The sequence below is a fragment of the Pseudomonas sp. SMV71 genome, assembly GCF_052042015.1.
Classification (GTDB): Bacteria; Pseudomonadota; Gammaproteobacteria; order Pseudomonadales; family Pseudomonadaceae; genus Aquipseudomonas.
The window spans coordinates 1-53883 of sequence record NZ_JBKGGU010000015.1; the positions used below are offsets into that span (position 1 = coordinate 1).

Here is a 53883-nt window from a genome sequence, read left to right on the forward strand (position 1 = left end):
TCGCCACATCATTTCCAGGCATAAAAAAACGCCCCCGATCTCACGACCGGGGGCGTTTTTCATTCAGCCAAAACTAACGATCAGTTCTTGGCTTTCTTGGCAGCGCGGGTACGCTCGCCTTCGTCCAGGATCTTCTTGCGCAGGCGAATCGACTTCGGCGTCACTTCGCACAGCTCGTCATCCTGGATGAATTCCAGGGCCTGTTCCAGGGTGAAGCGAACCGGCGGAACCAGGGCGATGGTTTCGTCCTTGCCCGAAGCACGCATGTTGTCGAGCTTCTTGCCCTTGGTAGGGTTCACACCCAGGTCGTTGTCACGGCTGTTCAGACCGACGATCTGGCCGTTGTAGATTTCCTGGCCGTGCTCGACGAACAGCTTGCCACGCGCCTGGAGGGTTTCCAGGGAGTAGGTCAGCGCCTTGCCGGTTTCCACCGATACCAGGACGCCGTTCTGACGGCCGGACATGTGGCCGGACTTCATGGTGTCGTAGCGATCGAAGATCGAGGTCAGAATGCCGGCGCCGTTGGTCAGGGTCAGGAACTGGTTACGGAAACCGATCAGGCCACGAGCCGGGATGTTGTATTCCAGACGTACACGGCCCTTGCCATCCGGCACCATGTTGGTCAGGTCGCCCTTACGCAGGCCCATCTCTTCCATCACCTTGCCCTGGGATTCTTCAGGGATGTCGATGGTGACGTTTTCGAACGGTTCCTGCTTGGTGCCGTTCACTTCACGGATGATCACCTCAGGACGGCCCACGGCCATTTCGAAGCCTTCGCGACGCATGGTTTCGATCAGTACCGAAAGGTGCAGCTCACCACGGCCCGAGACCTTGAACTTGTCAGCCGAGTCGCCTTCTTCAACGCGCAGGGCAACGTTGTACAGCAGCTCTTTGTCCAGACGTTCCTTGATGTTACGGGAAGTCACGAACTTGCCTTCTTTACCGCAGAACGGCGAGTCGTTGACCTGGAAGGTCATGGAAACGGTCGGCTCGTCGACGGTCAGCGGCTTCATCGCTTCAACAGCGGTCGGGTCGCACAGGGTGTCGGAGATGAACAGCTCTTCCATGCCGCTGATGCAAACGATATCGCCTGCTGCAGCTTCTTCAACGTCAACGCGGTGCAGACCGTGGTGACCCATCAGCTTGAGGATACGGCCGTTGCGCTTCTTGCCGTCGGCGTCGATAGCGACCACCGGGGTGTTCGGCTTGACGCGACCACGGGCGATACGGCCAACACCGATCACACCCAGGAAGCTGTTGTAGTCCAGGGCAGAGATCTGCATCTGGAACGGACCGTCACGGTCAACGGCCGGCGCGGGTACGTTGTCGACGATCGACTGGTACAGCGGGGTCATGTCTTCAGCCATGTCGGTGTGGTCCAGACCGGCAATGCCGTTCAGGGCCGAGGCGTAGACGACTTTGAAGTCCAGCTGTTCTTCGGTGGCACCGAGGTTGTCGAACAGGTCGAAGATCTGGTCCAGGACCCAGTCCGGACGCGCGCCTGGACGGTCGACCTTGTTGATCACGACGATCGGCTTGAGACCGGCTTCGAAAGCCTTCTTGGTCACGAAACGGGTTTGCGGCATAGGGCCGTCCTGGGCGTCGACCAGCAGCAGCACGGAGTCGACCATCGACATCACGCGCTCTACTTCACCACCGAAGTCGGCGTGGCCCGGGGTGTCCACGATGTTGATGTGGTAGCCGTTCCAGTTGATGGCGGTGTTTTTGGCCAGGATGGTAATACCACGCTCTTTTTCCTGGTCGTTGGAGTCCATCACGCGCTCGTCGTTGAGCTCGTTGCGCTCCAGAGTGCCGGATTGACGCAAGAGTTTGTCTACCAGGGTGGTCTTACCATGGTCAACGTGGGCGATGATGGCGATGTTGCGTAGATTTTCGATCACTTGTGTATCTCGATCAGAGGATTCGGTGTGCTGACAGGTCGTGGCAGCGATTTACGTTGAGTCCGACAAAAGCCGTTACAGCTTGCCGGCGGCGTCGGGGGGCCGGTGACGCAGGCCACAGGCAAACAGCCCCGGGCACTTAGCTCGGTCGATAAACGCGCACATTGGCATGCCCCTCACTGAGCAAATGGTGGACATGCAGGCGACTCATCACGCCTTTGTCGCAATACAGCAGGTACTGGCGAGTAGGGTCCAGTTCCTTGAAACGCGCGTTCACGGCATAGAACGGCATCGTTTGTACCTCGATGCCGGCGATCTCCAGCGGTTCCTCTTCAGCGTCGTCCGGGTGACGGATGTCGATGACGATCTGACCGGCCAGTGCTTCGCCGACTTCTTCAACCTGAATGTCCTGGCCCAACTCGTCGATGACCCGATCGATCGGCACCAGCCTGGCGTTTTCGAGCGCACGCTCGAGCACCGCCATGTCGAATTCTTTCTCTTCGTGCTCCACGCGCCCGCGCTTGGCCGCCGTCTTCGGGTTCACCGAGATGACCCCGCAGTACTCCGGCATGTGCCGGGCGAAATCGGCCGTGCCGATCTCGATGGCCGTGTCGATGATGTCCTGCTTGTGGCTGGCGATCAGCGGGCGCAGCACCAGTTTCTCGGTGACGCAGTCGATCACCGACAGGTTCGGCAGCGTCTGGCTCGACACCTGGGAAATCGCTTCGCCGGTGACCAGCGCATCGATGTGCAGGCGCTCGGCGATGCTCGACGCGGCACGCAACATCATACGCTTCAAAATGACGCCCATATGACTGTTGTCGACTTTGCCGAGAATCTCGCCGAGGACTTCTTCGAACGGCACACTCACAAATAACACGCGTTGGGAGCTGCCGTACTTCTTCCAGATGAAGTGCGCCACTTCCATCACGCCCAGCTCATGGGCCCGCCCGCCGAGGTTAAAGAAGCAGAAATGAGCCATCAGCCCGCGACGCATGATCTGGTAGGCAGCGACCGTGGAGTCGAAACCGCCGGACATCAGCACCAGCGTCTGCTCCAGCGAACCCAGCGGATAGCCGCCGATACCGTTGTGCTGGCTATGGATGACGAAGAGCCGCTGGTCACGGATCTCGATGCGCACTTCTATTTGCGGGTCTTTCAAGGAAATACCGGCCGCACCACATTGCCGGCGCAATTGGCTGCCGACATATTTCTCGACGTCCATCGAGCTGAACGGGTGCTTGCCGGCGCGCTTGCAGCGCACCGAAAAAATCTTGCCGGCCAGGGCATCACCATAATGCAGCATGCATTTGGCGAGGATGTCGTCGAAATCCCCCAGCGGATATTCATCGACCTGCAGGAAATGCGCGATGCCGGGCATGCAGCCCAGGCGCTCGGTCATTTCCTTGAGGATCCGGGGTTCGCTGACACGTGTTTCCAACTCAAGGTTGTCCCACACGCCATTCACCACCACGACCGGGTCCAGATCTCGGAGCACGGCACGGATGTTCTTGGCCAACTGGCGGATGAAACGCATCCGTACCGGGCGGCTCTTGATGGTGATCTCGGGGAAGACTTTTACGATAAGTTTCATGAAAACAGCGCGCGAACGGCCAGCCGAAAAAGGGGGGCGCGGATTATAGCGGAAATTGCTCAAGGTTTAACCAGTTAATGTGCAGATGATTATGCATGCACCAAAACAGGTCATTTACGCTAGGCGGCGCCACATTGCAGTGCGTTATTGTCTGACAATCGGCTTTTATGGCGCTCAAAAGCGAGGATTTGGTGCAAAAAACCCATGCTGGGGCACTGGCATGCAATTTGCTCCCTTGTGAGGCAGGTTGCCTTGGCAGAGTATTCGCGCCGGCATCACCCATATCTTAGGGCACACCATTACCGCCCGAAGCCACCCGGAGGACATATGTCGAAGTCGGTTCAACTCATCAAAGATCATGACGTCAAGTGGATTGATCTGCGCTTCACTGACACCAAAGGCACTCAACATCACGTGACCATGCCGGCCCGCGATGCACTGGACGACGATTTCTTTGAAATCGGCAAGATGTTCGACGGTTCCTCCATCTCCGGCTGGAAGGGCATCGAAGCCTCCGACATGATCCTGATGCCGGACGACGAAACCGCCGTCCTGGACCCGTTCACCGAAGAGCCGACCCTGATTCTGGTCTGCGACATCATCGAACCTTCGACCATGCAAGGCTATGACCGCGACCCTCGCGCCATCGCCCACCGCGCCGAGGAATACCTGAAGTCCACCGGCATCGGCGACACTGCATTCTTCGGCCCTGAGCCTGAGTTCTTCATCTTCGACTCGGTCAAATTCAAGTCCGACATCTCCGGCTCCATGTTCAAGATCTTCTCCGAACAAGGCTCCTGGATGTCCGACCAGGACGTGGAAGGCGGCAACAAAGGCCACCGTCCAGGCGTGAAAGGCGGCTACTTCCCGGTTCCACCGTTCGACTTCGACCATGAAATCCGTACCTCCATGTGCAACGCACTGGAAGAAATGGGCCAGACCGTCGAAGTTCACCACCACGAAGTGGCAACTGCCGGCCAGAACGAAATCGGCGTGAAATTCAACACGCTGGTCAAGAAGGCTGACGAAGTGCAGACCCTGAAGTATGTCGTGCACAACGTTGCCGACGCTTACGGTCGCACCGCGACATTCATGCCCAAGCCACTGTATGGCGACAACGGTTCGGGCATGCACGTCCACGTGTCGATCTCCAAGGACGGCAAGAACACCTTCGCTGGCGAAGGCTATGCCGGGCTGTCGGACACCGCCCTGTACTTCATCGGCGGCATCATCAAGCACGGTAAGGCGCTGAACGGCTTCACCAACCCGTCGACCAACTCCTACAAGCGTCTGGTCCCAGGCTTCGAAGCGCCGGTAATGCTGGCCTACTCGGCTCGCAACCGTTCCGCCTCGATCCGTATTCCTTACGTGAACAGCCCTAAAGCCCGCCGTATCGAAGCGCGCTTCCCGGATCCGGCTGCCAACCCGTACCTGGCCTTCGCTGCACTGATGATGGCCGGCCTGGACGGTATCCAGAACAAGATCCACCCTGGCGATGCCGCCGACAAGAACCTGTATGACCTGCCGCCTGAAGAGGCCAAGGAAATCCCACAGGTTTGCGGCAGCCTGAAAGAAGCCCTGGAAGAGCTGGACAAGGGCCGTGCGTTCCTGACCAAGGGCGGCGTATTCAGCGATGACTTCATCGACGCTTACATCGCACTGAAAAGCGAAGAAGAAATCAAGGTCCGTACCTTCGTACACCCACTGGAATATGAGCTGTACTACAGCTGCTGATCCGGTAGCGTCGCCCCACGCGGCGTGTATCAAGAGAGGCCTCCTTCGGGAGGCCTTTTTTGTGGGCGCGATATACGTGCATCATGCCTCACCCACCGATAACGAGAGACCGTCCATGACTTTGCGCTTCAAGCTCTGCCTTGCCCTCTCAACCGCGCTGATGGCCACTGCCGCCGAAGCCAGCCCGGCCCCCGAGGCCCTTACCCCGCTGCTTAACGCCATTGGCGAACGTATCGCCCTTGCCAACCAGGTGGCGCTGAGCAAATGGGACAGTCAAAAGCCGGTGGAAGACCGCCAGCGCGAGCGTGAAGTGATTGCCGCCGCGGTGGCTCAGGCACCGGCCTACAAGCTGACGGGCGAAACCGTGGAAGCTTTTTTCGCCGCCCAGATAGAAGCCAACAAAATGGTGCAATACATCGAGCTGTCCGACTGGGCCCTGGAAGGCAAAGCGCCGGACCTGCCACGCCCGGACCTGGTGGGCGAGATCCGCCCGCAACTTGATCGATTGCAGAAACGCCTGTTGCAACAACTCGCCGACTTCGCCCCCTACCGCACCGACCCGCAGTGCCCGCAATGGCTGGCCCGCGCCACTCACAAAAACAAGCAGCATCCGATCCACCGACTGGCCCTGATCCGCGCGACCGGGGGGTTGTGCGTGGTCAAAAACTAGGCAAACACACATTCTCTTGCGGGAGCGAGCCTGCTCGCGATAGCGGTGTGTCAGCCAGCAAGGATGTTGGAGGTGATGGCCTCATCGCGAGCAAGCTCGCTCCCACGGTGGTTTTGTGTCGGACCCAGCTTTTGTGAGCACCACAGCCCATGTGGGAGCGAGCCTGCTCGCGATGGCGTCGGGTCAGCCAGTACTGATGTTGACTGACGAACCGCTATCGCGAGCAGGCTCGCTCCCACAAGGTACTTCAGCGTTCGGATTGGGCCAACCGCCCTCCCTGGCCTATGCTGCAACCCAACACTTTCAATTCTCGGTCGATTTTATGGGGCGTGTTTTTCCAGGAATGCTATTGCTGCTTTCACTACCTGTGGCGGCGCAGATCTACAAATACACCGACGCCAACGGCAACACTGCCTACAGCAACCAGCCGCCCCAGGGCGTGCCGGCCCAGACGGTGGAGCTGCCGCCGCTCAATAGCATCGAGCACCAGCCCCCCGCCGACCAGGGCACACCCGCCCCGTCACCCAACCCCGACGAAACGCCTGACGCCTATCAAACCCTGGCGCTGACGGACATCCCCACCGAAGAGGCCCTGCGCGCCAACAACGGAACCTTCACCGTCGGCGTGCGGGCCCAACCGCGCCTGCGAAGCCCGCATCTGTTCCGCCTGTTGCTGGATGGCCAGCCCTACGGCCAGCCGACGAATGTGCCGCGCCTGCAATTGGTGAACATTGACCGTGGCGAGCACAGCCTGGCGGTGCAGGTGATCGATGGCGACACGCTGGTGCAGCAGAGCGAAACCGTCACCTTCACCGTACAGCGGGTGCACCGGCCGTGAACCGTTGGCTGCTCGCCCTGGGCCTGTCGCTGGCCGCGTTACCGGCACTGGCGCAGGTCTATACCTATATCGACGCCCAAGGCAATCGCGTCTTCACCGACCAGCCGCGCCCCGGCAATGCAAAGAAAATCCAGCTGTCGCCGGGCAACCGCATGCCGCCCCCGCCCATAGGCGACATCGCGGCGCCTGCGCCTGAAGAAGCGCCGAAACCCCAATTTCATTACGAAATGCTCAGGCTCCTGATTCCCGAGCCGGACGCCACGATCCGCAGCACCGCCGGCGAGCTGATCGTCACCGCGACCAGCGAACCGGGCCTGAAAAGAGGTCACCGCTACCGCCTGCTGCTTGATGGCCAACCCATCGGCGAAGCGGGGCCAAGCCCGGTGTTCGCCCTGAGCAACATCGATCGCGGCACCCATCACCTGTCCGTGGAAATCCTCGACGAGCAAGGCCGCACCGTCGAGCGCACCGCCAACCAACCGTTCCACATGCAACGCATGTCCCTGGCGCAAAAGCGCCGTATCAAGCCCTGCGCCACGACCGATTACGGCCAGCGTCCCGAATGCCCTCTTGCCGAGAAACCGGAAGAAGAAGACGTGAGCATCCTGCCCTTTTTCTGATTTGCCCCATTGTCGCGCACTATAGTGGTGCAATCATTTGCACCCTACCCAGATTCCATCCCATTTTGGTTCGAAAGTACCCGGAGAAGCTGGCAGAAAGCCACGAAAACGGGCCCTTATAGTCTCGTTCGAGGCTCTAAACGCTTGTTTTTCGAGCCTTGGTTTGGTTTTTGCATTTTCCTGATACCAGCGCGTCATACGCGTGCCTGCTACGCTCCAAAAGAGGTCCTGATGACCATTAGCGACGCACTACACCGCTTGCTGCTCGACAATCTCACCACCGCGACCATCCTGCTCGACGCCCAGCTGCGCCTCGAGTACATGAACCCGGCGGCCGAGATGCTGCTGGCCGTCAGCGGCCAGCGCAGCCACGGGCAGTTCATCAGCGAGCTATTCACCGAATCCGCCGAGGCGCTCAATTCCCTGCGCCAGGCAGTGGAGCAAGCGCATCCGTTCACCAAGCGCGAAGCGATGCTCACCGCCCTGACCGGCCAGACCCTGACCGTGGACTACGCAGTGACGCCGATCCTGAACAACGGCACCACCCTGCTGCTGTTGGAAGTCCATCCTCGTGATCGCCTGCTGCGCATCACCAAGGAAGAGGCGCAACTGTCCAAGCAGGAAACCAGCAAGATGCTGGTGCGTGGCCTGGCCCATGAGATCAAGAACCCCCTCGGTGGAATTCGCGGTGCGGCGCAGTTGCTCGCCCGCGAACTGCCGGAAGAAAGCCTCAAGGACTACACCAACGTCATCATCGAAGAAGCCGACCGCCTGCGAAACCTGGTGGACCGCATGCTCGGCTCGAACAAACTGCCGTCCCTGGCGCTGTGCAATGTCCATGAGGTACTGGAACGGGTGAGCAGCCTGGTAGAAGCGGAAAGCCAGGGCTGCATCACCCTGGTGCGCGACTATGACCCAAGCATCCCCGACGTATTGATCGACCGCGAACAGATGATCCAGGCGGTGCTCAATATCGTGCGTAATGCGATGCAGGCCATCAGCACCCAGAACGAACTGCGCCTGGGCCGCATCAGCCTGCGCACACGGGCCATGCGCCAGTTCACCATCGGCCATGTGCGTCATCGCCTGGTGACCAAGATCGAAATCACCGACAACGGCCCCGGCATTCCGACCGAACTTCAGGAAACCATCTTTTTTCCCATGGTCAGCGGCCGCCCGGACGGTACCGGGCTGGGCCTGGCCATTACCCAGAACATCATCAGTCAGCACCAGGGCTTGATCGAGTGTGAAAGCCACCCCGGCCACACCACCTTCTCGATCTTCCTGCCACTGGAACAAGGAGCCACATCGACATGAGCCGTAGTGAAACCGTGTGGATCGTCGATGACGACCGTTCTATCCGTTGGGTCCTGGAAAAAGCCTTGCAACAGGAAGGCATGACCACCCAGAGCTTCGACAGCGCCGACGGGGTGATGAGCCGCCTGGCCCGTCAGCAACCGGACGTCATCATCTCCGATATCCGCATGCCGGGCGCCAGTGGCCTGGACCTGCTGGCGCGGATTCGCGAACAGCACCCACGGCTGCCGGTGATCATCATGACCGCCCACTCGGACCTGGACAGCGCCGTCGCGTCGTACCAGGGCGGGGCTTTCGAATACCTGCCCAAGCCGTTCGATGTCGATGAAGCGGTGTCGCTGGTCAAGCGCGCCAATCAGCACGCCCAGGAGCAACAGGGCATGGAGGAGGTGCCGGCCCTGGCCCGCACCCCGGAAATCATCGGCGAAGCGCCGGCCATGCAGGAAGTGTTTCGCGCCATCGGGCGCCTGAGCCACTCCAACATCACTGTGCTGATCAACGGCGAGTCGGGCACCGGTAAAGAACTGGTGGCCCATGCCCTGCACCGCCACAGCCCACGGGCAGCCTCACCGTTCATTGCGCTGAACATGGCGGCGATTCCCAAGGATTTGATGGAGTCCGAGCTGTTCGGCCACGAAAAGGGCGCGTTCACCGGGGCCGCCAATCTGCGCCGCGGACGCTTCGAGCAGGCGGACGGCGGCACCTTGTTCCTCGATGAAATCGGCGACATGCCGGCCGACACCCAGACTCGCCTGCTGCGGGTGCTGGCGGACGGCGAGTTCTACCGAGTGGGCGGGCATACGCCAGTCAAGGTCGATGTGCGCATCATCGCCGCGACCCACCAGAACCTGGAAACGCTGGTCCACGCCGGGAAATTCCGTGAGGACCTGTTCCATCGCCTGAACGTGATCCGCATCCACATCCCGCGCCTTGCAGATCGCCGGGAAGACATCCCAACCCTGGCCCGGCACTTCCTGAGCCGCGCGGCACAGGAACTGGCGGTGGAACCCAAGCTGCTCAAGGGCGAAACCGAGGAATACCTCAAGAATCTGCCATGGCCCGGCAACGTCCGGCAGTTGGAGAATACCTGCCGCTGGATCACGGTCATGGCTTCGGGCCGTGAAGTACACATCAGCGACCTGCCGCCGGAATTACTGAGCCTGCCGCAGGATTCGGCACCGGTGACCAACTGGGAACAAGCCCTGCGCCAATGGGCCGACCAGGCCCTGGCTCGCGGCCAGTCGAACCTGCTGGACAGCGCCGTCCCGAGTTTCGAGCGGATCATGATCGAAACCGCCCTCAAACACACCGCCGGTCGCCGCCGCGATGCCGCCGTGCTGCTGGGCTGGGGCCGCAACACCTTGACCCGCAAGATCAAGGAACTGGGGATGAAGGTTGATGGCGGGGATGATGATGAAGGGGATGAGGGCTAACGGAGCCTGAGTTCTCGTCTACCTTGAAGGCCAATCACGAGCAGGCTCGCTCCCACAGGGGGGGCCGTGGTTGATCTCGAGTTTCGACTCAGCACAAATCCAACGTGGCGAGGGAGCTTGCTCCCGCTGGCCTGCGAAGCAGGCCCCTGCATTTCTCCCGGCAAATCGCATGACCCGATCTTGCGATTGCTGCGCAGCCGAGCGGGAGCAAGCTCCCTCGCCACGGGCTTTGGGTTGCCTGGAGTGACGCCATCGTCTGATCGCCGCCCGGAGCAGGCTCGCTCCCACAATCAAAAACTCCTTCGCGATATCCCTGTGCACCGTTTCAATGCACCACGAACCGCAACCGCGCGTGCCCTGGCAACCCAAAACAATCGCCCCACCTCAAAAAATCCTATCCACAAAAACGCGAAAGCCCCGCAATCCGGGGCCTTTGGCCTCCATCAGTAAAATTCCGTGACAAACCATTTAAACCTGGCACGCCCCCTGCAACAACCCCATCACTACCCAGTTTCGGGGACCTTGGTACAGGCAGGCCGGGGATTCCCCATTTTATCCGGGCTCATCGAGCCCAGCGTTTTGGGGGCCTTGATACAGGCAGGTCAAGGTTTCCCTTCTTTACACCCAGGGCTGTGCGCAAGCCGCGAGCCCTTCCGTTTCGGGAACCTTGGTACAGGCAGGCCGGGGATTCCCTCTTTTATTGCTCCTGGAGACGGACCTCCAGCCGCCAGCGGTCATCCACCTCGCTGCCGGCCCAGTCCCCCCGCAACGGACGCGCCGCCACCAGCGTCAGCAACAACCCCTTGTCACTCAATCGCACGCGCCAATTGACATCCTTGCCGTCGAGCTTGAACCGGCCCTTCTGCGCCCGCCCCTCGGCATCGAACAACAGCGCAACCGAACCGTCGATGATTTCGCCATGCAACTTGGGTTCGTCGTTGAACCAGGCCACCAGCTTCCCGTCGCTCACCTCGATCTTTTGCAATTCGACCGGTTCAGGCGTGGTCAGGCGCCCGATCATCAGCCCGACCATCATGCCGAATATCGCCAGGGAACCCATCACCCGAAGCATTAGCTTCGAACGTTGATAGGTTTGCGGCGTAGAATGCCGCTCATCTTTATCTTCGGAGCCGTGCATGTTTCACGTCATCCTTTTTCAACCGGAAATTCCGCCGAATACCGGCAATGTCATCAGGCTGTGCGCCAACAGTGGCTGCCACCTGCATCTGATCGAGCCGCTGGGCTTTGAAATGGACGACAAGCGCCTGCGCCGTGCCGGACTCGACTACCATGAGTATGCCACCTTGCAGCGTCACGCCGACTTGGCCAGTTGTCTGGAAAGCCTGGAGCATCCACGCCTGTTCGCCTTCACCACCAAGGGTTCGCGGCCCTTCCATGACGCCCGGTTCGTGGCCGGCGATGCCTTCCTGTTCGGGCCCGAAAGCCGTGGCCTGCCCGCCGATGTACTCGACGCCCTGCCATCGGACCAGCGCCTGCGCCTGCCGATGCGCGAAGGCTGTCGCAGCCTGAACCTGTCCAACACCGTAGCGGTGGCGGTCTATGAGGCCTGGCGGCAGAATGGCTTCGCTTGAGGCTCAGCCTGCCAGAAACACCTGTGGGAGCGAGCTTGCTCGCGATAACGCTGGGTCAGTCAATGTTACTGCTGACTGATACACCGCTATCGCGAGCAAGCTCGCTCCCACAAGTTTTGTACCTCGCGAACAGAAGCGACGTTGCTTACTGAACGGTCGCGCCGCCTTCCTGCTGCAGGCGCTGCAGTTCCTGGGCGTACAGAGCGTCGAAGTTCACCGGCGCCAGCATCAGGGCCGGGAACGAGCCGCGGGTGACCAGGCTGTCCAGGGCTTCGCGGGCATAAGGGAACAGGATGTTCGGGCAGAACGCGCCCAGGGTATGGCTCATCGAAGCGGCATCGAGGTTCTTGATCAGGAAGATACCGGCCTGCTGCACTTCAGCGATGAACGCCACTTCTTCACCGTTTTTCACGGTCACCGACAGGGTCAGCACCACTTCGTGGAAGTCCTCTTCCAGGGCTTTCTGACGGGTGTTCAGGTCCAGGCCTACGCTCGGCTCCCACTGCTGGCGAAAGATCGCCGGGCTTTTCGGGGCTTCGAAGGACAGGTCACGTACATAAATGCGCTGCAAGGAGAATTGCGGTGCGGCTTCTTCTTCGCTGGCAGCTGTGTTCTGTTGGTCAGTCATCGCAGATCCTTCTTACTTTCAGGTTCTATTAATGGGGGATTCAGGCCTTGAGCATCGCGTCGAGCTTGCCGGCGCGCTCCAGGGCGAACAGATCATCGCAACCGCCCACATGGGTGTCGCCGATCCAAATCTGCGGCACGGAGGTGCGTCCGGCCTTGCGGGTCATTTCGGCTCGCAGTTGCGGCTTGCCGTCGACCTTGATTTCTTCGAAAGCCACGCCTTTGTTCTGGAGCAGGAACTTGGCCCGGGAACAATAGGGGCAGTAATCGCTGGAATAGACAACGACGTGGGTCATCTCACTTCACCAGGGGCAGGTTGTCGGCTTTCCAGCTGGCAACGCCACCGGACAGTTTGGCGGCGGTGAAACCGGACTTCATCAGCTCTCGGGCATGGGTGCCGGCGTGCTGGCCTTGGGCGTCCACCAGGATCAGTGTCTTGGCCTTGTGCTTTTCCAGCTCGCCGATGCGCGCCATCAGTTTGTCCTGGGGAATGTTCACCGCACCGACGATGTGACCGGTGGCGTATTCCTTGCTCGGGCGGATATCCACCACCACGCCGGCGTCCTTGTTGACCAGCGCCGTCAGCTCGCCCGTGCTCAGGCTGCGGCCGCCGCCCTGCATCGTATGGGCAATCAGCAACGCCAGCAGTACGACGAAGATACCAACGAGAATGTAGTGGTTAGTGGCAAATTGAATCAGGTGAGCAACCATCGAAGGAGGTTCCAGGGCGTTAAAATGTCGGCCAGTATACACAGCACGCAAGGCCGGCCAAACCCCGCCCGGCGGTGACGCCACCGGAACTTACCTTTAAACTGCCCGTCCCTTTTGCATCGTCTTCTTTCAAGCAGCCACGAGGATTCCATGACTACCACGCCTAAACCTTTGGTCCTGATGATTCTCGACGGCTTCGGCCACAGCGACAGCCACGAATCCAACGCCGTGTACGCAGCTCGAAAGCCGGTGCTGGACCGCCTCTGGGCCAGCGTGCCGAACGGCCTGATCTCCGGCAGCGGCATGGATGTCGGCCTGCCCGACGGGCAGATGGGCAACTCCGAAGTCGGTCACATGAACCTCGGCGCCGGCCGCGTGGTTTACCAGGACTTCACCCGCGTGACCAAAGCGATCCGCGACGGCGAGTTCTTCGAGAACCCGACCATCTGCGCCGCCGTCGACAAAGCCGTGGCCGCCGGCAAGGCCGTGCACTTCATGGGCCTGCTGTCCGACGGTGGCGTCCACAGCCACCAGGACCACCTGATCGCCATGGCCGAACTGGCCTCCAAGCGCGGCGCCGAGAAAATCTACCTGCACGCCTTCCTCGATGGCCGTGACACCCCGCCAAAAAGCGCCGCCTCGTCGATCGAGCTGCTGGACGCCACGTTCCAGGCCCTGGGCAAAGGTCGTATCGCCAGCATCGTCGGTCGCTACTACGCCATGGACCGCGACAACCGTTGGGACCGCGTCGCCCAAGCCTATAACCTGATCGTCGACGGCAACGCCGAATTCAGCGCGGCCACCGCCCAGGAAGGCTTGCAAGCGGCTTATGAGCGCGGTGAAAGCGACGAGTTCGTCAAGGCCACCACCATTGGCGAACCGGTCAAAGTCGAAGACGGCGACGCTGTGGTGTTCATGAACTTCCGTGCCGACCGCGCCCGCGAGCTCACCCGCGTTTTCGTCGAGGACGATTTCAAGGAATTCGACCGCGCCCGCCAGCCACAACTCGCCGGCTTCGTGATGCTGACCCAATACGCCGCCAGCATCCCCGCGCCATCGGCCTTTGCCGCCGGCAGCCTGGAAAACGTGCTGGGCGACTACCTGGCGAAAAACGGCAAGACTCAGTTGCGCATCGCCGAAACCGAGAAGTACGCCCACGTGACATTCTTTTTCTCGGGCGGTCGTGAGGAGCCCTTCCCTGGTGAAGAGCGCATCCTGATTCCTTCGCCGAAAGTCGCCACCTACGACCTGCAACCGGAGATGAGCGCGCCGGAAGTGACCGACCGCATCGTCGACGCCATTGAAAACCAGCGCTACGACGTGATCGTCGTCAACTACGCCAACGGAGACATGGTCGGCCACAGCGGCGTGTTCGAAGCGGCGGTCAAGGCCGTGGAATGCCTGGACACCTGCGTAGGGCGCATCGTCGATGCCCTGGAAAAGGTCGGCGGCGAAGCGCTGATCACCGCCGACCACGGCAACGTCGAGCAGATGTCCGATGAATCCACCGGCCAGGCCCACACCGCCCACACCACCGAGCCGGTGCCGTTCATCTATGTGGGCAAGCGTGACTTCAAGGTCCGCGAAGGCGGCGTGCTGGCGGACGTGGCGCCGACCATGCTGATGCTGCTGGGGATGGAAAAACCGGCGCAGATGACCGGGACTTCGATTCTGGTCTGATCAATACATAGTCTCCGAGCATTGGCTTGTCGTGGCGAGGGAGCTTGCTCCCGCTCGGCTGCGAAGCAGTCGTAAACCGGCGGGTGCGGTGTCTGATCCTCCGCATTTGGCAGGTTTTGGGGCCGTCTCGCGGCCCAGCGGGAGCAAGCTCCCTCGCCACGGGTTTGTCATTGCCTTGAGTGAACAGCAAACCCGCTCCCGCATTGGTTTTGGGGTGTTTTGCCGGCCAGTTATCACACAGCCCCAAATGGGCGTTTTTTTTGCAGCGTCGGGCGGGCATACTAGGCCGTCCCTTACCCTGGTGTCGCCCGCCTCTATGCTTCGCGTCCTGATAGCCCTTGCTCTGACCTGCCTGCTCCAACCGGCCTTCGCTGACGAGCGCGCGCAAACCCAACAGCAGTTGGACGCTACGCGTCAGGACATTGCCGAACTGAAGAAACTGCTGAGCAAGTTGCAGGAAGAGAAATCCAGCGTGCAGAAAGACCTGCGCGGCACCGAGACCGAGATGGGCAAGCTGGAGAAACAGGTCGAGGCCCTGCAGAAAGAACTGAAGAAAAGCGAATCCGAGCTGCAGCGACTCGATGGCGAGAAAAAAAAACTCCAGAGCGCGCGCACTGAACAGCAGCACCTGATCGCCATCCAGGCCCGCGCGGCCTACCAGAGCGGCCGCCAGGAATATCTCAAGCTGCTGCTCAACCAGCAGAACCCCGAGAAATTCGCCCGCACCCTCACCTACTACGATTACCTGAGCCAGGCCCGCCTGGAGCAACTCAAGAATTTCAACGAAACCCTGCGCCAGCTGGCGAATGTCGAAAAAGACATCGAATTGCAGCAAGCCCAACTGCTCGTGCAGAAAAGCAGCCTCGACACCCAGCGCGACGAACTGGAAAAGGTGCGCAAGGAACGTCAGGTGGCCCTGGCCAAGCTCAACGACGACGTGAAGGCCCGCGACAGCAAGCTCAAGGCCCGCGAGCAGGACCAGGCCGAGCTGGCCAATGTCTTGAAAACCATCGAAGAAACCCTGGCCCGCCAGGCTCGCGAGGCAGAAGAAGCGCGCCAGAAAGCGCTGATCGCCCAGCAGGAAGCCGAAAAAAAGCGTTTGCGTGAAGCCCAGGCCGAAGCCGACGCTGACGACGCGCCGCGCAAACCGGCCAGATCCACGCCCGGCGCGCTGGTTTCCAGTGATGGCGAAACCTTTGGCGGTGCATTTGCTTCGGCCCGGGGAAAACTTCCATGGCCGGTCAATGGTCGATTACTGGCACGCTTCGGTGAAACCCGTGGCGACGACACCCGCACCAAGTGGGACGGCGTGATGATCAGCGCCTCCGCCGGCAGCCAGGTCCATGCCGTACACGGCGGGCGTGTGGTATTCGCCGACTGGCTGCGGGGTGCCGGTTTGCTGGTCATCCTCGATCATGGCAACGGTTACTTGAGCCTGTACGGCCACAACCAGACGCTGCTCAAGTCAGCGGGCGACGTGGTCAAGGCCGGTGAGTCCATTTCCACGGTCGGCAACAGTGGCGGGCAGGACACGCCAGCGCTGTATTTCGCTATTCGTCAGCAGGGTCGCCCCAGCGACCCGGCCCAATGGTGTCGTGCGCAAGGATAAGCGCGCCCATCCACTTCAGGAGTTCGTTCGACATGCTGCATTTGTCCCGCCTCACCTCGCTGGCCCTGACGATCGCCCTGGTGATCGGTGCGCCCCTGACTTTCGCCGCCGAAGCGGCACCGTCGGCGCCCGCCGCATCGGCCGCCACCACCAAGGCACCGCTGCCGCTGGACGAGCTGCGCACCTTCGCCGAGGTCATGGACCGGATCAAGGCCGCCTACGTCGAACCGGTGGATGACAAGATGCTGCTGGAGAACGCCATCAAGGGCATGCTCAGCAACCTCGATCCGCACTCGGCCTACCTGGGGCCGGAAGACTTCGCCGAGTTGCAGGAAAGCACCAGCGGTGAATTCGGTGGCCTGGGCATCGAGGTCGGCAGCGAAGACGGCTTCGTCAAAGTGGTATCGCCGATCGACGACACACCTGCCTCCAAGGCCGGCATCCAGGCCGGTGATTTCATCGTCAAGATCAACGGCCAGCCGACGCGCGGCCAGAGCATGACCGAAGCCGTGGACAAGATGCGCGGCAAGATCGGCCAGAAAATCACCCTGACCCTGGTGCGCGACGGCGGCACGCCGTTCGACGTGACCCTGACCCGGGCGGTCATCCAGGTCAAGAGCGTGAAGAGTCAGTTGCTGGAATCGGGCTACGGCTACATCCGCATCACCCAGTTCCAGGTCAAGACCGGCGAAGAAGTCGCCAAGGCCCTGGCCAAGCTGCGCAAGGACAACGGCAAGAAACTCAACGGTCTGGTCCTGGACCTGCGCAACAACCCCGGCGGCGTGCTGCAATCGGCCGTGGAGGTGGTGGACCACTTCATCACCAAAGGCCTGATCGTCTACACCAAGGGCCGCATCGCCAACTCCGAGTTGCGCTTCTCGGCCACCGGCAACGACCTGAGCGAAGCCGTGCCACTGGTAGTGCTGATCAACGGCGGCAGCGCCTCGGCCTCGGAAATCGTCGCCGGCGCCTTGCAGGATCAGAAACGCGGCGTGGTCATGGGCACTACCAGCTTCGGCAAAGGCTCGGTGCAGACCGTATTGCCGCTGAACAATGACCGCGCGCTGAAGATCACCACTGCGCTGTACTTCACGCCTAACGGCCGCTCCATCCAGGCCCAGGGCATCGTCCCGGACATCGAGGTGCGCAAGGCCAAGATCACCAACGAGCAGGACAGCGAATACTTCAAGGAAGCCGACCTGCAAGGGCACCTGGGCAATGGCAACGGCGGCGCGGACAAGCCGAGCGGTTCCGGTGCCAAGGCCAAGCCGATGCCGCAGGATGACGACTACCAGTTGGCCCAGGCCCTGAGCCTGCTTAAAGGACTGAACATCACTTCCGGCCGCTGAGATGGGACTGCGGTTCCTCCTTGGCCTGTTGTGCTGTATCGCCGGCGCTGCCTTTGCGGCGCCCGCCCCTTCCTCCGTGTCACCGCACAAGGCTTACCTGAGCCTGATCATCGACGACCTGGGACAGAACCTGCCCCGGGATCGCCGGGTGCTGACGTTGCCCGGCCCGGTCACCGCGGCGATCATGCCCGATACACCCCACGCCGCCGAGTTTGCGCACGAAGCTCATCGCGCCGGCAAGATCGTCATGCTGCACATGCCGATGGACCCGGCCACCGGGCCTTTCGCCTGGCATCCGGAGCTGCCCCTCGAAGAACTGGGCAAGCGCCTCGACGCCGCGTTTGCCGCCGTGCCCTATACCAGCGGGATCAACAACCATATGGGCAGCCGCATGACCGCCCAGCCCCAGGCCATGGCGTGGCTGATGACGAACTTGCAACAACGGCACAAGTTCTTCGTCGACAGCCGCACCAGCGCCCAGACAGTCGCCGCCGCCGAGGCGCAGAAAATCGGCCTGGCGAGTGTGTCGCGGGATGTGTTTCTCGATGATGAACGCACGGAAGCCGCCATCGCCCACCAGCTCCAGACCGCCATCGACCTGGCTCGCCGTCAGGGCTCGGCGGTGATGATTGGCCATCCTTACCCACAGACCCTGGCGGTACTGGAACGCGAGCTGCCCCGGCTCAAGGCCCAGGGCATCGAATGGATCGACATCAAGTCGATGATCAGCCTGCGCAGCAACCGGGCGATGGTTGGGCATGGAAAAGATGGGGTTTATCGTTAGGGGCTTGGATCAAGACCGCGTTGCCTTCATCGCGAGCAGGCTCGCTCCCACAATGGTTCTGTGTCGAGCATAAGATTTGTGTTCACAGCAGATCCCCTGTGGGAGCGAGCCTGCTCCGGGCGGCGATCCGACGATAGGGCCAGACCGGCCGGCGGATCTCTCAGAGATACCGCGCCATGATCGCGTCCACCTCGCCTTCCTTGCGCAGCTCATCCAGAGCTTTCTGAAGCCGGGCAACCACGTCATCGGGCACGTCCTTGTTCAAGGCCAGGTACAGCTCGGCGCTGTTGAACCGCAACACAGTCTTGAGATCACTCACCCCTTCCTGGCGTGCCAGGTAGCGCCCGGCCGGGTCGCCGGTGGCCCACAGGTCGATCTGACCGTTGACCAGTTTCCTGGCGTTGTCCTGATCGCGCAACACGACAATGGGGTTCAACCCCTGCTTGCCGAGGGTCTCGGCAATCGCATCGCCCTTGTAGGCACCGATCCTGTAGCGGCGCGCCTGTTCCAGCGAGTCGAGGGCGATCGTGCTGTCAGCCTTGGCGAGCATGACCCAGTCGTCCGGTCCGATGGGGCCGACCCATTTGAAGAGTTTTTCCCGCTCCGGCAACCGGGCCATGACAAACACCCCGTAGCCGGGTTTTTCCAGGGCGAGCTTGTAGATCCGCTCCCAAGGGAAACGCAGCGTCAGGCTGTAGGTGATGTCGGCGCGCTTGAACATCTCGCGGACGATGTCCACGGCGATGCCATGGATGTTCTCGTCCTGGGCGAAGTTCTTGCCGTTCTTCGCCATGTTGTAAGGCGGGAAGTTTTCCGTCAGCAGCACCAATGACGTATCGGCGGCGCGGGTGGGGCCTGCGAGCAGCAACGTGGCGCCGGCCAGGGCAAGAACAAAGCGTTTGAGCATGTATAGTGGCCTGTGTGGCTAATTCGTGCACTCAAGTTCGGCGCCAGTGCTCGCCAAGCTGCGTTGCCATTCATCGCCGTAGCTGAGCTACGACTCGTCATGGCGCCTTGCCTGGCAAGTCCTGGCACTCGAACTTGAGCACCCGAATTAACCGTACAGGCCACTAGCTACCGCAATCCATGGTGGACCCAAGAGTGCCTTGGGCCCGCCATGGTGTCCAGCGGTCAGCGAATGCAGATACCGCGTTGCGCCATGTAGGCCTTGGCCTCGGGCACGGTGTATTCGCCAAAGTGGAAGATGCTCGCCGCCAGCACCGCGCTGGCATGGCCTTCGAGAATACCGTCAGCCAGGTGCTGCAGGTTGCCGACGCCACCGGAGGCGATCACCGGAATACCCAACGCATCGCTGATGGCGCGGGTCACGCCCAGGTCGAAGCCGTTTTTCATGCCGTCCTGGTCCATGCTGGTCAACAGGATTTCCCCGGCGCCCAGGCCTTCCATCTTCTTCGCCCACTCCACGGCATCGAGACCCGTGGGTTTGCGACCACCATGGGTGAAGATCTCCCAGCGTGGAGTTTCGCCCGGGCCGGACACTTTCTTCGCATCGATGGCGACCACGATGCATTGCGAGCCGAACCGCTGGGCCGCCTCACCGACGAACTCCGGGTTGAACACCGCGGCGGTGTTGATCGACACCTTGTCCGCGCCGGCGTTGAGCAGGTTGCGGATGTCCTGGACAGTGCGCACGCCACCGCCCACGGTCAGCGGGATGAACACCTGGCTGGCCATGCGCTCGACGGTGTGCAGCGTGGTGTCGCGGCCGTCGACGCTGGCCGTGATGTCGAGGAAAGTAATCTCGTCCGCACCCTGCTCGTCGTAGCGACGGGCGATTTCCACCGGGTCGCCGGCGTCACGGATGTTCTCGAACTTGACGCCCTTGACCACCCGGCCGTTGTCCACGTCCAGGCAAGGGATGATGCGTTTGGCCAGCGCCATGGTCAGTCCTCAGCCTTTGTAGGAATCGCAGAAGGCCTGGGCCTCGGCGACATCCAGGGTGCCTTCGTAGATCGCGCGACCGGTGATCGCGCCGATGATACCCGGCGCCTTGGCGTCGAGCAGTGCCTTGATGTCGCCCAGGTTGTGGATGCCACCGGAGGCGATGACCCGGATCTTCGTGGCAGCGGCCAGGGCGGCGGTGAACGGCACGTTGCAGCCCTGCATCATGCCGTCCTTGGCGATGTCGGTGTAGACGATGGCGGACACGCCGTCGGCCTCGAAGCGCTTGGCCAGGTCGATCACCTGCACGCTGCTGACTTCAGCCCAGCCGTCGGTGGCGACGAAACCGTCCTTAGCGTCCAGGCCAACGATGACCTTGCCCGGGAAGGCGCGGCAGGCCTCGGCGACGAACTCAGGCTCTTTCACGGCCTTGGTGCCGATGATCACGTAGCTCACACCGGCCTTGACGTAGTGCTCGATGGTTTCCAGCGAGCGAATGCCGCCGCCGATCTGGATCGGCAGGTTCGGATAGCGCTTGGCAATGGCGGTGACCACTTCACCGTTCACCGGCTGGCCTTCGAAAGCGCCGTTCAGGTCCACCAGATGCAGGCGACGGCAACCGCCCTCCACCCACTTGGCGGCCATGCTCACCGGATCGTCGGAGAACACCGTGGAGTCTTCCATCCGGCCCTGGCGCAGACGGACGCAAGCGCCGTCCTTGAGATCGATAGCGGGGATAATCAGCATGCTTTTTCCTTCGTCAAAAGAGCCACAAGCTGCGAGCCACAAGCTGCAAGCATGCGTTTATGTTTCTCTCTTGCAGCTTGAAGCTTGAAGCTTTCAACTGCTTTTTTCGAGCGCCCACAGGTCGCTTTCGATGCTTTCGAACCTTTCCTTAAGGTGCGCCTGCACGTCGAAAATCGCCCTGTTGTAGTAGTGCGGAGCTATTTCGCGGGTAAACAGGTCAAGAATTTCCGCCGCTTCGAACGAACCCAGGTCCAGTTCGAAACGCTCCTCCATGAACCGCTGGATCTTGCGGTTCGCCTCACTTTCCTGCTCTGGCGTGAGGGTGACGATCGGCGGCTTCTTGCGGGCCATTACCAGCGACCGTCCCACGCCGCGAAGTTCTGCAGCAATTGCAGCCCGTGGGTGTGGCTCTTCTCGGGGTGGAACTGCACCGCGAAACGCGAGCCATCGGCCAGGGCGGCGGCGAAATCGACGCCATAGTGACCGCTGCCTACCACCTGTCGCGGGTTGCCGGCGGCGATGTAGTAGCTGTGCACGAAGTAGAAACGCGCCAGGTCCGGGATGTTGTGCCACAGCGGATGGTCTACTGCCTGCTTCACTTCGTTCCAGCCCATGTGCGGGACTTTCAGGTGCTCGCTGTCTTCGCGCAGATCCTTGCCGAAGAACTTCACCTGGCCTGGAAACATGCCAATGCAGTCGACACCGGTGTTCTCCTCGCTGCGCTCCAGCAAGGCTTGCATGCCTACGCAGATGCCGAGGAACGGGCGGTCCTGGCTGACTTCCTGCACCAGCGAGTCGAAGCCCAGGCGACGGATCTCGGCCATGCAATCGCGAATCGCACCGACGCCGGGGAATACCACCCGGTCAGCTTCGCGAATCACCTCGGCATCGCTGGTGATCAATACCTTGCCGGCGCCCACATGCTCGAGGGCCTTGGCCACCGAGTGCAGGTTGCCCATGCCGTAGTCGATAACTGCAACCGTCTGCATTACAGGACGCCTTTGGTGGAAGGCATCTGCCCGGCCATGCGGTCATCCAGCTCCACGGCCATGCGCAGTGCGCGGCCGAAAGCCTTGAACACGGTTTCTATCTGGTGGTGGGTGTTGTGCCCGCGCAGGTTATCGATGTGCAGGGTGACATTGGCGTGGTTGACGAAGCCCTGGAAGAATTCCTGGAACAGGTCCACGTCAAAGCCGCCCACGGTGGCGCGGGTGTACGGCACGTGCATTTGCAGGCCGGGACGACCGGAGAAGTCGATGACCACGCGCGACAGCGCTTCATCGAGCGGCACATAGGCATGACCGTAGCGACGGATGCCCTTCTTGTCGCCGATGGCCTGGGTGAAAGCCTGCCCCAGGGTAATCCCGACATCTTCCACGGTGTGGTGATCGTCGATATGCAGGTCGCCCTTGCTGACGATGTCCAGGTCGATCAGCCCGTGACGGGCGATCTGGTCCAGCATGTGCTCGAGAAAAGGCACGCCGATATCAAACCGGGCCTTTCCGGTGCCATCCAGGTTGATCGAGGCTTTGATCTGGGTTTCCAGAGTGTCGCGCTCGACAGACGCCTTACGTTCGGCCATCACCAGCTCCGCAAAATCATTGGGCGAAAAAGGCAGCCATTATAGGGGCGCGAGCGGCAAACAGAAACACGAACGGTGATATGACTGACGGGCTGGATGCCGCGCCGTCGGGGATAGACATGTCCATACAAGCAAATGGACACGCCCTAAAACAATGTGGGAGCGAGCCTGCTCGCGATAGCGGTGTGTCAGCCGACCAAGATGTCGACTGACACTGCCTCATCGCGAGCAGGCTCGCTCCCACAGGATTGCGCTGACCCGATGGGTCAGGGCGAACGGCTTAGTGGAACAACACCGCCGTTTTCTGCAAGGTCACCCACACACCCCACGCCAACGGAATACCCACCACCAGCCAGGCGGCAACCGCCAGCAGCTTGGTACCTGGTGCGGCTTTCCATTCCAGCGAGGTCGTGCTGTCGGCGCCTTTGTCGTGGCCCAGCGCCTGTTCGGCGGCCAGTTCGGCGTCAGTCATGAAGTACTTGTCGGCAACCGGGCGAACCATCAGGTTGCACAGGAAGCCCAGTACCAGCAGGCCGGCGAGGATGTACAGCGTGATGTCATAGGCCGCGGCGCGTTCGACGCCGATGCTCAGCTGATATTCACGCAGGTAGTTCACCAGCACCGGACCCAACACGCCCGCCGCGGCCCAGGCCGTCAACAGGCGACCGTGGATCGCGCCGACCATTTGCGTACCGAACAGGTCCGCCAGGTAGGCCGGCACAGTGGCGAAGCCGCCGCCGTACATCGACAGGATGATGCAGAACGCCGCCACGAACAGCGCGATGCTGCCCAGGTGGCCGAGGTTCGGGATCAGGGTGTACAGCGCAACGCCCAGGGCGAAGAACACGAAGTAAGTGTTTTTACGGCCCAGGTAGTCGGAGAACGACGCCCAGAAAAAACGGCCGCCGATGTTGAACAGGCTCAGCAGCCCGGTGAAACCGGCCGCGATGGCGGCGATCTGGCCCAGCTGGGTAGCGTCCAACTGGCCGAAAGGCAGGTCGTTACCGAGCAACTTGCCGCCGAACACTTCCTGCAACAGTGGCGAAGCCATGCCGATGATGCCGATACCGGCCGATACGTTCAGGCACAGCACCAGCCATACCAGACGGAATTGCGGGGTTTTCCAGGCAACGTTCACGTGAACGTGGCGATGGGTGATCATCGCGTTCGCGGCTTTCTTCGGTGCCGGCGTCCAGCCTTCTGGTTTCCAGCCGGTTGGCGGAACGCGGTACGACAAGGCACCGCCGATCATGAACACGAAGTAGATCGCGGCCATCACCAGGAAGCTCTGCCATACGCCCACGTCGGTTGGCGATGCGAAATGGCTCATCAGCGCCGCGGCCAGCGGAGCACCGACCATCGCGCCACCGCCGAAGCCCATGATCGCCATGCCGGTCGCCATGCCGCGCTTGTCCGGGAACCACTTGATCAGGGTCGACACCGGAGAGATGTAGCCCAGGCCCAGGCCGATACCACCGATTACCCCGGAACCGATCCACATCAGCCAGATCTGGTGGGTATAGACGCCCAGCGCGGAAATCAGCAGGCCACCGCACCAGCACAATGCCGATACGACACCAGCCTTGCGCGGCCCGGCGTGTTCCAGCCAGCCACCCCAGATGGCTGCCGAGCAGCCCAGGAAAATGAAGAACAGCGTGTAGATCCAGCCAAGCATCGAGATCGGCCAGTCACATTGGGACGAGAAGACTTGCGAGATGAAACTCATGTCCGGGGCGCAGGCCACCGGCTTGCTGATGCCCAAGGCTTTGGACAGTGGCAACCAGAACACCGAGAAGCCGTAGGCCATGCCGATGCAAAGGTGAATGGCCAGTGCCGCCGGTGGAACCAGCCAACGGTTGAAGCCGGGCTTGGCGATAATGCGTTCCTTGGAGAGGAACGCAGGCTGGTCGGCAATGCCGTCCGCCGTGATGCTCGTGCTCATTGTGTATCCCCCAGTTATTGGAATGGTTCGCCGGCACGCTTCACCCTCAGCCTTGATTGCACGCAGGCGGCTGTATTTTCTGGTGAAGCTCCATGTTGATGCGACATCAAGCCGCAGCAGGATGGACGAACTGGTAAAGGTTACCATTTGCTCGTGACAGAAAAACCAAAGTGATATCACCTTTTTCATGTCACCCGTCTTATCGCGCCATTGCTCGCTTTCTGTAGGGCGTGAACCGTTTATTTTTCCGGCACTCATATGCCCAGCCTGGACCTGAAGCCCCCGCAGTTCCTGTGGCGAGGGCGCTTGCTCCCGCTGGGTTGCGTAGCAGCCCCATTTTTGGGTGAGCGCTGCGCACTCCAGCGGGAGCAAGCTCCCTCGCCACAAGGTGCTGCGCTGACTTGCATCAGCGGGAAGGAACGATCAACCAACGCGCCAACAATTCGGGGCGTTATACTCCCAGGCTGATTTTTGAACTCAACCTACAAGGATTCGCCCATGAAAGCGTTCGGCAAAATCCTGGGTCTGGTACTTCTCGGGCTGTTGCTGATCATTGTGGCCCTGGGCTTTGCCCTGACCCACCTCTTCGATCCCAACGACTACAAGGAAGAGATCCGCCAGATAGCCCGCGACAAGGCCCACATCGAGCTGACCCTCAATGGCGATATCGGCTGGAGCCTGTTCCCCTGGCTGGGCCTGGAATTGCACGATGCCAGTGTGGCGACCCTGGCCAACCCGACCCAACCCTTCGCCGATCTGCAGATGCTGGGTCTGTCGGTGCGTGTGATTCCGTTGCTGCGCAAGCAAGTGCAGATGAGCGATGTGCGCGTCGAGGGCCTGAATCTGCGCCTCACCCACGACAAGAACGGCCACGGCAACTGGGAAGATATCGGCAAGGTGCCGGCCCCGGCGACAACCGCGAACACGCCGGCGACGGCCGAAACATCGACTCAGCCCGCCAGCGCCCCGGCGGAAAAACCGACCCAGCCGACCCGCCTGGACATCGACAGCCTCACCGTCAACAACGCCCGGGTCGAATACACCGACGAGCGGACCGGCAAGGTATTCACCGCCGAAAGCATCCAGTTGAGCACCGGCCCGGTCCATGACTCCACCAACATTCCGGTCACGCTCACGGCATTCCTGTCCAGCAATCAGCCGGCACTGCGCGTGCGCACCGAAGTCACCGGTGAACTGCGCTATGAACGCGCCTTGCAGCGCTACAAGTTCGAAGACCTGAAGCTGGCCGGCGAAGCCACGGGCGACCCGCTGCAGGGCAAGTCGGTGAACTTCGCCGCCCAAGGCCAGCTGCTCCTGGACAAAGCCGCGAACGTTGCCGAATGGACCGGTATCAAACTGTCATTCAACCAACTGCGGGCCCTGGGCGAACTGAAGGTCAATGATCTCGACAAGACGCCGCAGTTGAGCGGCGGCGTGTCGATCGCCCAGTTCGACCTGGCGAACTTCGTCGACAGCATCGGCCAGAAACTGCCGGCCATGGGCGAAGGCAGCCTGAGCAAGGTCGAGCTGGCCAGCCGTATTGCCGGTACACCGTCGAGTATCGAGCTCAACGACATCAACCTGAAAGTCGATGACAGCACGTTCAGCGGTCGTATTGCCGTCGAAGACTTCGCCAAGCAGTCCTTGCGTGCGCAGCTCAAGGTCGACACCTTCAATGTCGACCGCTACCTGCCGCCCAAGTCCGCCGAAGCCGACAGCTCCAAGGCCGCCCGCGAAGCCGAGGTCAGCAACACCGAAGCCAGTGCCATGGCCGGGGCCGGTACTACACCGCTGCCGAACGCGCCAACCCAAGGCGCGTGGAGCAATGACCGGCTGTTTCCCGTGGAACGCCTGAGCAAGCTGGACCTGGACGCCGACCTGAACTTCGGTCAATTGATCCTGGATAAACTGCCGATCCAGAACGCTGCGCTCAAGGCCACAGGCCTGGGTGGCCTGCTGACCCTGGAAAACCTGCGGGGCGATCTGTACAGCGGCAACTTCGAAGCCAAGGGCACCCTGGACGTGCGCCAGGCTACGCCACAGTTGAACCTGCAAACCCGCATCAACCGCGTGCCAGCGGAGAAGATCATCGAAAGCCAGGGCAAGAACCCGCCGGTCAAAGGGCTGGTCACGCTCAACAGCGCGGTGACCGCCAACGGCAACAGCCAGAAGGCTTTGATCGACAGCCTCAACGGCAACGCCGGGTTTGTCATCAACGATGGCGTGCTGCTCAATGCCAATCTCGAACAGCAACTGTGCAAAGGCATCGCCACGCTCAATCGCAAGACGCTGAGCGGCGAACCCCGGGGCAGGGACACGCCGTTCCAGCAACTCAACGGCAACCTCACGTTCCACAATGGCGTTGCCAACAACCCGGACCTGAAAGTCCGTATCCCCGGCATGACGGTCAATGGCAACGGCGACATCGACCTGCGGGTGCTGGGCATGGACTACCGCGTCGGCATCATCGTCGAGGGCGACAAGAGCGACATGCCTGACCCGGCCTGCCAGGTCAACGAACGCTACGTCGACATCGAATGGCCGTTGCGCTGCCGCGGCCCGTTGGAGCTGGGCGCCAAGGCCTGCCGCCTGGATAACGAAGGGATGGGCAAGGTCGCGGCGAAGCTGGCTGGCGAGCGCCTCAGTGACAAGATCGATGAAAAGCTCGGCGACAAGGTCAGCCCCGAGCTTAAAGACGCGCTCAAGGGGCTGTTCAAGCGATGAGAGCCGAGCAGTTTTCCGCCGCCGTCCTGGATTGGTTCGACCGCCATGGCCGGCATAACCTGCCTTGGCAGCAAGACATTACCCCATACCGGGTGTGGGTCTCCGAGATCATGTTGCAGCAGACCCAGGTCAGCACCGTGCTCAATTACTTCGATCGTTTCATGAGTGCGCTGCCGACCGTCCAGGCCCTGGCTGCCGCCCCGGAGGACGAGGTACTGCACCTGTGGACCGGGTTGGGCTACTACACCCGCGCGCGCAACCTGCAGAAAACCGCGCAGATCGTCGTTGAGCACTACGGCGGAGAATTTCCCCGGGATGTGGAAAAACTGACCGAGCTGCCCGGCATCGGCCTGTCCACTGCCGGCGCCATCGCCAGCATCAGCATGGGCCTGCGGGCGCCTATCCTCGACGGCAACGTCAAGCGGGTCCTGGCGCGCTTTACCGCCCAGGAAGGCTATCCGGGCGAACCCAAGGTGGCGAAGCAGCTGTGGGCCACCGCCGAGCGCTTCACCCCGCAGGACCGGGTCAACGCTTACACCCAAGCGATGATGGACCTGGGCGCCACGCTCTGCACTCGGAGCAAGCCCAGCTGCCTGCTCTGCCCGTTGAGAGCGGGCTGCGAAGCGCACCTGCTGGGCCTGGAAACCCGCTACCCGATTCCCAAGCCCCGCAAAGACGTGCCGAAAAAACGCACCTTGATGCCAATGCTGGCCAACCGTGAGGGCGCGATTCTGCTTTACCGCCGCCCGTCCACCGGGCTCTGGGGCGGGCTGTGGAGCCTGCCGGAACTCGATGACCTCGATGACTTGCAGCACCTGGCCTTGCAACATTCCCTGGAGTTGGGCAAACAACAGGAAATGCCAAGCCTGGTGCACACCTTCAGCCATTTCCAACTGGCCATCGAACCCTGGCTGGTCCAGGTCCGAGAAACCGGCCATCACGTGGCCGAGGCCGACTGGCTCTGGTATAACCTCGCCACCCCGCCGCGCCTGGGCCTTGCCGCTCCGGTCAAAACCTTGCTCGAACGCGCGGCCGCCGTATTGAACGCAGGAGAGTTGCAATGACCCGCACCATCATGTGCCGCAAGTACAAAGAAGAACTCGAAGGCCTGGAACGCTTGCCTTTCCCGGGCGCCAAGGGCCAGGACATCTACGACAATGTTTCGGCCAAGGCCTGGGGCGACTGGCAGAAACACCAGACCCTGCTGATCAACGAAAAACGCCTGAACATGATGAACGCCGAAGATCGCAAATACCTTCAGGGCGAGATGGAAAAGTTCTTTTCCGGCGAAGATTACGCCAAGGCCGAAGGCTACGTGCCGCCGTCCGAATAAGCTCTCCAGAGCGGGGGCGGAACGTAAGCGACGGTAATAATTAAATATTTTTTGATAACGTGCTTGACGCCCCCCCGAAAAACCCGTTTAATGCGCCCCGTTGCCCAGATAGCTCAGTCGGTAGAGCAGGGGATTGAAAATCCCCGTGTCGGCGGTTCGATTCCGTCTCTGGGCACCAAATACCGAAAACCCCGATCAAGCAATTGATCGGGGTTTTTTATTGGCTGGAGTTTCTTGAGCCCCATCGACTCGGCTACATTCATCCGTTGCAGCCTTCCCTCAAAGAGTCGACATGGACATCACCAACCTTCCCTTCGGCACCACCGACTGGTCAACCATCGAGCCCACCGAACACAAGGGCGTCACCGGCACCGCCTATTGGCGCACCCGGCAGTTCGGGAACATCCGGGTACGGATGGTGGAATATACAGCCGGTTATCTGGCCGACCACTGGTGCGTCAAAGGGCACATTCTGTTTTGCCTGACGGGCGAGCTGAATACCGAACTGGAGGACGGACGCCAGTTCGTGCTCAAGCCCGGCATGAGCTATCAGGTGGCCGACCATGCCGAGCCTCATCGATCGTCCACTTCGGTAGGCGCCACCCTGTTCGTGGTGGATTGAGATTCGAAGCGCCTGGTGTGAAGCTGTAGGATAGATCGCCTATTTTTTACCTCAGGGTCCTGGCCATGTCCTCGGCAAACAAACAGCAAAAACGAAACCAGCGCGCCAAGGCGAAAGCCAAGAACAACCGGATCCAACGCGCCGCTGCGCCGAATGACTTTCTCGACCCGAACGATGAGCGCATCGATCTGGAGACGGTGGATCTGTCAGACCTTTTCCAAGCCATGCGCGCTGCCGAAAACGTCAGCCAGCAAGCCATGTGCACGGTTTTCCTGGAGCACCCACTGCTGGCCCTGGTACTGGAACAGGAAGGCGAAGAAGAAGCCACCGACTTCATCTTCACCGCCTTGATCGAATATCGACGCATGACCACCGGTGTCGACGAACAAGCCGCCCTGGACTGGGTCGAGAGCCCACAATTCCAGGCCGATTACGTCGCCGCCTCCCAAGCCCTGGCGAACAGCTGAAGCTCAGACCCATCCCGTGGCGAGGGAGCTTGCTCCCGCTGGGCTGCGCAGCAGCCCCCTCTTTGGATGACGCCCCTCAGGGATACGTCCTACAACACAGGTTCTTCTGACTGGCCCCCCCTTCATCCCGGTCCTGCATGAACTTGCAATGATTCCTCCCAATCAATCAGCTTCGCCCTGCATCATCGAAATACACCTTGGAGCATCCTTTGGGTCCGCCCACCATCACGGCTGCCATTTCGATGACTCCGCTCCTGCCGCAAGACGACCCAAAACTCGCACCGCTGATCAACGAACTCGGTGAACTGATCCACCAGGCACGTCAGAAAGTCCTGCGCGCCGTCGATACCCTCCAAGTACAGACTTGCTGGCAGATTGGCCGGCACATCATCGAATTCGAACAGGGAGGCGCGGATCGGGCGACTTATGGCGCGCAACTGGTGCCGACGCTGGCGAAAGTGCTGACGGCGCGGTTTGGGAAGGGATTTGATGAACGTAACCTGCGCCACATGCGATATTTTTATCAAAAGTTTCCAATTTGGAACGCAGTGCGTACCGAATTGAGCTGGACCCATTACCGGACACTTTTGCGGGTAGAGAATGACAGTGCGCGCCATTGGTACATGAACGAGGTAGTCAGCCAGAACTGGTCCACCCGCGCCCTCGAACGCCAAATCAGCACCTTCTACTATGAACGCCTGCTGGCCAGTCGAGACCGGCCCGCCGTGGAAGAGGAAGCGATCGCCAATATCAAAGCGCTCAATCTTGGCCCACGAGACATCGTCAGGGACCCGGTGATTCTCGAATTCCTCGGGCTGCCCAATGCCGGCGTCCTGCAGGAAACCGATCTGGAGCAAGCCCTGATCGACCAACTACAAGGCTTCCTCCTTGAGCTGGGCAAGGGCTTTGCCTTCATTGCCCGCCAACAGCGCATCAGCACCGAAAGCAAGGACTTCTATCTCGACCTGGTGTTCTACAACTACCTGCTCAAATGCTTTGTGATTGTCGATCTCAAGCGCGGCGAACTGACTCACCAGGACATCGGGCAAATGGACATGTACGTGCGTCTCTACGACGACTTGAGACGCGGCCCCGACGACAAGCCCACCGTGGGCATCATCCTCTGTACCCTAAAAGACGAGTCAGTGGTGCGTTACTCCATATTGCAAGGTAACGAGCAACTGTTCGCCAGCGAGTACAAACTGGTGCTTCCCACTGAAGAAGAGCTGCGCCAGGAATTGGATCGTGAACGGGCACGCCTTGAGCAGGCAAACCCGGCGACTCGAGGGATAAACTCGATAATCGATAACAGCCCACCTGATGAATCTGTGTAAGATTGATGCGCTTTTTTCGGCAAAAACCCTCTGAGCGAGCTCTATCCTGCATGTCACCCGCCGCACCCCTGTCTTCCTTGATCCAAGCATTGCGGACTGAAACCGCTGAAATGCACGTCGCCTTGGAGAAGCGCCTGCCGTTTTTCTCCGAGCAATTGGATCTGGATCTGTACCGGCGTTTGATGGCGGCCTACTACGGTTTTTACCAGCCGCTGGAGCAACAGCTGCACGTCCGGGCGCTGATACCGACCGGGCTCGACCAGTCGCTGCGGATCAAGCTTCCGGTACTGCGGGACGACCTCAAGGCGTTGGGGCTGGATGAAGCGACTATCGACGCCCTGCCTGTTTGCCAGGCGCTGCCACGGATCGACTCCCGTGCCGCCGCGCTCGGCGTTTCCTACGTACTGGAAGGGGCGACACTCGGCGGGCAAGTCCTGCGGCGCAGGGTGGCCGAGCAACTGGGGCTGGATGCCTCCAGCGGCGCGGCGTTTCTTAATGTGTACGGCGAACTCACCGGGCGACGCTGGAAGGACTTTCTCCAATATCTGGACGACAGGAACCTGGGCGAAGCGCAAACGCTCGAAGTTACACGTGCCGCGAAGGCGACGTTTACCTATTTTGAACACTGGCTGGACAGCCAGGAGGTCCTGCTATGAACCCGGAAAACCAAGAAGCCTTCGAAGAGCTCCTGGCCAATTGCGCAAACGAGCCGATCCGCTTTCCCGGGGCCATCCAGCCTCACGGCGTGCTGTTGATGCTGTCGGAGCCCGACTTCCTGATCCGTCAGGTCAGCGCCAATGTATTGCAGTTGATGGGCCACGATCCCGACAGGCTGTTGGGCCAGAAGCTGGAGGCGCTGTTCGGTCCGGAACAGGCCGAGGCCATTCTTGTCGCCTGTCGCGCCACCCCGGAAAGCGACAAGGCGCCCCTGGCAGTCGTCGTGAACGCCCAGCGGTTCGACGCCCTGGTTCATCGCCATCAGGGCGCCCTGATCGTCGAGCTTGAACAACATCTGAGCGATTACCGTCCCGAAGGCGTTACCGGCGAAGCCAACCTGGGCCGCATGCTGCAACGCCTCCAGAGTGCGAAAACTCTCCAGGCGCTGTACGAAATCAGCGTACGGGAAATCCAGGCCATGACCGGCTACGACCGGGTGCTGATCTATCGCTTCGAAGAGGAAGGCCACGGACAGGTGATCGCCGAGGCCAGCGCGCCGTCGATGGAGCTGTACAAAGGTCTGTTCTTTCCGGCGTCGGACATTCCCGAGCAGGCCCGCGAGCTATACCGCACCAACTGGCTGCGGATCATTCCCAATGCCGACTATGCGCCAGTGCCGCTGATCCCCGAGCTGCGGCCCGACACTCAGGTGCCGCTGGACCTGAGCTTCTCCACCCTGCGCAGCGTCTCGCCCATCCACCGCCAATACATGAAGAATATGGGCGTGCTGTCTTCCATGAGCATTTCGCTGATGGAAGGTGAGCGGCTGTGGGGTCTGATCAGTTGCGGCAACCGCGAGCCGTTGCTCGTTCCCCACGAAATGCGCATGGCGTGCCAGACCATCGGCCAGGTACTGTCATTGCAGATCAGTGCCATGGAGGCGTTGGAGCTGGCTCGTCAACGGGACGCCAAGCTTGAAAACCTCCAGATACTCGCCAGCACCATGGCCGACTCCAGCCATAACGTGTTCGACAGTCTGTCCCACCAGCCCCAGCGGCTGCTGGACCTAACCGGCGCCAGCGGCGTCGCGATCCTGGAAGACAACAAGCTGCACCGCTACGGCCAGTGTCCAGCACCGGATCAAATCCGCCAGTTGCACAAATGGATCCTGGAAACCGGGCAACCGGTCTATTCCCACCACAACCTGAGCAGCGTTTTTCCAGCAGCCCAGGCCTATCAGGGCGTGGCGAGCGGCGTGCTGGCGATTCACCTGCCCAAGCCGGTGGAAAACGGCGTGCTGTGGTTCCGCCCCGAGGTCAAGCAAACCATTCAATGGAGCGGTGACCCGCAAAAGCCCCTGGATCTGGAGAACAGCGCGACCGGCCTGCGTCTGCGACCGCGGACCTCTTTCGAGATCTGGAAAGTCGAAATGGCCGGCATCAGCGCCAAATGGACCCATGGCGACCTGTTCGCCGCCAACGACTTGCGGCGCTCGGCCCTGGAAAACGACCTGGCCCGCCAGGTACGCAAGGAGCGCCTGGCCGTGCAGGCCCGCGATGACCTGGTCGCGGTGGTGTCCCATGATTTGCGCAGTCCGATGACGGTCATTTCCATGCTTTGCGGCATGATGCAGAAGGCCTTCAGTTCCGACGGCTCCCATAGCTCGAAGCGAATCGCCTCGGCCATCGACACCATGCAACAGGCCACCAGCCGCATGAACGTGTTGCTGGAGGACTTGCTCGACACCTCGCGCATCGATGCCGGACGCTACACCATCAATCCGCGGCCGACGAGCGTCGCCCAGATATTCGAAGACGCCTACGCGCTGCTGTCGCCGCTCGCCACGGCCAAGGCCATCGACATGTCGTTTCACGCCGAACCTGACCTGCATATCAACGCCGATCCCGAACGGCTATTTCAGGTGCTCTCCAACCTGATCGGCAATGCCATCAAGTTCACCCCGCGCCTAGGCAGCGTCGGCATCAGTGCGATGTCGGTCGGCAATGAGATCGTGTTCAGCGTTCGCGACACCGGCGAAGGCATCACGGCGGAGCAGTTGCCACACGTTTTTGACCGTTACTGGACGGTCAAGGAAGGCAACCCGAACGGCACCGGGCTGGGTTTGTACATTTCCAAAGGGATTGTCCAGGCCCATGGCGGTAAACTGCACGCCGAAAGCCAGCCAGGCATGGGCAGCGAATTCCGCTTTACCGTGCCGAAAATCGGCTGAGTCGGGCACCGCCCTTCTAACGAATTGGAAACCGAAGCCCAATGGCCTCACTGAACAAACAGCAAAAACGCGCCAAGCGCGCCAAAGGCAAAGCCAAGCAGATCCGCATGACCGGGCGCAAATCCATCCCCATGTACGGCGATCCGGCCTATGCCACCGCCCAGCCGCCGGTCTACGTACTGGAGCTGTTCGCCAAGCTGCGCGAAGCCGAGGCCGTCGGTCGAAGCGAATTGCTCGACACGCTGCTGTCCTCCCTGAGCGTGATGATCACCGAACGCCCGGCCCTGCTGGACCTGAAGAACGCCGAGAACGAAAGCATGGCCGCGACCAACCTGGCCGCAGACATGCTGGTGGACTACCGCATGTGGGCCGACGACATGGACCGCGAGACGGCGCAGCGCTGGCTAAGCACCCCGGAGTTCATCAAGGACTTCAGCGAAGCGCTGGACCGTTATCGCCAGTCGATGGAAGAACCCAGCGGCGAATAGGCCGGTCGGCTATTGGTCAGCGTTCCAATGGAACACCAGGTTACGTGCGGCGCCGTTGCCTACATCAGCGGTGTCGCGGCGCTCCTCGCCAGTGCGCGTCGCCACTACCTTGTACTTGCCCGGCGGCAGTTGCACATACACCAGCGGACCGGCGTCCTCCAGCGTCAATATCGATTGCCCCGACGCATTCTGGACTGTCACATCCACATCCGGGACGTATTTGTTCTCAGGCCCCACCGAAAACGTCATGTGCAGGTTATAGCCCCGTGCTTGTTCGATAGCACGGACTTCATCCTCGCCAATCCCACCTGAGAGATAGGTCACGCCGTTCTGCTGCAGCGGCTGCACTTGCACACCGGCATTGTCGATGGGCGCGAGGTTAGTGGCATTGAGCGTGATGGGCAGCAACAGCGCGCCCAGCACGAAGAGGGGCAAAATGAAGAAATGGATGCGCTTCATGGCGAGCACTCCAGTTATGGAACGACACATGAGTTCTCTTTTGATCGCGGTGATGTGCCAAGGTTTTAGACTCATTGGCACTGTCGATTAGTAGCAAATTCACCGTCGAAACGCGGCATATCCCGTTGACATATCCCATGCCTGCCCTATGCTTCTTTGCGTAGATTACGGGGAGGACAGCAGATGGAACAAACCAGCCTCTTTATGAGCAACCGCAGCCAAGCCGTCCGGCTTCCCAAAGCAGTGGCCATGCCCAACGACGTGAAACGTGTCGATGTGATAGCAGTCGGCAGAACGCGCATTATCACACCGGCCGGCGAGGCGTGGGACAGTTGGTTCGATGGAGATAACGTGACGGCGGACTTCATGACGGATCGTGAACAGCCTGCTGATCAGGAGCGCGAGCTGTTTTAATGATCAAGTTCATGCTCGATACCAACATCTGTATTTTTACTATCAAGAACAAGCCCCAAATCGTCAGGGAGGCTTTCAAACTTCATCACGGCCAGCTTTGCATCAGCGCTGTCACGTTGATGGAGCTGATGTATGGCGCAGAAAAGTCATCTGCCCCAGAGAAAAACCTTGGAGTGATTGAAGGGTTCTGTGCGCGTCTCGAGGTTTTACCTTTTTGTTATGAAGCAGCGGCACATACCGGAATGATCCGAGCGGAATTGGCAAAAACAGGAAAACCGATCGGTCCCTACGACCAGATGATCGCAGGTCATGCCCGCTCACGCGGACTGATAATAGTGACCAACAATTTGAAAGAATTCGAGAGAGTCCCCGGACTGCGCGTCGAGGATTGGACCTCTGCGGCGAGGCCAGGGATCTGAAGTGCGCCGCCCGGATGTAGCGTGGACGATCTGCAGGCATCAACCGACCGTCATCGAATTGCGGTCACGCTCATCCGATTAACGCTTCCCACCCCCACCCAAAGCTGGCACCATCGCGCCTTTTTTTACGCAACTCCCCCGGGATTTTCATCGGTAAACCGGGTTCAAACGGCCGTTCGGTTGTTGATGGCGCGACAGTGTGCTGCGCCGATGCGACAACCTGCCACGCATCGTCGGTTTACCACCCGTTACGCTGTTGGCGACCATCCGGACGCATGCTAGCTTGGCCGCCTCGCCACGGAAGGCAGCCAACAGCAAGGGAGCACATATCATGAGGACCGCACATGGCCCAGGCCACGCCCGCGCTTGAAATCCGCAACCTGCACAAACGCTACGGCCAGCTGGAGGTGCTCAAGGGCGTCTCGCTGACCGCCCGCGATGGCGATGTGATCTCGATCCTGGGCTCCTCCGGCTCCGGCAAGTCCACGTTCCTGCGTTGCATCAATCTGCTGGAAAACCCCAACCAGGGCGAGATCCTGGTGGCCGGGGAAGCGCTCAAGCTCAAGGCAGCGAAAAACGGTGAGCTCATCGCTGCCGATGGCAAGCAGATCAATCGCATGCGCAGCGAGATCGGTTTTGTATTTCAAAACTTTAATCTCTGGCCGCACATGAGCGTGCTCGACAACATCATCGAAGCTCCACGCCGGGTGCTCGGCCAGGGCAAAGCCGAAGCCATCGAAGTCGCTGAAGCCTTGCTGGCCAAGGTCGGCATCGCCGACAAGCGCCACGCCTACCCGGCCGAGCTGTCCGGCGGTCAACAGCAACGCGCCGCCATCGCCCGAACCCTGGCAATGCAGCCCAAGGTGATCCTGTTCGACGAGCCCACTTCGGCCCTTGACCCGGAAATGGTCCAGGAAGTACTAAGTGTGATCCGCGCCCTGGCCGAAGAAGGCCGCACCATGCTGCTGGTCACCCACGAAATGGGTTTCGCCCGTCAGGTTTCCAGCGAGGTGGTGTTCCTCCATCAGGGCCTGGTGGAAGAGCAAGGATCGCCACAGCAGGTCTTCGAGAACCCGCTTTCGGCACGCTGTAAACAATTCATGTCCAGCAACCGCTAACGGAGCAGTACATATGCAGATTCATAAGAAATTTCTTTTGGCCGCAGCTGCCAGCCTGATGTTTTCGGCCAACGCGATGGCCGCCGATAAGCTGAAGATGGGCATCGAAGCCGCCTATCCGCCGTTCAACAACAAGGACGCCAGCGGCCAGGTCGTGGGCTTCGACAAGGACATCGGCGATGCCCTGTGCGCGAAGATGAAAGTCGAATGCACGGTCGTCACCTCCGACTGGGACGGCATCATCCCGGCGCTGAACGCCAAGAAGTTCGACTTCCTGATCTCGTCACTGTCGATCACCGACGAACGCAAGCAGGCCGTGGACTTCACCGACCCGTACTACTCCAACAAACTGCAGTTCATCGCGCCGAAAAACGTCGACTTCAAAACCGATAAGGACTCGCTCAAAGGCAAGGTCATCGGTGCACAACGCGCCACCCTGGCTGGCACCTGGCTGGAAGATGAACTGGGCAGCGACATCACTGCCAAGCTCTACGACACCCAGGAAAACGCCTACCTGGACCTGACCTCCGGCCGCGTCGACGCAATCCTGGCGGATAAGTACGTGAACTACGACTGGCTGAAGACCGATGCCGGCCGCGCCTACGAATTCAAGGGCGACCCGGTGGTGGAAAGCGACAAGATCGGTATCGCCGTGCGCAAGGGCGATCCACTGCGCGACCGGCTGAACGCAGCGCTGAAAGAAATCGTTGCCGACGGCACCTATAAAAAGATCAACGACAAGTACTTCCCGTTCAACATCTATTGATGCTGACGTGCCTGGCCGACGCTGCCCGCAGCGTCGGCCCTTAGCAAAGCCTGCCGCGATATGAACACACACCCATGATGATCGATCTCTACGGATTCGGCCCGGCGCTCGCTGCCGGCGCGCTGATGACCGTCAAACTGGCGCTCTCGGCGCTGTGCCTCGGGCTGGCGCTCGGCCTGCTCGGCGCCTTGGCCAAGACCTCTGCGTACAAGCCGCTGCAATGGCTGGGCGGCACGTATTCCACACTGGTGCGCGGTGTTCCCGAGTTGCTCTGGGTGCTGCTGATCTACTTCGGCACCGTCAACCTGATGCGCGCCCTGGGCGAGTACTTTGGCAACCCCGAGCTGGCCCTAGACGCCTTCGCCGCCGGGGTCATCGCCCTGGGCCTGTGCTTCGGTGCCTACGCCACGGAAGTGTTTCGCGGCGCGATCCTGGCGATTCCCAAGGGCCACCGTGAAGCCGGCGTGGCCCTGGGCCTGTCGAAGTGGCGGATCTTCACCAAGCTCATCATGCCGCAAATGTGGCGCATCGCCCTGCCCGGCCTGGGCAACCTGTTCATGATCCTGATGAAGGACACCGCGCTGGTCTCGGTGATCGGCCTGGAAGAGATCATGCGCCACGCGCAGATCGGCGTGACCGTGTCCAAGCAACCGTTCACTTTCTATATGGTCGCCGCCTTCATGTACCTGGGGCTGACGGTCCTCGCCATGCTTGGCATGCACCTGTTGGAACGGCGCGCCGCCCGCGGTTTTATCAGGAGCACCCAATGAACTGGGAAGTCATCATCAAGTGGCTGCCGAAGCTCGCCCAGGGCGCGACGCTGACACTGGAGCTTGTCGCCATCGCCGTGATTGCCGGCCTGTTGCTGGCGATCCCGCTGGGCATCGCCCGCTCTTCACGGCTGTGGTACGTGCGGGCTTTGCCCTACGCCTATATCTTCTTTTTCCGCGGCACGCCGTTATTGGTTCAGCTGTTCCTGGTCTATTACGGGTTGGCGCAGTTCGATGCCGTGCGCAGCAGCATGCTGTGGCCGTACCTGCGAGACCCGTTCTGGTGTGCCACGGTCACCATGACCCTGCACACTGCCGCCTACATCGCCGAGATCCTGCGCGGCGCGATCCAGGCCATCCCCCGTGGCGAGATCGAAGCCGCTCGGGCTCTGGGCATGTCGCGGCCCAAGGCACTGTTCTACATCATGCTACCGCGGGCCGCGCGCATCGGCCTGCCGGCCTACAGCAACGAAGTGATCCTGATGCTCAAGGCCAGCGCCCTGGCGAGCACCGTGACCCTGCTGGAACTGACCGGCATGGCCCGCACCATCATTGCCCGGACCTACCTGCCGGTGGAGATCTTCTTCGCAGCCGGCATGTTCTACCTGTTGATGGCGTTCCTGCTGGTGCAGGGCTTCAAGCAGTTGGAGCGCTGGTTGCGCGTCGATGCCTGCCAAGGGCGCTGACAATGGCGTGCTGACGGGCGAGGCATTACTCGCCCGCTTCACGGCATTGGATGCTTTTCTTACAGCGCATCAGGCGCTGTGGAAGCCGCGTCCTTTCACTCATCTGCAATTACCCTGGGAAACCTCCTACCCGGAATTGTCCCAATGGCTACGCCAGCGCTCGCTGGAGGCTGCGGAAAACGACCATCACCAGCCGTGGCTGATCGAGGACGCCCCCGCTCCCTTCTGCGAACTGGCAGCCGTCTCCCGAGTACTGAGTGGTGTCGCAGAATTGCCAGCCAGCGCGCTGGATGCGCCCGCCCACCGCCTCAACGTCGACGTCCCTGGGCGCAAATGGCAGCAGATCGAGGCCTTTGCCAGCCGCTTGCACTTCGCCAGTGAACCGACTCACTGGCTGGACTGGTGCGCAGGCAAAGGTCACCTCGGTCGGCGCCTGCTGCATGGCGAACAACAGCTGACCTGCCTGGAATACGACCCGGCGCTGGTTGCCGGCGGCCAAGAACTGAGCCTTCGCCACGCGCTACCAGCCAGGCATTTGCAGCAAGATGTACTGGCAGCAGATACAACCCAAGCGATCCACTCTGAACACACGCCAGTGGCGCTGCATGCCTGCGGCGACCTGCATGTACGACTGATGCACTTGGCAAGCGCCGCCGGCTGTGCTCAACTGGCGATCGCACCATGCTGCTACAACCGGATCAGCACCGAGCGTTACCAAGCGTTGTCCGACGCCGCCAAGGGCTCTGCCCTACAACTGTCACTGGACGATCTCGGCCTGCCACTCACCGAAACCGTCACCGCTGGCGCTCGCGTACGACGACAACGGGACCAATCCATGGCGCGGCGCCTGGGCTTCGATCTGCTGCAACGGCAAGTGCGCGGCAGCGACAGCTACCTATCTACACCCTCGTTACCCAGCGCCTGGCTGGAGAAATCCTTCGCCCAATACTGCATTGATCTGGCTGCGCTCAAAAACTTATCCACAGTCGGCTCGCCTGATTGGGTGGCACTGGAGGCAGCGGGTTATCAACGCTTGGCCGAAGTTCGCAACCTGGAGTTGGTACGGAGCCTTTTCCGACGGCCCCTGGAACTCTGGCTGGTACTGGACCGGGCACTTTTCCTCACTCAGGAAGGCTACGAGGTACGCCTCGGCACCTTCTGCGAGACGCCACTGACCCCGAGAAATCTGATGCTCCTCGCAGAGCGTTGCTGAGACGAAACAGCCTGTGGATAACTCTGTTGATGAAATAAACCTGGATCCAAGAAATCCGCGATTTCCTGACTGTTTCGAGGCTGGTCATTTTTTGTTCATATGGATAAAAAACCATGAAAACAGGCATTTGCAACGAAATTGAGACTGTCGTCACGAAACTTGGGGGCAACCGTCGAAGCATTCTGCCCGTTGTGCATAAGCGGCCAAGCAAAACGGCATAACCGCCGATTTCAGTGCTGACCCGCGCCGGTAATTGCGCCTAACCCGCCCGTGCTATACAACAGCCCCACGTACCCTGATCGACACAATGCCAACGCACTCAAGGACCGGTCGTGACGTTCATTTCCTACGCACAGAATTTCGAAGACGTACGCCTGTGGCGCGCCCTTCGTTCGGTGGAAAACGGCTTCTACCTCGACGTCGGCGCCAACCATCCGACAGACGACTCCGTCACCCAGGCTTTTTATGACCACGGCTGGCACGGCATCAACATCGAGCCGGTCCAGGCTTACTACGACGCGCTCAGCCAGGAACGTCCGCGGGACATCAACCTGCAATGCGTGGCCGGCGAAAACGCCGAAAGCCTAACCTTCTACACCATCGCCGACACGGGCCTGTCCACCGTAGAAGCCAACGTCGCCCAACAACACCGCGACGCCGGCATGGACGTGCGCACCCAGACCGTCCAATCGCGCACCCTGGCCTCGATCTGCGAACAGTACGCCTCGAATCGCCCGATCCACTTCCTGAAAATCGACGTCGAAGGCCACGAAGAAACCGTACTGCGTGGCATGGACTTCAGCCGCTGGCGCCCCTGGATCATCCTCATCGAAACCCCCTGGGCCCGCGACCAGACCTGGGAACACCTCGTCACCGGCGCGGGCTACCAGTCCATCCTGTTCGACGGCATCAACACCTACTACCTCGCCGAAGAACACCTGGCCCTCAAACCCGCCTTCGACATCCCACCGTGCAACCTCGACGGTTTCCAGCTCTGCAAAGGCCACAAATTCAGCCACCCCCTCAGCGACCCGGCCCCACAACTGCGCGCCGCCCTACAGCGGGCCGAACAGGCCGAAGCCCAACTGCGCGCCATCCAAAACAGCCGCACCTGGCGTACCCTGGACAAACTACGCAACCTGCTACGCCGCGCCTGAAGCGTGCCTGCGCAAAAATAGTCAAAATTCAGGGGTTTACAGAACCCGCCCAATCGCTATAATCGTCGCCCACACGCCGGTATAGCTCAGTTGGTAGAGCAACTGACTTGTAATCAGTAGGTCCCGGGTTCGATTCCTGGTGCCGGCACCATACAAAACGAAGCCCCTGCAGAAATGCAGGGGCTTTGTTGTTCCTGGCTCGTCCAAACTGTGGGAGCGAGCCTGCTCGCGATGAGGCCGTCAAACCCACCGACGATTTGCCGATCAGAACCAGCTGTTCTTCCTAGATCGCGACCTAAACCAAACAACATCCTCTGCCAATGATCCTCACCCAGAATGGCAATCGATGAGCCCGCCTCCCGCAGCTCCACGGCCTTCATAATCTTCGTTCCGTACGTACTGTGACGCCACTGCTCATTACCCACGCCGCCGACCACTAGGTAATGCACCTTCTTACTCACAGCACCGCCAATCACACCGCCTCGCTCCTCAACTAACGCCTGACATTCCTTACGCGGTCCAAAGGACATGACACCGGTAAATACAAACATCCGGCCATCCCAGACCAGATCAGGGGCTGGTGAGTTGAATGGAAGGTCCGTTGGAGCAATGGCAAGCGCTTCGCTGGCCTTCGATCTCTCAAAGCCCACTCCGGAAAACTACACTCAGCATTCATATAGTTTCTGTGATCGTTGATGAAGCCGAGGGCGCGCTTGACGGCTTCGTTTTGGGCAACACTCTCATTCCGCAGCTATTTCGTATCGCAGTAATTTCTCAGGTATGGTATGAATTGGTAGTGGCAACAACATTGGTTTACATAAAGCGCATCAGGATGGCGCATGAAAATGAACCTCGATGATTTCAAGAAATTTATCAAGTCACAAGCACCAAAAATAATTGCAGAAGAGCTCATACTAAAAAAATCAATACACGCCTTTAAAAGCGAGGCAGACTACAGCAATTACTTGAATATTATCAGACAAGATCATCAGGGCGCTTATCTAATCGCCATAGTTGGATCGGCAAACTGGAAATTCAGTTTAAACCCGGATAAAAACCTAAGCGAATATCACATAAAATCTGATATTGACGTGGCGATTATCTGCGCCGAACACTACTTACAGACGTGGGATGAATTGAGATTATTCCATAGAGATCAATACTACTCATTAGGACAAGATGCGCGTCATTCTTTGCGAAGAAACGGAGAAAACGTTTACTCCGGATTTGTGTCTCCAAAATGGGTTCCATCGTTAAAGTCAAAATTACGGCAGCGGCATGAGAAGCTTACAAACAAGTATTCTAATGCATCAGTTGGGTATAGAGCAGTTAATATGATGTACTTTAGAAATATGGACGAAACAATAGATTATTATGTGCGCGGAATACGCGCCGCAAAAAAATAAGGAGACCTATGGAATACGAAGTTAGCCTACAGACCATCGCATGGTTTAATCGCCTAAAAAGCGACGACAGTTTACAAATAAGCCCAAAATTTCAAAGAAGGGCTGTTTGGATGGACAAGGAACGTTCCCTTTTGATGGACACTATCCTAAGCAATCTTCCATTCCCTGAAGTTTACATGCAAGTTCAGACAGACACCGACACTGGACAGCAGCAACATATTGTAGTAGATGGCCAGCAACGAATAACCTCTATCCTACAATTTATCGATAATTCTTTTCCACTTCCAATCAACGACAACTGGAAAGGCCAATACTTTAGAGACCTAAACATTGGGCAAAAAGAATTATTCTGGGACTACAAAATTGTGGTTCGCTTTCTTAGAAAAACAAATGACGATGAAATTCGTAATATTTTTACTAGGCTAAACACCAACAACATTGTATTAAATGATCAAGAGCTGCGTAACGCAAGGTACACCGGGCGCTTCAAGCAGCTGGCTGAGCGACTAGCAGATAACTCATATTTTCAGAGCATCGGACTTTTTACCGCGAGAGATGTTCGCAGGATGCTTGATATCGAGTATGTTAGCGAGCTTCTCTTAAGGCAGGTCTATGGGATCACTAACAAAAAAGACATGCTAGAGCTCGCCTACATGGAATACGACGATGAGTTCCCTATGGAGATCGAACATGAGAACGCATTCAATTCAACCATTGGGTTGATAAAAACTCTTTTGGACAAAGACAACTTACCTCTCTTCAAATCCAAAGGCGTATTTCATTCTCTTTTTGGCGTTTGCCTTGAGTACTGCATTTCACAAGACCGTTTGTACTTCCAAAATATTGACGAGGTAAAGCGTCGCCTTACCGAGCTAGTTGTCCGCGCTAAAAATAATGATTTCGTTCAAGGGGATGCTGACATCGCAGCCTACGCAGAGGTTTCGTCTCGATCCACTTCTGATAAATCTAAGCGAGCAGAGAGAGAAAGAATTTTTTGGGATATTATTAAAGATGCCGAGCAAATAATCTAACAGGGAAGATCCTTTCATGCGGCGCTTATATGCGCCGCGCGGTTGGCGCTGGATCTAAACTCTAAACACGCGGGTTGATCCTTACAAATTCTTGTGGAAAACCTGTGTATCTTTTTTCCTGGACCATCTCAAACATGCTTTCGCACGAACCTGTTTAGTTGTTTCGAACAGATCTAGGTTTTGGGCGCGCATCTACTTTGGCTAAATCTTCGCGACACTCAATGTCAATCTCGGATCCTTTCTTCATATCCTCACCCACCGAGCGCTGTGCTCCTGCTTCCCTCCCCCCTAGCTGTGCCCTGACGAGCACTCCACACTCCGCCCGAATCTGCCTCACCAGTACCCGTTACAATTTCACTTCACCCTTAAGTTGACGACCTTCTCCAGTTACCTATAATGCACCCCAACACACCCGCCAAGCCTAGGTTGACTCAGTCAGCAAGCTCAAATCGTGCGGTTTTTTTTGCCTGGAGAAAACTACATGAGGCCCTTCGACAAGCCGGCCCTCAGCGTAGAACAGCAATTGGAACTGCTAAAGCAACGAGGCCTGCACGTCGCCAACGACGAACGGGCCATGCGTTTTCTCGAAGTGGTCACGCTGTTTCGTCTGAGCCCCTACATGCGTCCCTTCCAGGAGCCGGACGCTGCACATATCTTCAAGCCCGGCAGCACGCTCAAAGCAGTCGTCGACATCTACCGCTTCGATGGTTCGTTGCGACGCATCACCATGGATGCCATCGAACGTGTCGAAGTCGCCATACGAGCGACTATCAGCAATCACATGTGCCCCAAACATGGGGCCAGACTGGATTGCTGACGCATCAGCCTTCTCCTCGTCATACTCCCATCTCGATCTGTTGCGTCCGTTGCGGGAGCAATTGAATAAGGAGCGTAACAAACTGGGACGTTATATTGAGCGCATAAAAATGGTCGACAGGCCGATGGGCTCCAGCAACAGCGCATAGAAAACCGCATGCGCGATAACTACTTCCGATATTACGAAGCGACCTATGCCTATCCTGAGTTGCCGCCCGCTTGGGCGATTTTGGAAGAGCTCAGCCTTAGGACGGTATCTACCCTCTTTAATGCCATAGGCAGAAGTGCCGATAAGAAAGCTATCGCCGCCAGATTCAATCTACCCTTCGATGTATTGGCCTCCTGGCTACACACTTTGACCTTCATTCGAAACTGCTGCGCCCATCACTTTCGACTGTGGAACCGAGAGCTCTCGATTCGACCAGCCTTGCCCAAAGAATGGGTCCTCCCAAATGCACCTGCCGGGGGGCCCCAGCCCAAGCAACGTCTATACATCGTATTGACGATGCTGGCCTACCTGACCGACTTGATCAGCCCAGACAGTCAGTGGAAGCCTCGCTTGACTGAAATCATGCACCTGCAGGAATTGGCTTATTTGAGGCTGATGGGATTTCCCAATGAGTGGAAACGCCAGCAACAATGGCGCTTGAACCTCAGAATCACAAAACTACCTGAACCTGACACGCTAGCATCCCGCCACGATTGCAGCCTACCCACCTGCCCGCTACCCTTCGACAGTCGCTGCCAATTCAGCGACCGGGCCTGAGAACCCGAGTAAGATGCAGGCGCTCCAGCGCCCTGACCACGTTTGTGGCGTTTTTTTATGTCCGCATTTCGTGTAATGGCGGCTGTGCGTGGGAGACCTTCGGGTCTGCCGGGTTCCTGTATCTCCGGTTTCTCAGCCTGCGCACAGCTGCCACCCATTCGCCTGAGAACGAACGTGGCAGCTCTCACTTGATATGGGAGTTGTATCGATGCGTGCCATGGAGTTGCTGCAGTTTCGCTGTTCTGTCTTGCTTGCTTTTATCACCCTCCGCTTAAAAGTTGGAGGTGCAGAATGACTCATCCTAACGACCTGAAAACCATAGGCCTAACCCCCTTCTCGTTCCACTCCGACCGTCCCCTCTTTCGCGTCAACAGCGGCGTCCCTATCGGCGAAGCCCTATCTCATGCCTCCGACCTGCTCCACGTCGCCAAGCTTCTGGCCGAAGACGCCGCGATGATTCGCGACACGGATCGCTATGCCTGGGCGTCGTGCTATTTGCAGGACATGAGCAAGGCCGTTATTGATGATGTGGTGAAGGTGCTGGAGGCGCCGGGAAGTTATTCCGCTTAGGTGCGAGGTGGCGCGACGCTGCTCGATTGGGGCGGGCAGCGTTGCGCCTCGATGTTGAGTTCTGTGAGTGCGGGTGAAGAAGGGCTGCTGCGCACCCCAGCGGGAGCAAGCTCCCTCGCCACGGGGGTGCGGTGCATTCAGTATTTTTCCCCAGGTTCCCCGGCTACATCTATCGCTTTCGCGAAACGGGCCTGGGAAAGGCCGGTGGCTTGTCGAATCACTTTGACTTGCAAGGCGTCGACGTGGAACTCACGAGACGGTGGGCGCTCGCCACGCTCGATTTCATCCATCTGGGTCATGCTCTCGACCAGGCGGTTGAATAGATCTTTTTCCATCATTTCCATACCTTGTCTAAGTCGGTCGGGCCAGCGCTGGACCTGTTAGTAGCTCGGTAGGTCAGACCGACTGTAAATCACGTAAAGCTTCGGGATGCTGTGTCGCGACTCGCAATAGGGTCTGTGCAGCACCTGTTGGCTGGCGACGCCCCTGTTCCCAGTCCTGCAACGTGCGCAGGCTGACTCCGAGCAGTTTGGCGAACGCATTTTGAGAAACGCCAACTTTGGCTCGCGCTTCAGCAGCGGCCGATAACGGTACCTGAGTCACGCGAGCGGCCTTGCCGGCTTTCATTTGACGCACAGAATCCAACAAGTCTTTCTGGAACTGCTCCAGCTCATTGACCATTGCTGATTTCCTCTTTCAATTGCTTGAGAAAGGCTGCCGGTAGGTTGTCGAATTTCGTCTTGGTATAGGCGATCAACAACCAGATAGAGCCTTCTGCAAGCGTGTTGTAATAAATGACACGTGTTCCACCTCGTTTACCCATCCCGCTGCGGGACCAGCGTACCTTTCGCAAGCCGCCACTGCCAGGAACCACATCGCCGGCCAGCGGATTGGCCGCCAGCCAGGTAATGAATTCAAGACGCTCGCCATCCTCCCAGATGGATTGGGCATAACGCTTGAAAATTTCGGTTTCGACAATCGTGTACATGGGCCGACTATACGGCCTTGCCGTATAGCCGAGCAAGGCGCATCTGTCTGAGAGATATCTTGATGTTGGGCTAACTTTCAACCTGTCATTCAGCGTTGCATAAATTCGCGGGGCTGCTTCGCACCCCAGCGGGAGCAAGCTCCCTCGCCACGGGGGTTGCGGTGCATTGAATAAAAAAGTGGTCTGTCCCTCGATACCAGGCTCGTTACTCCTGCAAAAAATCCAGAATCGCTCCGCTGGTAGCCTCTGCTTTTTCCTCGAGCACCCAATGCCCGGTGTTTTGCAGGATCAGGGAATGAGGTTGGGTAGTAATGTGCTGTACTTGCTCGGACAATGTCTTGCCTCGTGAGTGATCCCCGCCAATGGTGAGCACCGGGATGGTCAGTTTGTTTTCGGCGAATGCCTGGTTGTCATTGGCGTCATGCTCTACCCACGCAGAATAAAGCTTGAATGCCGCCTCCATGCGTCCGGGTCGGGAGTAATCTGCAACCAGAACGTCACGTACCTCAGCGGATACTTTAGGGTTTCCCTCGTACACGAATTCATCGAAAAACATATCGAGGTATATTTTTTCTTTACCTCGAATCATCTTTTCAGCCGTGCTTCCATAGAAACGAAAATGCCATTTACTCGAAAGACCGGTTTGGGGATTACCATTATAAGGAACCTCCCACCCTGGAATGCCGGGGATAAATCCATCCATTAGAACCATGTGCTTCGTTTCGCGCGGATAAAGCGCACCGTAGGCATAGGCGACTATCAGGCCCATATCATGGCCGACAATATCCACCTGCTTCATCTTGAGCGTTTTAATCAGCTCGTGCAGATCCAGCGCCATGTTCTTCTTGTCGTAGCCACTGGCCGAAACTTCCGTTTCCCCGGCACCACGATAATCCGGGACGACTGGGGTATAACCCGCACGCACCAGCCTTCCCATGAGTGCTTCCCAATTGCGCCAGCTTCCCGGGAAGCCATGCACCAGTAGCACGGGCTTGGCGCCGTTACCGCTCACCAGGTAATGCAGACGAATGCCGTTTACGTCCGCATATTCGCTTTTAAAAGCTGCACCATCAATCAAAACGCTCTCGGACTCCGTTGTTGGGGTAGCCGCCTGCAACTGAGCAGACATCCCTGTGATAGCCAACGAAAAAGCGGAAACAATGAGTTTTCTCATTTTTGGACAATCCCAGGCCGGCCAACTTCCCGATTCAACAGGTACGTTGCGGGTAAATCCAGGAGCAGTGAAGTTCGAAGTTTACTGGCCCTAGCCTGAGTGCATCTTCGGCACGACGGCTACTGTCAGAACCGACAGTCTCGACGAGCGGTTATCGACGTTCCGGCAGCAAATGCCAACGCCCAACAGGCTGCGGGCGCATTCAGCTAATTATATTTCCCGCCGATACCTATGAATAACAGCACAGCCCAATTACAAGGCTCCGCTGGCGCTCAACTACACTTGCCCAGAAATCCTCGCTCCAGGAGCAATCGGCGATGAAGATCCGCACCAAAGTCATAGGCTCGGGGTTGGTCAGCCTGTCTTTTGCGCTGTTGCTCGGTGGCATCGGGTTGTGGGGTTATCACTCTATGACCGAGGCGCTGGCGCGGAATGAGACCAGTATTTCGGCGATGCGCAAGCACATGGAGGCGGACATGATGCATGACGCCATTCGTGGCGATGTGTTGGCTGCGCTGCTCGTGGCGCCTGGGGATACCCAGGGGGCCAAGGAGGTGACGGAGGCTTTTGACGTGCATTTGCAGCGGATGCGCAAGGTGATTGCCGAGAACGCCGAGGCGGATCTGCCGCCAACCGTTCACACGGCCATTGCCGAGCTGAAGCCACAGGCTGATACCTACATCGAAAAAGCAAGGCAAGTGATTGGCAAGGCGCTGAGCGGTGCCCAGGATGACCAAGCGTTGCGGACCGAGTTCGATGGGGCGTTTTCTGCGTTGGAGGAGCGTAACGAAGCAGTGAGCGAGCTGATTGAAAACCAGGCCCAAATCTCCCGCGAGTTCCAGGACCACAGCATTCAAAACTCGGGACGTTGGTTGATTGCTACATTGCTGGCAACCTGTGTGGCGCTGGCGCTGTTGTCGTGGAATTTGCTCAAGGCCGTGCTTACGCCGCTCAACAAAATCATCCTCAATACCCAGGCGATTTCCCAAGGGGACCTGCAACGCTCGATGGGCGCGCAAAGCAAGGATGAGCTGGGCCAGCTACAAGGTGTAATCGAGCAAATGCAGCGCAATCTAAGGCAGATGATTGCCACGATCCGCAGCCAGAGCGATGAGTTGCACGGCACTTCGCAAAACCTGGGCAGTACCGCGCGACAAATCGTTTCCAGCGCCGATCAGCAGGCCCAGAGCGCCACCAGCATGGCGGCGAGCATGGAGCAGATGATGGCGAACATCAGCCAGATCCATCAGCACGCCGACAGTGCCCGGACGATTTCGGCGCAGTCCGAACAACTGGCGAGCAGCGGCGGGCAGGTGATTCTCGGGGTGGTGGAAGGCATGAACCGGATCGCCGAAGTGGTGAACCAGTCCTCCAGCAAGATCACTGCGCTGGACGCGTCGTCCGAAGACATTCACTCGATCATCCAGGTGATCAAAAGTATCGCCGAGCAAACCAACCTGCTGGCGCTGAACGCCGCCATCGAAGCCGCCCGTGCCGGCGAGGCGGGCCGCGGCTTTGCGGTGGTGGCCGATGAGGTGCGCAACCTGGCGGCGCGCACCACCCAGTCCACCCAGGAAATCACTGCGATGATCGAACGCATCCAGTCCAGCGCACGGGATGCGGTGGCGAACATGCAGGCTTGCGTCAGCCGAGTGGACGAGGGCGTAACCCTGGCTCAGCAGGCAGGGGTGTCAATCAGCGAAATCCGCACCGGCGCCCGGCATGCGGCGGAGGTGGTGGAGGAAATTTCCCAGACCATTGCCGAGCAATCGAAAGCCAGCGATGAAATGGCGCAGCGGGTGGAGTCGATTGCCGAGCAGTCCAGGGAAAACACCCGCTCGATTCACCACCTGACGCAAACGGCGGATCAGCTGAACGATGCGGCCGGGTCGATGCAGGCGTCGGTTCAGCAGTTCAAGATCTGATCAACAAACACCTGGAAAATCATGGCTGTGCAACAATTATTGCCCAGCCGTGATTTTCTATAAAAGCTGACTCACACCTGACTCACCTCAAACACAAACGAAATCTCACGTTTCTGGGCACTCCACACATACCGAATATGCTTGCCCTGCACCGGTATCGAAACCGCCGGCGGGCGAAACGCGGCGACGCATTCGTGGCCGGGCAGGCGAACGCTGTTGTACAGCAGGCCCCAGGACAAGGTTTCGCGCAATTTCCTCGCAAAGACTTGGGACGGGCCGTAGGCGGTGGGGTCCGAGTCGTGGAGGTGAGGATAATCGTGGCGGATGTCGTGCATGGGCTTGATGACTTTGTTGACGTACGTGCGCATGGTCAACTCCAGGTCCGGCTCATTGGTCGCGCCGAGAAACCGGGCCTGGTGGTAGCAGGTTTCGGCGATGGCGGCTTCCTGGCTGCTGGCGGCGTAGTAGACGCCGAAGGTGCCGTCGCTGAAACGGCTGCTTTTGCCGATGTGAGTGAACGCCGCCATCACCGGTGAAGAGCCCGGCCCGGACACCCGGTCTTCGGGGCGTACACGAGACAGCACGCCGGCCTCCGCCATCAGCCGGTCGTTGGTCAATGCCTCCAAGGCATAGGCGGTCGCCAGGTCTTGCGGGTCGAGGACATCTTCGAACAGCGTGATCGGCGGGAAGCTGCTGTTGACGATCCGATAGGCCCGTTCCCATTGCGGGTCCGCCAGTGGAGGTGTCATCAACCACGTACTCCATCGAGGTACCGCCGTACATCGGCAATGTCCACCACCCGGCCTGTCAGCATATAGGCCAATGCCGACTGGCCATTGAACGGCGCAGCGGTGTTGGGACTGCTGACCCACTGGTACACGCGATCCCGGCTGTTGCTGAAGATGATGCTCAGCGCCTTGTGGATACCCATGAGGTAGGAAATACGTTCGAGGGTGTCACGGGGCAACCTTACGTTGTCCGGCAGCTGCTTGTACTTATAGAAGGTGGTGTTTGAGATCTTGCCCAATAGCGTACGTTGCTGTTCGACGCTGCAGCCCCAGAGCTCCATGAGATTGAAGAAAAACTTCAACGCGACTCGACCCGCGTCCGGGTAATCCAATTGCTGCGTGTTGAGGGTGATGGAGGAAGTCGCCATGGGTTTGGGCTCCTATGTAGCTGGGTTATGCGCCAAGCATAGTACAGATATGTATATTTCATGAAATTTTATTCGCAAGCGAATAGTCAGCCACTTCCAAGACTTATCGGGATAACGCCGAGATGTCGGCATACAGCCATACCCCTGGGCTCTCGCTTTAGCATTGAATGGGCAAAACGCCGGAATCCCACATAAGCTCCAACCATCGGCCTCCCGGGGCTTTTCGGCACAAAATCGCGACAACCGTGGCAAGGTGCATGATGATAGCCAGCACGTACGGCCTGAATCGGGCCAAGTGCATAACAATAGCGAGCCCACTTAAGCAGAGGGCATTACCTCATGGATAGCAGAACCCTACGCAACCTCATGCGCATCGTGCAGACCGGCTCGCTGTCGGCGGCGGCCGAGCATTCGTGCCTCACGGTGCAGGCACTGGCGGCACAGTTGAACAAGGTCGAGGAGCAATTCGGTTTCCGGTTGTTCCGACGTTCGAACAAAGGCCTGACATTGACCAGTCAAGGCACGGAACTGACGCCTTTCATGGATCAGGTGCTGGTGGCCACCCGGCAACTGGAAGAGAAAGTCGCGGCGCTCAAGACACCGCGACGGCGCACGCTCAAGGTGGCGCTCAATACCACGCTGCCGGCGGAGTTCAACCGGCGGATGATCGATCGGCTGATCGCGGTTTTCCCCCAGTATCAGCTGGAGTTCAGTTATGCCGAGTCGATGGAGAACCTGAGCAAGCTGCGCAACGAAGATTTTGACCTGGCGATCCTGATCGGGCAGCAACAGAGCGACTTTTCCAGCATTACCATGCCCGACGTGCAGGTGCGGGTGGTGGGCGCGCATTGCGGCGACGATCACGATACCCTTGGCTCGCTGGGCGATAAGTTCCAGGTACGTCCGGCAGATGAATGTCCGTATTCGCGCAGTTTCCTGCGCTTTCTCGATGCAGGCCTGGGTGAATACGGTTCGAGCCAGCGGATGGTGTATTCCTGCAGCGAAACGCTGACCCTGTCGTTGATCACCCAGCTCGACGGCCTGGGACTGGTATCCCGGGAAGCGGCGCTGCGCAACGGCTTGGCGATCTTCCCGGACTTCGAGGACTTCCTCGACGTGCGCCTGGCGGTGAACAACCCCGAGTTGCCCGGCCAGGCGCTACATGACGTGGTGGACCTTTCGCTACAGGAACGACCCGAGCGCGATGTACGCCGCCGTGCCCAGCGCCACACTGAGAAACAGGTTACGGCTGAAATACGCACATAGCAGCGTCGGAATGGCCGCATAGAATTCCGGGCGGTCGAGTTGTATCTGCTGGTCCTTGATCAGCAGCGGGGTGAGGCTGATGGCTGCGACGATCGCCACCGGTAGGTATTCCAAGGCGCGTGCGACGAACGGCGGCCAGTGTTCGGTATTGACCTGCAATGGCAAGGCGCGGGGCAGGAAAGTCACGGCCATCATCAGGGCCACCACCAGGATCAGGAACGTTTGGTCAGGCATACCCCCACCCCGCAGCCAACGAACGTGGCAATGAAGACGTTGAACGGCGAGCTGCCGAGCAGGCTGAGCACGCCCATGCAGACCACGGCCGCGGCGGCGGCGATCAGTTTGTTGCGGGTGTTGCACAGCGAAACCAGCACATAAAGCATCATCGCCGTCAGGGCGTAGTCGAGCTGGTATTTGATCAGGTGCGCGGCGTATTGCGCGCACACGGCACCGAGCAAGCCGCCGAGCACCCAGGAGGTGTGGCAGAACAGGTTGAAGCCGATCAGGTAGCGCACGCTGACCGGTGCCCCAGCGCCCAGCTTGACGCTGTGGAAGGCGAACGACTCGTCCGTCAGCCCCGCCGCGTAGCACCAACGCTCGAAACGGCTGAGCCCCAGCGCACGCAGGGCCTTGGCCATGTAGACCGACATCAGCATGTGCCGTGCGTTGATCAGGAAGGTGGTCAGGACAATGGTGGTCAGCGAGGCGCCGCTGGAAATCAACGCGAGCGCCGCGAACTGCGAAGCGCCCGCATAGACGAACAGGCACATCGCCACTGGCAGCCACAGGGGCAGCCCGGCGTTGACCGCCATCAGACCGAACACAAACGAAACCGTAAAATAACCCGCTACCACCGGACTGGCTTCAGCAAAGGTACGCGAGGCTTGTGGTTCGACCACCAGCGGCTGGCTGGAAGTCTTGTTCATAAATCCCTCTCGAAGGTGGTTTCACCCCGGGGTTCACAGAAACCCTGGGCAGCCCAGAAGCGCTTGCCGGCCAGATTAGCATCGTCGACGAAAAGGAACATGCGCAGCACGCCGACCCGCTTCATGTCGGCCGACGCGGCTTCCACCAGACGCTGGCCCAGGCCTTTGGTGCGATGCAGCGGGCTGACCGCCAAGTGGTTGATCGTGCCACGCGTACCGAGCACCCCACCGATCACCGCCCCCACCACCTCGCCGCTCCTATCGACGGCCACGTAGGCGGTGGTGGTTTCCTGTAACAGAACGCCTCGCAGGAATCGGGCATCCTGCCATTCGCAGAACGACACTTCGTCGAAGCCGCGCAAGAACCGCT

The 53883-nt window shown here is 59.4% G+C and carries 58 protein-coding genes, 2 tRNA genes and 2 pseudogenes (1 of these 62 only partly in view); 38 read left to right on the forward strand and 24 right to left on the reverse strand.

Going from position 1 to position 53883, the window contains the following annotated elements:
- Window positions 1-80 precede the first annotated feature (80 nt).
- Together typA and thiI are read right to left on the reverse strand one after the other, a co-directional pair.
- Complete coding sequence (gene typA / locus ACLEJQ_RS16600; RefSeq protein WP_440796630.1) at window positions 81-1901, reverse strand: translational GTPase TypA; 1821 nt, start codon at window positions 1899-1901, stop codon at window positions 81-83.
- 139 nt (window positions 1902-2040) lie between these two features.
- A complete protein-coding gene (gene thiI / locus ACLEJQ_RS16605) occupies window positions 2041-3495 on the reverse strand; it encodes a tRNA uracil 4-sulfurtransferase ThiI (RefSeq protein WP_440796631.1) in 1455 nt (484 codons plus the stop codon).
- Between the two features lie 327 nt (window positions 3496-3822).
- Here thiI and glnA point away from each other — a divergent pair, with 327 nt between their 5' ends.
- The 6 genes from glnA to ntrC all read left to right on the forward strand — a co-directional run bounded on the left by glnA (window position 3823) and on the right by ntrC (window position 10107).
- The gene (glnA, locus tag ACLEJQ_RS16610) at window positions 3823-5229 is read left to right on the forward strand and encodes a glutamate--ammonia ligase (RefSeq protein WP_024778072.1); all 1407 of its coding nucleotides are present in this window, start codon (window positions 3823-3825) and stop codon (window positions 5227-5229) included.
- A 115-nt stretch (window positions 5230-5344) separates the two neighbouring features.
- Window positions 5345-5899: a chorismate mutase gene (locus tag ACLEJQ_RS16615; RefSeq protein WP_440796632.1), complete on the forward strand. Its 555-nt coding sequence runs from the start codon at window positions 5345-5347 to the stop codon at window positions 5897-5899.
- A 322-nt stretch (window positions 5900-6221) separates the two neighbouring features.
- A complete protein-coding gene (locus tag ACLEJQ_RS16620; protein WP_440796633.1) occupies window positions 6222-6737 on the forward strand; it encodes a DUF4124 domain-containing protein in 516 nt (171 codons plus the stop codon).
- Window positions 6734-7357 carry a DUF4124 domain-containing protein gene (locus ACLEJQ_RS16625; RefSeq protein WP_440796634.1) on the forward strand — a complete coding sequence of 208 codons (624 nt, stop codon included), beginning with the start codon at window positions 6734-6736 and terminating at the stop codon, window positions 7355-7357. Before ACLEJQ_RS16620 ends, ACLEJQ_RS16625 begins: the two co-directional genes overlap by 4 nt.
- A gap of 231 nt (window positions 7358-7588) precedes the next feature.
- The gene (gene glnL, locus ACLEJQ_RS16630) at window positions 7589-8674 is read left to right on the forward strand and encodes a nitrogen regulation protein NR(II) (protein WP_440796635.1); all 1086 of its coding nucleotides are present in this window, start codon (window positions 7589-7591) and stop codon (window positions 8672-8674) included.
- On the forward strand, window positions 8671-10107 hold the full coding sequence (gene ntrC, locus ACLEJQ_RS16635) for a nitrogen regulation protein NR(I) (RefSeq protein WP_440796636.1): 1437 nt from the start codon (window positions 8671-8673) through the stop codon (window positions 10105-10107). Before glnL ends, ntrC begins: the two co-directional genes overlap by 4 nt.
- 697 nt (window positions 10108-10804) lie before the next feature.
- Here the strand turns inward: ntrC and ACLEJQ_RS16640 are convergent.
- Window positions 10805-11245, reverse strand: coding sequence for a hypothetical protein (locus tag ACLEJQ_RS16640; protein WP_440796637.1), 441 nt, complete (start codon window positions 11243-11245; stop codon window positions 10805-10807).
- Between ACLEJQ_RS16640 and trmL the strand changes: the two genes are divergently transcribed.
- The gene (trmL, locus tag ACLEJQ_RS16645; protein WP_440796638.1) at window positions 11244-11699 is read left to right on the forward strand and encodes a tRNA (uridine(34)/cytosine(34)/5-carboxymethylaminomethyluridine(34)-2'-O)-methyltransferase TrmL; all 456 of its coding nucleotides are present in this window, start codon (window positions 11244-11246) and stop codon (window positions 11697-11699) included. The genes ACLEJQ_RS16640 and trmL overlap by 2 nt on opposite strands.
- Before the next feature lie 145 nt (window positions 11700-11844).
- On the opposite strand, the gene secB is transcribed toward trmL, so the two are convergent.
- From secB to ACLEJQ_RS16660, 3 genes are read right to left on the reverse strand one after another with little or no spacing between them, the layout of a single operon-like run.
- Window positions 11845-12327 carry a protein-export chaperone SecB gene (gene secB, locus ACLEJQ_RS16650; protein WP_440796639.1) on the reverse strand — a complete coding sequence of 161 codons (483 nt, stop codon included), beginning with the start codon at window positions 12325-12327 and terminating at the stop codon, window positions 11845-11847.
- 40 nt (window positions 12328-12367) lie between these two features.
- Window positions 12368-12622 carry a glutaredoxin 3 gene (grxC, locus tag ACLEJQ_RS16655; protein ID WP_440796640.1) on the reverse strand — a complete coding sequence of 85 codons (255 nt, stop codon included), beginning with the start codon at window positions 12620-12622 and terminating at the stop codon, window positions 12368-12370.
- A gap of 1 nt (window position 12623) precedes the next feature.
- Complete coding sequence (locus ACLEJQ_RS16660; protein ID WP_440796641.1) at window positions 12624-13037, reverse strand: rhodanese-like domain-containing protein; 414 nt, start codon at window positions 13035-13037, stop codon at window positions 12624-12626.
- Between the two features lie 150 nt (window positions 13038-13187).
- Here ACLEJQ_RS16660 and gpmI point away from each other — a divergent pair, with 150 nt between their 5' ends.
- The 4 genes from gpmI (at window position 13188) to ACLEJQ_RS16680 (ending at window position 18459) form a co-directional block, all read left to right on the forward strand.
- Window positions 13188-14717, forward strand: coding sequence for a 2,3-bisphosphoglycerate-independent phosphoglycerate mutase (gene gpmI / locus ACLEJQ_RS16665; protein WP_440796642.1), 1530 nt, complete (start codon window positions 13188-13190; stop codon window positions 14715-14717).
- A 316-nt stretch (window positions 14718-15033) separates the two neighbouring features.
- Window positions 15034-16326, forward strand: coding sequence for a murein hydrolase activator EnvC family protein (locus ACLEJQ_RS16670; RefSeq protein WP_440796643.1), 1293 nt, complete (start codon window positions 15034-15036; stop codon window positions 16324-16326).
- Between the two features lie 32 nt (window positions 16327-16358).
- Complete coding sequence (locus ACLEJQ_RS16675) at window positions 16359-17675, forward strand: S41 family peptidase (protein WP_440796644.1); 1317 nt, start codon at window positions 16359-16361, stop codon at window positions 17673-17675.
- A gap of 1 nt (window position 17676) precedes the next feature.
- Window positions 17677-18459 (forward strand): divergent polysaccharide deacetylase family protein, encoded by a 783-nt coding sequence (locus ACLEJQ_RS16680; protein ID WP_440796645.1) that lies wholly within the window; start codon window positions 17677-17679, stop codon window positions 18457-18459.
- Window positions 18460-18619: 160 nt separating this feature from the next.
- Here ACLEJQ_RS16680 and ACLEJQ_RS16685 read toward each other — a convergent pair whose 3' ends face one another.
- The 7 genes from ACLEJQ_RS16685 to ACLEJQ_RS16715 all read right to left on the reverse strand — a co-directional run bounded on the left by ACLEJQ_RS16685 (window position 18620) and on the right by ACLEJQ_RS16715 (window position 24632).
- Entirely contained in the window at window positions 18620-19366 is a 747-nt protein-coding gene (locus ACLEJQ_RS16685; RefSeq protein WP_440796646.1) for a substrate-binding periplasmic protein, read from the reverse strand.
- Window positions 19367-19590: 224 nt separating this feature from the next.
- A complete protein-coding gene (hisF, locus tag ACLEJQ_RS16690) occupies window positions 19591-20361 on the reverse strand; it encodes an imidazole glycerol phosphate synthase subunit HisF (protein WP_186658496.1) in 771 nt (256 codons plus the stop codon).
- A gap of 9 nt (window positions 20362-20370) precedes the next feature.
- Complete coding sequence (gene hisA, locus ACLEJQ_RS16695) at window positions 20371-21108, reverse strand: 1-(5-phosphoribosyl)-5-[(5-phosphoribosylamino)methylideneamino]imidazole-4-carboxamide isomerase (RefSeq protein WP_440796647.1); 738 nt, start codon at window positions 21106-21108, stop codon at window positions 20371-20373.
- Between the two features lie 93 nt (window positions 21109-21201).
- On the reverse strand, window positions 21202-21459 hold the full coding sequence (locus ACLEJQ_RS16700) for a DUF2164 domain-containing protein (RefSeq protein ID WP_440796648.1): 258 nt from the start codon (window positions 21457-21459) through the stop codon (window positions 21202-21204).
- Window positions 21459-22097: an imidazole glycerol phosphate synthase subunit HisH gene (gene hisH / locus ACLEJQ_RS16705; RefSeq protein WP_440796649.1), complete on the reverse strand. Its 639-nt coding sequence runs from the start codon at window positions 22095-22097 to the stop codon at window positions 21459-21461. The genes ACLEJQ_RS16700 and hisH overlap by 1 nt, the downstream gene beginning before the upstream one ends.
- Window positions 22097-22690, reverse strand: a complete 594-nt coding sequence (gene hisB, locus ACLEJQ_RS16710) for an imidazoleglycerol-phosphate dehydratase HisB (protein WP_024778052.1) — start codon at window positions 22688-22690, stop codon at window positions 22097-22099. The genes hisH and hisB overlap by 1 nt, the downstream gene beginning before the upstream one ends.
- Window positions 22691-22970: 280 nt before the next feature.
- A complete protein-coding gene (locus ACLEJQ_RS16715; protein ID WP_440796650.1) occupies window positions 22971-24632 on the reverse strand; it encodes an OFA family MFS transporter in 1662 nt (553 codons plus the stop codon).
- 498 nt (window positions 24633-25130) lie between these two features.
- Here ACLEJQ_RS16715 and ACLEJQ_RS16720 point away from each other — a divergent pair, with 498 nt between their 5' ends.
- The 10 genes from ACLEJQ_RS16720 to ACLEJQ_RS16765 all read left to right on the forward strand — a co-directional run bounded on the left by ACLEJQ_RS16720 (window position 25131) and on the right by ACLEJQ_RS16765 (window position 34487).
- On the forward strand, window positions 25131-27356 hold the full coding sequence (locus ACLEJQ_RS16720; RefSeq protein ID WP_440796651.1) for an AsmA family protein: 2226 nt from the start codon (window positions 25131-25133) through the stop codon (window positions 27354-27356).
- Complete coding sequence (mutY, locus tag ACLEJQ_RS16725) at window positions 27353-28420, forward strand: A/G-specific adenine glycosylase (RefSeq protein WP_440796652.1); 1068 nt, start codon at window positions 27353-27355, stop codon at window positions 28418-28420. Before ACLEJQ_RS16720 ends, mutY begins: the two co-directional genes overlap by 4 nt.
- On the forward strand, window positions 28417-28689 hold the full coding sequence (locus ACLEJQ_RS16730; protein ID WP_440796653.1) for an oxidative damage protection protein: 273 nt from the start codon (window positions 28417-28419) through the stop codon (window positions 28687-28689). Before mutY ends, ACLEJQ_RS16730 begins: the two co-directional genes overlap by 4 nt.
- A 102-nt stretch (window positions 28690-28791) precedes the next feature.
- Window positions 28792-28867: transfer RNA gene (locus ACLEJQ_RS16735), tRNA-Phe, on the forward strand.
- Between the two features lie 114 nt (window positions 28868-28981).
- The gene (locus ACLEJQ_RS16740; RefSeq protein WP_440796654.1) at window positions 28982-29311 is read left to right on the forward strand and encodes a DHCW motif cupin fold protein; all 330 of its coding nucleotides are present in this window, start codon (window positions 28982-28984) and stop codon (window positions 29309-29311) included.
- Window positions 29312-29376: 65 nt separating this feature from the next.
- Entirely contained in the window at window positions 29377-29778 is a 402-nt protein-coding gene (locus tag ACLEJQ_RS16745) for a hypothetical protein (protein WP_440796655.1), read from the forward strand.
- 242 nt (window positions 29779-30020) lie between these two features.
- Window positions 30021-31112 (forward strand): PDDEXK nuclease domain-containing protein, encoded by a 1092-nt coding sequence (locus ACLEJQ_RS16750; protein WP_440796842.1) that lies wholly within the window; start codon window positions 30021-30023, stop codon window positions 31110-31112.
- Window positions 31113-31162: 50 nt separating this feature from the next.
- Window positions 31163-31768 (forward strand): biliverdin-producing heme oxygenase, encoded by a 606-nt coding sequence (locus ACLEJQ_RS16755; RefSeq protein ID WP_440796656.1) that lies wholly within the window; start codon window positions 31163-31165, stop codon window positions 31766-31768.
- The gene (locus ACLEJQ_RS16760; protein ID WP_440796657.1) at window positions 31765-33999 is read left to right on the forward strand and encodes an ATP-binding protein; all 2235 of its coding nucleotides are present in this window, start codon (window positions 31765-31767) and stop codon (window positions 33997-33999) included. The genes ACLEJQ_RS16755 and ACLEJQ_RS16760 overlap by 4 nt, the downstream gene beginning before the upstream one ends.
- A gap of 41 nt (window positions 34000-34040) precedes the next feature.
- Window positions 34041-34487: a hypothetical protein gene (locus ACLEJQ_RS16765; RefSeq protein WP_440796658.1), complete on the forward strand. Its 447-nt coding sequence runs from the start codon at window positions 34041-34043 to the stop codon at window positions 34485-34487.
- 9 nt (window positions 34488-34496) lie between these two features.
- On the opposite strand, the gene ACLEJQ_RS16770 is transcribed toward ACLEJQ_RS16765, so the two are convergent.
- Complete coding sequence (locus ACLEJQ_RS16770) at window positions 34497-34946, reverse strand: carboxypeptidase regulatory-like domain-containing protein (RefSeq protein WP_440796659.1); 450 nt, start codon at window positions 34944-34946, stop codon at window positions 34497-34499.
- Between the two features lie 183 nt (window positions 34947-35129).
- Here ACLEJQ_RS16770 and vapB point away from each other — a divergent pair, with 183 nt between their 5' ends.
- From vapB to ACLEJQ_RS16815, 9 genes are all read left to right on the forward strand, one after another.
- A complete protein-coding gene (vapB, locus tag ACLEJQ_RS16775; RefSeq protein ID WP_440796660.1) occupies window positions 35130-35360 on the forward strand; it encodes a type II toxin-antitoxin system VapB family antitoxin in 231 nt (76 codons plus the stop codon).
- Window positions 35360-35779: a type II toxin-antitoxin system tRNA(fMet)-specific endonuclease VapC gene (vapC, locus tag ACLEJQ_RS16780; protein WP_440796661.1), complete on the forward strand. Its 420-nt coding sequence runs from the start codon at window positions 35360-35362 to the stop codon at window positions 35777-35779. The genes vapB and vapC overlap by 1 nt, the downstream gene beginning before the upstream one ends.
- Before the next feature lie 344 nt (window positions 35780-36123).
- A complete protein-coding gene (locus ACLEJQ_RS16785; RefSeq protein ID WP_440796662.1) occupies window positions 36124-36897 on the forward strand; it encodes an ABC transporter ATP-binding protein in 774 nt (257 codons plus the stop codon).
- Window positions 36898-36910: 13 nt separating this feature from the next.
- Window positions 36911-37663: an ABC transporter substrate-binding protein gene (locus tag ACLEJQ_RS16790; protein WP_440796663.1), complete on the forward strand. Its 753-nt coding sequence runs from the start codon at window positions 36911-36913 to the stop codon at window positions 37661-37663.
- Window positions 37664-37737: 74 nt separating this feature from the next.
- Window positions 37738-38433: an ABC transporter permease gene (locus tag ACLEJQ_RS16795; RefSeq protein ID WP_440796664.1), complete on the forward strand. Its 696-nt coding sequence runs from the start codon at window positions 37738-37740 to the stop codon at window positions 38431-38433.
- Window positions 38430-39119 (forward strand): ABC transporter permease, encoded by a 690-nt coding sequence (locus ACLEJQ_RS16800; protein WP_440796665.1) that lies wholly within the window; start codon window positions 38430-38432, stop codon window positions 39117-39119. Before ACLEJQ_RS16795 ends, ACLEJQ_RS16800 begins: the two co-directional genes overlap by 4 nt.
- Window positions 39100-40332 (forward strand): methyltransferase, encoded by a 1233-nt coding sequence (locus ACLEJQ_RS16805; protein ID WP_440796666.1) that lies wholly within the window; start codon window positions 39100-39102, stop codon window positions 40330-40332. Before ACLEJQ_RS16800 ends, ACLEJQ_RS16805 begins: the two co-directional genes overlap by 20 nt.
- 332 nt (window positions 40333-40664) lie before the next feature.
- On the forward strand, window positions 40665-41489 hold the full coding sequence (locus tag ACLEJQ_RS16810; protein WP_440796667.1) for an FkbM family methyltransferase: 825 nt from the start codon (window positions 40665-40667) through the stop codon (window positions 41487-41489).
- Window positions 41490-41564: 75 nt separating this feature from the next.
- Window positions 41565-41640, forward strand: a tRNA-Thr gene (locus tag ACLEJQ_RS16815).
- A 148-nt stretch (window positions 41641-41788) separates the two neighbouring features.
- Here the strand turns inward: ACLEJQ_RS16815 and ACLEJQ_RS16820 are convergent.
- Window positions 41789-42148: pseudogene (locus tag ACLEJQ_RS16820) on the reverse strand (BRCT domain-containing protein); the annotation flags it as partial.
- Between ACLEJQ_RS16820 and ACLEJQ_RS16825 the strand changes: the two are divergent.
- The 6 genes from ACLEJQ_RS16825 to ACLEJQ_RS16850 all read left to right on the forward strand — a co-directional run bounded on the left by ACLEJQ_RS16825 (window position 42079) and on the right by ACLEJQ_RS16850 (window position 46078).
- On the forward strand, window positions 42079-42348 hold the full coding sequence (locus ACLEJQ_RS16825) for a hypothetical protein (RefSeq protein WP_440796668.1): 270 nt from the start codon (window positions 42079-42081) through the stop codon (window positions 42346-42348). The pseudogene ACLEJQ_RS16820 and the gene ACLEJQ_RS16825 sit on opposite strands and share 70 nt — an antisense overlap.
- Window positions 42329-42895 carry a hypothetical protein gene (locus tag ACLEJQ_RS16830; protein WP_440796669.1) on the forward strand — a complete coding sequence of 189 codons (567 nt, stop codon included), beginning with the start codon at window positions 42329-42331 and terminating at the stop codon, window positions 42893-42895. The genes ACLEJQ_RS16825 and ACLEJQ_RS16830 overlap by 20 nt, the downstream gene beginning before the upstream one ends.
- 8 nt (window positions 42896-42903) lie before the next feature.
- Window positions 42904-43926: a DUF262 domain-containing protein gene (locus ACLEJQ_RS16835; protein WP_440796670.1), complete on the forward strand. Its 1023-nt coding sequence runs from the start codon at window positions 42904-42906 to the stop codon at window positions 43924-43926.
- A gap of 481 nt (window positions 43927-44407) precedes the next feature.
- Entirely contained in the window at window positions 44408-44743 is a 336-nt protein-coding gene (locus ACLEJQ_RS16840) for an Abi family protein (protein ID WP_440796671.1), read from the forward strand.
- A gap of 144 nt (window positions 44744-44887) precedes the next feature.
- A complete protein-coding gene (locus ACLEJQ_RS16845; RefSeq protein ID WP_440796844.1) occupies window positions 44888-45508 on the forward strand; it encodes an Abi family protein in 621 nt (206 codons plus the stop codon).
- Between the two features lie 291 nt (window positions 45509-45799).
- Entirely contained in the window at window positions 45800-46078 is a 279-nt protein-coding gene (locus ACLEJQ_RS16850) for a DUF3077 domain-containing protein (protein WP_440796672.1), read from the forward strand.
- Window positions 46079-46239: 161 nt separating this feature from the next.
- On the opposite strand, the pseudogene ACLEJQ_RS16855 reads toward ACLEJQ_RS16850, so the two are convergent.
- The 4 genes and pseudogenes from ACLEJQ_RS16855 to ACLEJQ_RS16870 all read right to left on the reverse strand — a co-directional run.
- Window positions 46240-46413 (reverse strand): annotated as a pseudogene (locus ACLEJQ_RS16855) (transcriptional regulator); the annotation flags it as partial.
- A gap of 61 nt (window positions 46414-46474) precedes the next feature.
- The gene (locus ACLEJQ_RS16860; protein WP_440796673.1) at window positions 46475-46759 is read right to left on the reverse strand and encodes a helix-turn-helix domain-containing protein; all 285 of its coding nucleotides are present in this window, start codon (window positions 46757-46759) and stop codon (window positions 46475-46477) included.
- The gene (locus tag ACLEJQ_RS16865) at window positions 46749-47066 is read right to left on the reverse strand and encodes a transcriptional regulator (RefSeq protein WP_440796674.1); all 318 of its coding nucleotides are present in this window, start codon (window positions 47064-47066) and stop codon (window positions 46749-46751) included. The genes ACLEJQ_RS16860 and ACLEJQ_RS16865 overlap by 11 nt, the downstream gene beginning before the upstream one ends.
- 205 nt (window positions 47067-47271) lie before the next feature.
- Window positions 47272-48240, reverse strand: coding sequence for an alpha/beta fold hydrolase (locus ACLEJQ_RS16870; RefSeq protein ID WP_440796675.1), 969 nt, complete (start codon window positions 48238-48240; stop codon window positions 47272-47274).
- Window positions 48241-48557: 317 nt separating this feature from the next.
- Between ACLEJQ_RS16870 and ACLEJQ_RS16875 the strand changes: the two genes are divergently transcribed.
- On the forward strand, window positions 48558-50165 hold the full coding sequence (locus ACLEJQ_RS16875) for a methyl-accepting chemotaxis protein (protein ID WP_440796676.1): 1608 nt from the start codon (window positions 48558-48560) through the stop codon (window positions 50163-50165).
- Window positions 50166-50236: 71 nt separating this feature from the next.
- Here ACLEJQ_RS16875 and ACLEJQ_RS16880 read toward each other — a convergent pair whose 3' ends face one another.
- Window positions 50237-50914, reverse strand: a complete 678-nt coding sequence (locus tag ACLEJQ_RS16880; RefSeq protein WP_440796677.1) for an RES family NAD+ phosphorylase — start codon at window positions 50912-50914, stop codon at window positions 50237-50239.
- Complete coding sequence (locus ACLEJQ_RS16885) at window positions 50914-51321, reverse strand: MbcA/ParS/Xre antitoxin family protein (protein ID WP_440796678.1); 408 nt, start codon at window positions 51319-51321, stop codon at window positions 50914-50916. Before ACLEJQ_RS16885 ends, ACLEJQ_RS16880 begins: the two co-directional genes overlap by 1 nt.
- Before the next feature lie 339 nt (window positions 51322-51660).
- Between ACLEJQ_RS16885 and ACLEJQ_RS16890 the strand changes: the two genes are divergently transcribed.
- Window positions 51661-52587, forward strand: a complete 927-nt coding sequence (locus ACLEJQ_RS16890; protein WP_440796679.1) for a LysR family transcriptional regulator — start codon at window positions 51661-51663, stop codon at window positions 52585-52587.
- Here the strand turns inward: ACLEJQ_RS16890 and ACLEJQ_RS16895 are convergent.
- The 3 genes in view from ACLEJQ_RS16895 to ACLEJQ_RS16905 are tightly spaced (each overlapping or abutting the next) and all read right to left on the reverse strand, a layout consistent with a single transcriptional unit that may run on beyond the window.
- Window positions 52504-52821 (reverse strand): AzlD domain-containing protein, encoded by a 318-nt coding sequence (locus ACLEJQ_RS16895; RefSeq protein ID WP_440796680.1) that lies wholly within the window; start codon window positions 52819-52821, stop codon window positions 52504-52506. The two genes, ACLEJQ_RS16890 and ACLEJQ_RS16895, sit on opposite strands and share 84 nt — an antisense overlap.
- On the reverse strand, window positions 52800-53513 hold the full coding sequence (locus ACLEJQ_RS16900; protein ID WP_440796681.1) for an AzlC family ABC transporter permease: 714 nt from the start codon (window positions 53511-53513) through the stop codon (window positions 52800-52802). The genes ACLEJQ_RS16895 and ACLEJQ_RS16900 overlap by 22 nt, the downstream gene beginning before the upstream one ends.
- Window positions 53510-53883 carry the 3' portion of a GNAT family N-acetyltransferase gene (locus tag ACLEJQ_RS16905; protein ID WP_440796682.1) on the reverse strand. It continues 64 nt past the right edge of the window, so 374 of the gene's 438 nt are visible here — the last part of the coding sequence; its start codon lies off the right edge, out of view; it ends in the stop codon at window positions 53510-53512. Before ACLEJQ_RS16905 ends, ACLEJQ_RS16900 begins: the two co-directional genes overlap by 4 nt.

What these genes read in the sequence shown, in the direction of transcription:
- thiI (WP_440796631.1), bottom strand. Translation starts at nt 3,495, where the DNA reads ATGAAACTTATCGTAAAAGTCTTCCCCGAGATCACCATCAAGAGCCGC.
- glnA (WP_024778072.1), top strand. Translation starts at nt 3,823, where the DNA reads ATGTCGAAGTCGGTTCAACTCATCAAAGATCATGACGTCAAGTGGATT.
- ACLEJQ_RS16615 (WP_440796632.1), top strand. Translation starts at nt 5,345, where the DNA reads ATGACTTTGCGCTTCAAGCTCTGCCTTGCCCTCTCAACCGCGCTGATG.
- ACLEJQ_RS16620 (WP_440796633.1), top strand. Translation starts at nt 6,222, where the DNA reads ATGGGGCGTGTTTTTCCAGGAATGCTATTGCTGCTTTCACTACCTGTG.
- glnL (WP_440796635.1), top strand. Translation starts at nt 7,589, where the DNA reads ATGACCATTAGCGACGCACTACACCGCTTGCTGCTCGACAATCTCACC.
- ntrC (WP_440796636.1), top strand. Translation starts at nt 8,671, where the DNA reads ATGAGCCGTAGTGAAACCGTGTGGATCGTCGATGACGACCGTTCTATC.
- trmL (WP_440796638.1), top strand. Translation starts at nt 11,244, where the DNA reads ATGTTTCACGTCATCCTTTTTCAACCGGAAATTCCGCCGAATACCGGC.
- ACLEJQ_RS16640 (WP_440796637.1), bottom strand. Translation starts at nt 11,245, where the DNA reads ATGCACGGCTCCGAAGATAAAGATGAGCGGCATTCTACGCCGCAAACC.
- secB (WP_440796639.1), bottom strand. Translation starts at nt 12,327, where the DNA reads ATGACTGACCAACAGAACACAGCTGCCAGCGAAGAAGAAGCCGCACCG.
- grxC (WP_440796640.1), bottom strand. Translation starts at nt 12,622, where the DNA reads ATGACCCACGTCGTTGTCTATTCCAGCGATTACTGCCCCTATTGTTCC.
- ACLEJQ_RS16660 (WP_440796641.1), bottom strand. Translation starts at nt 13,037, where the DNA reads ATGGTTGCTCACCTGATTCAATTTGCCACTAACCACTACATTCTCGTT.
- gpmI (WP_440796642.1), top strand. Translation starts at nt 13,188, where the DNA reads ATGACTACCACGCCTAAACCTTTGGTCCTGATGATTCTCGACGGCTTC.
- ACLEJQ_RS16670 (WP_440796643.1), top strand. Translation starts at nt 15,034, where the DNA reads ATGCTTCGCGTCCTGATAGCCCTTGCTCTGACCTGCCTGCTCCAACCG.
- ACLEJQ_RS16675 (WP_440796644.1), top strand. Translation starts at nt 16,359, where the DNA reads ATGCTGCATTTGTCCCGCCTCACCTCGCTGGCCCTGACGATCGCCCTG.
- ACLEJQ_RS16680 (WP_440796645.1), top strand. Translation starts at nt 17,677, where the DNA reads ATGGGACTGCGGTTCCTCCTTGGCCTGTTGTGCTGTATCGCCGGCGCT.
- ACLEJQ_RS16685 (WP_440796646.1), bottom strand. Translation starts at nt 19,366, where the DNA reads ATGCTCAAACGCTTTGTTCTTGCCCTGGCCGGCGCCACGTTGCTGCTC.
- hisF (WP_186658496.1), bottom strand. Translation starts at nt 20,361, where the DNA reads ATGGCGCTGGCCAAACGCATCATCCCTTGCCTGGACGTGGACAACGGC.
- hisA (WP_440796647.1), bottom strand. Translation starts at nt 21,108, where the DNA reads ATGCTGATTATCCCCGCTATCGATCTCAAGGACGGCGCTTGCGTCCGT.
- ACLEJQ_RS16700 (WP_440796648.1), bottom strand. Translation starts at nt 21,459, where the DNA reads ATGGCCCGCAAGAAGCCGCCGATCGTCACCCTCACGCCAGAGCAGGAA.
- hisH (WP_440796649.1), bottom strand. Translation starts at nt 22,097, where the DNA reads ATGCAGACGGTTGCAGTTATCGACTACGGCATGGGCAACCTGCACTCG.
- hisB (WP_024778052.1), bottom strand. Translation starts at nt 22,690, where the DNA reads ATGGCCGAACGTAAGGCGTCTGTCGAGCGCGACACTCTGGAAACCCAG.
- ACLEJQ_RS16715 (WP_440796650.1), bottom strand. Translation starts at nt 24,632, where the DNA reads ATGAGCACGAGCATCACGGCGGACGGCATTGCCGACCAGCCTGCGTTC.
- ACLEJQ_RS16720 (WP_440796651.1), top strand. Translation starts at nt 25,131, where the DNA reads ATGAAAGCGTTCGGCAAAATCCTGGGTCTGGTACTTCTCGGGCTGTTG.
- mutY (WP_440796652.1), top strand. Translation starts at nt 27,353, where the DNA reads ATGAGAGCCGAGCAGTTTTCCGCCGCCGTCCTGGATTGGTTCGACCGC.
- ACLEJQ_RS16730 (WP_440796653.1), top strand. Translation starts at nt 28,417, where the DNA reads ATGACCCGCACCATCATGTGCCGCAAGTACAAAGAAGAACTCGAAGGC.
- ACLEJQ_RS16740 (WP_440796654.1), top strand. Translation starts at nt 28,982, where the DNA reads ATGGACATCACCAACCTTCCCTTCGGCACCACCGACTGGTCAACCATC.
- ACLEJQ_RS16745 (WP_440796655.1), top strand. Translation starts at nt 29,377, where the DNA reads ATGTCCTCGGCAAACAAACAGCAAAAACGAAACCAGCGCGCCAAGGCG.
- ACLEJQ_RS16750 (WP_440796842.1), top strand. Translation starts at nt 30,021, where the DNA reads ATGACTCCGCTCCTGCCGCAAGACGACCCAAAACTCGCACCGCTGATC.
- ACLEJQ_RS16755 (WP_440796656.1), top strand. Translation starts at nt 31,163, where the DNA reads ATGTCACCCGCCGCACCCCTGTCTTCCTTGATCCAAGCATTGCGGACT.
- ACLEJQ_RS16760 (WP_440796657.1), top strand. Translation starts at nt 31,765, where the DNA reads ATGAACCCGGAAAACCAAGAAGCCTTCGAAGAGCTCCTGGCCAATTGC.
- ACLEJQ_RS16765 (WP_440796658.1), top strand. Translation starts at nt 34,041, where the DNA reads ATGGCCTCACTGAACAAACAGCAAAAACGCGCCAAGCGCGCCAAAGGC.
- ACLEJQ_RS16770 (WP_440796659.1), bottom strand. Translation starts at nt 34,946, where the DNA reads ATGAAGCGCATCCATTTCTTCATTTTGCCCCTCTTCGTGCTGGGCGCG.
- vapB (WP_440796660.1), top strand. Translation starts at nt 35,130, where the DNA reads ATGGAACAAACCAGCCTCTTTATGAGCAACCGCAGCCAAGCCGTCCGG.
- vapC (WP_440796661.1), top strand. Translation starts at nt 35,360, where the DNA reads ATGATCAAGTTCATGCTCGATACCAACATCTGTATTTTTACTATCAAG.
- ACLEJQ_RS16785 (WP_440796662.1), top strand. Translation starts at nt 36,124, where the DNA reads ATGGCCCAGGCCACGCCCGCGCTTGAAATCCGCAACCTGCACAAACGC.
- ACLEJQ_RS16790 (WP_440796663.1), top strand. Translation starts at nt 36,911, where the DNA reads ATGCAGATTCATAAGAAATTTCTTTTGGCCGCAGCTGCCAGCCTGATG.
- ACLEJQ_RS16795 (WP_440796664.1), top strand. Translation starts at nt 37,738, where the DNA reads ATGATGATCGATCTCTACGGATTCGGCCCGGCGCTCGCTGCCGGCGCG.
- ACLEJQ_RS16800 (WP_440796665.1), top strand. Translation starts at nt 38,430, where the DNA reads ATGAACTGGGAAGTCATCATCAAGTGGCTGCCGAAGCTCGCCCAGGGC.
- ACLEJQ_RS16805 (WP_440796666.1), top strand. Translation starts at nt 39,100, where the DNA reads ATGCCTGCCAAGGGCGCTGACAATGGCGTGCTGACGGGCGAGGCATTA.
- ACLEJQ_RS16825 (WP_440796668.1), top strand. Translation starts at nt 42,079, where the DNA reads ATGGAAGGTCCGTTGGAGCAATGGCAAGCGCTTCGCTGGCCTTCGATC.
- ACLEJQ_RS16830 (WP_440796669.1), top strand. Translation starts at nt 42,329, where the DNA reads ATGAAAATGAACCTCGATGATTTCAAGAAATTTATCAAGTCACAAGCA.
- ACLEJQ_RS16835 (WP_440796670.1), top strand. Translation starts at nt 42,904, where the DNA reads ATGGAATACGAAGTTAGCCTACAGACCATCGCATGGTTTAATCGCCTA.
- ACLEJQ_RS16840 (WP_440796671.1), top strand. Translation starts at nt 44,408, where the DNA reads ATGAGGCCCTTCGACAAGCCGGCCCTCAGCGTAGAACAGCAATTGGAA.
- ACLEJQ_RS16850 (WP_440796672.1), top strand. Translation starts at nt 45,800, where the DNA reads ATGACTCATCCTAACGACCTGAAAACCATAGGCCTAACCCCCTTCTCG.
- ACLEJQ_RS16860 (WP_440796673.1), bottom strand. Translation starts at nt 46,759, where the DNA reads ATGGTCAATGAGCTGGAGCAGTTCCAGAAAGACTTGTTGGATTCTGTG.
- ACLEJQ_RS16865 (WP_440796674.1), bottom strand. Translation starts at nt 47,066, where the DNA reads ATGTACACGATTGTCGAAACCGAAATTTTCAAGCGTTATGCCCAATCC.
- ACLEJQ_RS16870 (WP_440796675.1), bottom strand. Translation starts at nt 48,240, where the DNA reads ATGAGAAAACTCATTGTTTCCGCTTTTTCGTTGGCTATCACAGGGATG.
- ACLEJQ_RS16875 (WP_440796676.1), top strand. Translation starts at nt 48,558, where the DNA reads ATGAAGATCCGCACCAAAGTCATAGGCTCGGGGTTGGTCAGCCTGTCT.
- ACLEJQ_RS16880 (WP_440796677.1), bottom strand. Translation starts at nt 50,914, where the DNA reads ATGACACCTCCACTGGCGGACCCGCAATGGGAACGGGCCTATCGGATC.
- ACLEJQ_RS16885 (WP_440796678.1), bottom strand. Translation starts at nt 51,321, where the DNA reads ATGGCGACTTCCTCCATCACCCTCAACACGCAGCAATTGGATTACCCG.
- ACLEJQ_RS16890 (WP_440796679.1), top strand. Translation starts at nt 51,661, where the DNA reads ATGGATAGCAGAACCCTACGCAACCTCATGCGCATCGTGCAGACCGGC.
- ACLEJQ_RS16895 (WP_440796680.1), bottom strand. Translation starts at nt 52,821, where the DNA reads ATGCCTGACCAAACGTTCCTGATCCTGGTGGTGGCCCTGATGATGGCC.
- ACLEJQ_RS16900 (WP_440796681.1), bottom strand. Translation starts at nt 53,513, where the DNA reads ATGAACAAGACTTCCAGCCAGCCGCTGGTGGTCGAACCACAAGCCTCG.